Here is a 53290-nt window from a genome sequence, read left to right on the forward strand (position 1 = left end):
ACGACTTCGACGCGCTGTGCGCGCACCTGGCCACCATGCACCCGTCGCGGTATCTGACGCTGATCGAGGGCGTGACGGCGGTGTTCATCACCGGCGTGCACGGCATCGACGACCAGAACGTCGCGCTGCGGTTGGTGTCGCTGACCGACCGGCTGTATGACGCCGGCATCCCGGTGGTGGCCTCGGGCGCGAAGCTGGACAGCGTCTTCAGCGCGGAGATGCTGGCGGGCGGCTATCGAAAGAAGTATCTGCGGGCCACGTCGCGGCTGGTGGCGCTGACCCGAGCTCGCGAACCATGAGGTAATCGTTTTCGGTGCGGGCGCCCACCTGAAAGGTCCTGGTGCCGTTGATCCTGAAGCCGCTCTTGGCGTAAAAGCGTTGTGCGCGTTGGTTCGCCTGGTTGACGCCCAGCCACACGCTGCGGGCTCCCCACTCTTCGGCGGCGGCCAGCGCGCGGTCCATCAGGGCGCCGGCCACCCCGGTGCCATGGTGCTCGGCCAGCACGTAGATCTTCGACAGCTCGGCGGTGGTGGGGTCGGCGGCGTCGCGAACGAGCATGGCGTAACCGACGATTCGACCGCCCCGCGCCGCGGTGATGATCGCGCGGCCCGGATCGGCCAGGTATTCGCCGAAGCGCTGCGCCGACAGGTGGGTGTCGATGAACGAGGCGATGTTGTCCGCACCCGCCTCGGGGGGACAGGCCAGCGGAAAGGTCTGCGCGGCAACCGCAGCCAGCTCCCCGGCGTCGACCGCACCCGTCGCGAGCGTCAGAGATTCCACTGCGCGAGGTGATAGCCCGTCTTCTTGTCCAGCAGGACCACGGAGGAGACCGGGTCGCGGTAGGCGTCCCAGTACACGCCGCCGCGCACGACCGCCCCGTTCGGCGCGTTGACGAGCACATTGTCCAGCGCGTCGGGCGCGTCGGTGGCCCGCGGTTTGTAGGCGTCGGCGAACGGCGTCACGCCGTCGAAGCTGAAGTCGGTCGCCATGATGTAGGGGTTGGGCACCCGGATCGCGCGAATCGTCACGTCCGCGCGGTTGGGGGTGCTGCCCGGGAAGCTTTTGATCGGCACCCCGCTGCGCGTATAGCCGAAGCCGGGCGGGGGGTCGCAGGGGGCCACGCTGCTGACGGTGACGTCGGCGATGTAGGTGCCGGTGTCCACCCGCAGGGTGTCACCGATGTGGCCGATCGGCGCGTCGCCGGCCCACGCGCGCGGCGCCGAGATGTTCGCGGCCGCAACCAGCAAGATTGACAGGGCGATCAGCCAGCGGTGCATCCTCGCATGATCGCACACGCGCTACGGCGAAGGGGAGGGGTTGTTGCCGGCGGTCAGCGATTCGAGCGCCGCGACGAGATCGACCTCGACGCGGTCCTTGTCGACGCCGGATCGGTGCAGCGGCCCGGCCCCGCCCTCGAGTTCGAGCAGGGCTAGCAGCAGGTGTTCGGTGCCGATGTAGTTGTGGCCCAGCCGAAGTGCCTCACGGAAGGTCAGTTCGAGCGCTTTGCGCGCGGGCCCGCTGAACGGGATGAGCTCGGGGGGCTCGCCGGCGGACGGCGGCAGCGTGACGGCGGCGCGAATCGTCTCGGCGTCGACCTTCTGCCGGTGCAGCAACACCGTCGCCAGCGCGGCCGGGTCGCTGAGCACGCCGAGCAGCAGGTGGTCCGGGGTGATCTCGGCGTTGCCGGCCTGGTGCGCGGCGTTCTGGGCGGCCACCACGGCATTGCGGGCCCGCGGCGTGAAGCGCCCGAAGCCCTGCTCGGGGTCCAGCGTGGTGGCCTCGGCGCGGGGGACGAACCGCTTCTGGGCGGCCTGTTTGGTGACGCCCATGCTCTTGCCGATGTCGGTCCACGACGCGCCCGAGCGGCGGGCCTGATCGACGAAGTGCCCGATCAGGTGGTCGGCGATCTCGCCCAGGTGCTCGGCGGCCAGCACCGCGTCGGCGAGCTGGTCCAGCACGTCCGGGTGGACCCGTTTGATCGCGTTGATCAGCTCGTCGAGGCGAACGGGGTAGGTAATGGGCGTCGGTTCGGACATACCGTCAACACTAGGTTGACGATCTGCGACGTGTCAACCGGGGGTTGACGACGATTTCGGATGCGGAACCGCCTCCGTTCTGCGACGATCAGTGGGCCGTGAAACCGCTACTTCTGACGATGCTGAGCCTTGCCGCCCTGGTCGGCGTGGCCGGTCCGGCGCGGGCCGACAGCAACGACGACGCCTTCCTCGCCTCGCTGCGCGCGGCGGGCATCACCTTTCCCGACCCGGGCCCGGCCATCGGGGCCGGCAGATGGGTGTGCCAGGCGGTGAGCAAGGGGACGCAAATGGCGGACGTCGTCAAGACCGTCCAGTCCCAGAACCCGGGGCTGCACGGCGATAACGCCGCCAGGTTCACGGCGATCGCGGCCAACGTGTACTGCCCCCAATCCCTGACGGTCACCAGCACGAAGGTCGACGGCGGCGCCTAACCCCGTCATTGGTTTTTACATTCGCGCTCGCGAACGCTCGGTTAACGAAACCTGGCGTCAACATTTCGCACTTACGCTGCTGGCAAACAACGGCCCAGCTAAGGATGCAATTTGGACTTCGTTCAGGCGCAGCTGATCACCCCGCTGAGCAATGCCCTGAATGGCCACGTCCTCGTTTATCTGCTTCTCGGCGTCGGCATCTATTTCACGGTGCGCACCCGATTCATTCAGATCCGCTACTTTCCCCGGATGCTTCGCCAGCTCCGCAGATCCCACCGCCAAGACGGTGGGATCTCCTCTTTTCAGGCCTTCTGCGTCGGCCTTGCGTCGCGGGTGGGGACGGGCAACATCGCGGGCGTCGCGATCGCCCTCACCGTGGGCGGGCCCGGCGCGATCTTCTGGATGTGGGTGGTGGCCGCGGTCGGCATGGCGACGGCGCTGATCGAGGCCACGCTCGCCCAGATCTTCAAGGTCCGCTCCGCCGACGGCGCCTTCCGTGGCGGCCCGGCGTTCTACATCCAGCGCGGCCTGCGCTCGCGGACGGGCGGCGTCATGTTCGCCGTGCTGCTGGTGGTTGCGTTTTCGACCGCGTTCAACATGGTGGAGACCAACGCGATCAGCGGCGTCTTGAAGTCGTCGCACGGCGTCGACGTCGGTTGGACGACAGCGGCTTTGGCCGTGCTGGCCGGCTCGGTGCTGTTCGGCGGGGTGCGCAGGGTCGCCAGGGTCGCCGAACTGGTCATCCCGGTCGTCGCGGTGCTGTATGCGCTGCTGGCGCTGACGATCGTGGCGGTCAACATCACGGCGCTGCCGGCCGTCATCGAGGAGATCGTCGGCGGCGCGTTCGGAATCCGCCAGCTGGCAGGCGGTTTCGCGGGCGGCATCGCGACGGCCATGCTGACCGGGGTCAAGCGCGGGCTGTTCGCCTGCGAGGCGGGCATGGGCAGTTCGCCGAACATCGCGGGCGCCGCGACGGTGTCACACCCGGTGGAGCAGGGGCTGATTCAGTCGCTCGCCGTGTTCGTCGACACCATGGTGATCTGCACGGCGACCGCGTTCATCGTGCTGATGTCGGGCCCCGGCGTTTACGATCCGGCGCACACCGGTCCGGTGGCCGGCGCGACCCTGACCGAGTCGGCGATCGCCGTCGGCCTCGGATCGTGGACGACCGCGCTGATGACGACCGTCGTCTTCGTCTTCGCGTTCGCCTCGGTGCTCAGCAATTACGTCTGCGCCGAGGCCAACCTGTTCTTCCTCGGCGGCCGCCGGGCGGCGATCAACGTTCTGAAAGTCGTGACGCTGATGGCGATCGTGTTGGGCGCGGTGTCTCAGCTCACGGTGGTGTGGGCGCTCGCCGATCTCGCGATGGCGCTGATGGCCATCGCCAATTTGACCGCGATCTGTCTGCTGGGCAAGTGGGCGTTCGCGGCGGTCCGCGACTTTCATCGCCAGTCCGCCCTCGGCGTCAGGCCGGTGTTCGTCGCCAGCGCGGCCGGGCTGCCCGGTGACCTCGACGGCGACATCTGGGAAATCCCGGAGCGTCGCCAACTCGGCGCCCTGCCCGAGTCCTTGCGGATGAGCCGCCCGGCGGCGTAGCCGTCGCTGATGATGCGCAAACCGGCCATGTCTCGTCCGTCGAGGCCCTACTGCACGACAAGAAGCGCTGACGCGCAAGGGCTTCCGCTAGCTGGCAGGCTCGCTCAGGGTGCGGCCCGCGTTTCAGCGCTGCGGCATAGCCGAGGAATCGCTCGCGGGGCGGTCCGAAAAAGTAGGAAGTTGAACCGGTTCCGGGTCACGCCCGGCCTCGGCCACGGCCTCGGGCTCGTAGCGATGTGAAAACAAATCCGATGAATTCATCGGGCGGGGTCCTTAAATTGGTTGGGTTTGGGCGAAACGTTGATCTGTCGAGAGCAGCGCAATCGGTTCTGACCTGCTCATCTGCTAGACATAATCTTCAAGGTGGCAGGCCTAACACGAACGGCCTACTTACCAATCTACACGCGAGCCCCGCGAGCGACGGCGTGCGCGCCGATCCGGGCGAGACCGCCGCCCAGTCGGATTGTGGTGGGATAACGATCTCGAGCTGCGCGAGCGGCTCCGGCGCCGCTAGCTTGCCCGGGATGCGGGCGCGGCGGGAGTCTGGGACGATGGCACCGCCATGAGATTTCTACGGGGGGTGGCGGCCGTCGTCGCCGCGATCGGCCTGGCCGCGCCGGCGCACGCCGACCCGGACCCCAACGCCGACCCCGCGACCGACGCCGACTTCCTCGCGGCGCTCAGATTCGCCGGGATCACCTACCAGGATCCGGGCGCGGCGATCTCGGCCGCCAAGACGTTGTGCCAGTTGGAGGACACGGGAGCGTCCGAGGACGAAATCATCGGAAACCTCCAGCAGCGCAACGGTTTTACGGGAAACGGCGCCGCCAAGTTCACGGTGATCGCGGTCGGGGCCTACTGCCCCAAGTACCTCACCGGCGAGGGGCGGGGCCCCAAGCCCGAGGGCGCGACCGGCAATTAGCCCCGGCTACACCGCGCGGCCCTCGATGATGCTGAATCGCGACGCGGTGTCGATGACGCCGACCATCTCGAAACCGGCCGCATCGAACAGGCGGCGGTACTCGCCGGCGGTGCGTTCGCGGCCATTGTTGGCGATCAGCATCTCCATGTCCGTCCACTTGGCCATCGACGGGCTGTCGTCCTCGGGGATGACCGTCTCGACGAGCAGCAGCGCGGCGCCGGCGGGCGCGGCCGACCGCACGTTCCGCAGGATTCGCACCGACGCGTCGTCGTCCCAGTCGTGGATGATGTGCTTGAGGATGTAGGCATCGGCACCGGTCGGGACGCTGTCGAAAAATGAACCCTCGGCAAGCCGGACCCGTTCAGCATGGGTTTCCTGCAGCAGCGCCGGCGCGCCCGCGATCACTTCCGGCAGGTCGTACAGCACCCCTTGGGCATCGGGCGCCGATGCCAGGATCGCGCCGAGCAGCCGGCCGTGGCCGCCGGCGACGTCGACGATCGTGGCGAACCGGCTGAAGTCGTAGGCCTCGACGACCGGCCCGATCGACAAACCGGACAGGCCGGTCATGGCGTCGTTGAAGATCTGCCCGAACTCGGGCTCGTCGCCCAAGTAGCCGAAAAAGTCCTTGCCGCGCAACCCGGGAACGACCGAGGTGCCGGTTTTGATCGCCTCCGTCAACAGGCTCCAATGCTCGCGGTGTTGCCGCGCGCCGATGAAGCGCGCCATCGGCGCCATCGACACCGGGGCGTCGGAGCGCAACAGCTCGGCCAGCGGGGTCAGCTCGTAGCGTCCGTCATCGCGGTGCGCGAAGATGCCCCGGCTGATCAGGGCGCGCAGTAGCCTGCCCAGCGCATCCGGATCGGCCCCGACCTTGCCGGCCAAGGTCTCGATCGGCAGCGGTCCCGCCGCCAGCGCGTCCGCGACGCGAAGGTCGGCGACCGCGGTGATGCCCTGGGAAACCCATGCGGCGAAGATCAGATCCTGCATTACCTCCGCGGGGGAGGCGGCCTGTCCGTCGGGTGAAGTCATGTGCGGAGTCTCGCACGTTTTCTCGGGTAGCCAAGGCCTCGAGCGGTCCGCTATGTTGCGCGAGATATCGGCGAGCACCCGAAGGAGCCAATGGTGACGAAGCTATCGGTCGTGGCGGTGGGCCTGGCGGCGAGCGCCCTGGTAGTCGGCATCACGGGGTGTGGCAGCGAGAAGTCGTCGAGCCCGCCGAGGCAAACACCGCCGGCCACGTCGAGCGCCGCCGCGCCGTCGTCGGCCGCGGCACCGACGTCGAGCAGCGGCGCCGCCCAGCCGTCCGACTACAGCAACCTGCTGATCAAGGCGACCGACATCGTGGTGCCCGGCGACACCTTCACCCTGACGCAGACGCTGCCGGTGTCCAACCCCGCGGGAACCGAAGGCGTGTTCATGAATCAGGGCGCCTCCCGCAAGGTCGACGACACCATCTACGTCTATCCCGACGCCGGCGCGGCGTCGCAGGCGCTCGACCAGAGCGCCAAGGGAATTCAGGAGCTCAGCGTCAAGGCCGCCCCGACACCCGCCGACGTCGGCACCGGCGGCCAGCTGGCCGTGGGCCCGTCGCCGGACGGCTCGAAGTCGAAAGCGATCGTGATGTTCACCGAGGGCAAGGTCTTCACGGTCATCGAATTCGAAAGCGCGCCAACCGATCCGCTGCAAGCCGACTTCGTCCTCGACCTCGCCAAGAAGCAGGACGCCGCCATCAAGAGCGGGCTGCCCTCCTGAGGGCCGTGACGGCGGTCGGCGCGGCCGGATTGCTGGGCTGGGGCGCCGCGCGGACGGTGACGGCGCGGATGCGGCGCAACCCGGATCTTGTTCCGCGCGAACGGCTTACGGCCGAACCGGAGGGTGAGCAGGTCTTCATCGAGCGCCCCGACGGGACGGTGCTCAGCGCTGTGGCGGCCGGGCAGGGGCCGCCGGTGATCCTCGTCCACGGCTACACGGCCCGCGTCCTCGAGTGGAACCTGGTGTGGGAGGAGTTGCAGGCGCGCGGGTTTCGCGTCATCGCCTTCGACCAGCGCGGCCACGGGCGCTCCACGCTCGGCTCCGACGGAATCGGATCGCAACCCATGGCGGCGGACCTCGCCGCGGTCCTCGAGCACTTCGACGTGCGCGACGGCGTGCTCGTCGGCCACTCGATGGGCGGATTCGTCAGCATCCGCGCGGTGCTCGACCACCCCGACCTGGCGCGGCGGCTGCGCGGGCTGGTGTTGTTCGCGACGTGGGCGGGCCGGATCCTGGACGGCGCACCGCAGAACCGGCTGCAGATCCCGCTGCTGCAGCTCGGCATCCCGCAGCTGCTCATGCGCAACCGGACCGTTGCGGCGCTGTTCGGTGCCGCGCAGTGCGGCGCGCGACCGTCGCCGGTGATGGTCGAGGTGTTCATGGAGGCGTTCAACCAGCATCTGGACGAGCACGGGCCCCTGCTCCCCATCGTGCGGGCCTTCTCGCGGGAGGATCGATACCCACGGCTCGTCGAGATCCGCGTGCCGACCGTGGTCATGGTCGGCACCGCGGATCGGACTACGCCGCAAAGCCATTCGCGCCGCCTCGCCGACGGCGTCCCCGGCGCGCGGCTGGTCAGCGTGCCCGGCGCAGGGCACCTACTGAATTGGGAAGCGCCCGACGAGCTGATCGAGGTCGTCGAATCGTTTCACTGAGTCGCCGCGCGCGCACTCCAGGCGAAGCTGTGCATCTCGGGGATCTGTGGCGAAAGCGCGGCCGCCACGCTGCGACCGATCCGATCGGCTTCTGCGAGCGGGGTCTTCGGGTCGACGAAGCCCTCCACCTCGACCCGTAGGGTTCGCCCCGTCCAGCGCGCGCGGGCGTGCGCGTGCAGCACACCGGGAACCGCGGCGGCCGCCGTTTCGGCCGTGGTGATGATCTCGGGGTCGACGCCGTCGAGCAGGCGGTGCGCGATGTCGGCGGTGACCTCCCAGCCCACGTGGCAGATGAACGCGGTCACGACGATTCCGGCGACCGCGTCCGCCCACGCCCAGCCGAGCGCCACGCCGATCAGGCCCAGCATCGCCCCCGCCGAGGACAAGGCGTCCAGCCAGGAATGCTTGGCGTCGGCCACCATCGTCGCCGAGCGGATCCGCCGGCCGACCACCAGTTTGTAGCGGGCCACCAGCTGATTGCCCGCGATGCCGACCGCCGCGGCGGCGATGCCCCAGCCCAGGTGCCCGGTGCCGCCGTGCCGCAGCAGCTTGGTGACGCTTTCATAACCGGCGACCAGGGCGCTGCCCCAGATCACCAGCGCCACACCGATCCCGGCGAGGTCCTCGGCGCGTTCGTAGCCGTACGGGTAGCGCTCGGTGGGAACCTTGCGGGACGCCCGGAAACCCACGAACACCAGGGCGCTGGTCGACACGTCGGACAGGTTGTGCAGCGCGTCGCCGAGCAGCGCCACCGATCCGGACAGCAGCGCGATGGCCAACTCGACGAGGCCGGTCAGGGTCAGGCCGACGGCGCTGACTGCCACGGCGCGGTTGGCCTGCCGACGCTCGTGCGCATCGTCGGTCACCGTTTCGAGGGGGAAACTCGCCGCCGGGTCGCGGGCTCCACTGATCACATGCATACCGCCTAATATGCCCTCCGGGAGCGGTGTCGCTCAAGCCGGCGTCGGGTAGCGCTGTGCTGCAACGACTTCAGTGCTACGGTTCCGCCGATGAAGTTCGTGCTGGCCGGCTACGGGAGTCGGGGCGACGTCGAGCCCTGCGCCGCCGTCGGCCGGGAGCTACTGCGCCGGGGCCACGACGTACGGATGGCGGTCTCGCCCGACAAGATGGCTTTCGTCGAGGCGGCCGGGCTTACCGCGGTCGCCTACGGAGCGGACACGCGGGAGCAAATGGACGCGGCGGCGCAAGTCGTCGTTGGGGCTGCGAACCCGATCGGCGCGCTGCCCGCGGTCGTGGAGCATCTCACGCGGGTCTGGGCGGAGAAGGCCGCGACGCTCACGGCGCTGGCCGAGGGCGCCGACCTGCTGGTGGCGGGCATCAACGAGCAGGAGGTTGCCGGCGCCGTCGCGGAGCACCGCGGCATTTCGTCGGCTGCGCTGCACTTCTTCCCGGCTCGCGTGTTCTCCACCGGGGCGCTGTATTCGGGGCTGACGAAGGACGTCGCAGCGGCCCAGCGTCGGGCGCTCGGCCTGCCGGAGTCTCCCGCCGGCACCCCACTGGAAATCCAGGCGTACGACGAGCTGTGCCTGCCCGGACCGGCCGCCGACTGGGTGGAACCCGGCGGCCGGCGGCCCTTCGTCGGCGCGCTGACGCTCGAGTCGCCGACCGACGCCGACGACGAGGTCCTGACCTGGATCGCGGACGGCACGCCGCCGATCTGTTTCGGCCTGGGCAGCACGCCGATCTCGTCCGCGGCCGACCTGCTCACCGTGCTCGCTGCGGCCTGCGCGCAGCTGGGGGAGCGGGCGCTGATGTGCAGCGGCCCCAACGACCTCACCGATGCCCCGCTTTTCGAGCACGTCAAGGTGGTGGAGGCGGTGAACGACGCGGCCGTCCTGCCGGCCTGCCGCGCGGTGGTGCACCACGGCGGCGCCGGGAGCACGGCCGCGGGGCTGCGGGCCGGAATCCCCGCGCTGGCCCTGTGGCTCTGGCTTGACCAGCCGGTCTGGGCGGCCGGCCTCGAGCGGCTGAAGGCCGGCGCCGGTCGCCAGTTTTTGGCCACCACTGAGGAGTCGTTGGTCGCGGATCTGTGCCGCATCCTCGCGCCGGAGTACGTCACGCGCGCCCGCGAGGTGGCGGCCCGGATGACCACGTCCGCCGACAGCGCCGCGCGCGCCGCCGATCTGCTGGAGGACGCCGCCCGAGCCGGCTGACGCCCGCCGGGTGCGAATTGCTTATGTTTGCCCCGGTGATGTGCGGAATAGAATTCCCGATCGGGTATACCTCGGAGAAGCTAGAGCTTCCGTCCCAGAGTTGTCGCGGACTCGGAGGAGAAACCGATGGCCCCAAATAGTCTGAGCAAATTCGCTGGTTTGTGCGCCGCGCCGCTCGCGATCGCCCTCTTGGCCGCACCGAATGGCGCGGCCGACAACCCCTCGTGGAATGGTCAGTACGCGGTCACGTTCATGGTCGCGCCGAAGTCCGGAACCAGCATGGCCGTCGGCGACCCCGAGGTGCAGCACACCGTGACCTATGGGTTCAGCTCGAGCTGCTCGAACGGAAAGTGCGTCGCCACGATCGTCAGCGGCCCGCCTCCGACCAACCCGACGGTTCCGCAACCGGTGCAATTCACCTGGGATGGGTCGTCGTGGAAGCAGGAGAGCGACTTCCAGTGGGACTGCATGATGCCCGACACCAGCATCCAGTGGAATCCCGCCCACGCCGTGGTGCGCTACACGCCGCAGGCCAACGGGTCGCTGTCCGGCGTCATGCACGCCGACATCTCCAGCGGGGCGTGCCAGGGCTGGATCGAGGAGTACATGACGGCCGACCGCGCGTGAACGTGTGCGGGCGCGTGCCGCCGCCGGCGGACCGGAAAAACCGTGCGCCACAACGCAATTCAGGTAGCGGGTTGCCCCGCGCGGCGCCGCATTCCATGGCGCGGAGATTATGAAAGATGCTTTGCCTCCGACATGTTCGGCGATAGTATTCGAGCATGCGTCTCAGCTGTGTCGCGGCCGTCGCCGCCTTGGTCATCGCCCCGATGATGCTGCTGTTCGGTGCTCCAGCCGCGCACGCGGACCTCAGTGGCTACCGGCGGTGCGTGGCAAACATCACGCAGCTCCCGCTGACCGAGCCGGACCCGATGAACATGAACCGGGTCGGGCTCATCCAGCAGGATCTCAAGTCGGGTGCTACCCCCGCCGCGGAAGGGCAGAAGGTGGCGGGGATGGGATTCGATCAGCGCACCGCCGACGCGATCGTGCAGTGCGTGATTCAGGAGAACCCGTAGCGAGACCTGGAGGTCGCTGCGCTACTCGACGGCCCGTGACCTAAATCGGATCCGGTCGTCTTAGCGGCTCGGCAGTATCTTTTTTCAATCGAGATTCATAGGGTCTACACAAGATAGTCACCGAAGCCGCAAACTGCGCCGGATTCGCGGTCGCCAGTTTTCGGGACAGCGCAATCAAAGGTGGCCGGACATGTCCAGCGCGCGTGGTCCGCCCAGAACTCAACCAAGCCATCGGCGCCCGGGAAACCCCGGACCGACCGCTGTAACAAATCTGTCCCATATCGCCCGGCGCGCTGCCGCCGTCAATGCAAGGGGGGTTTGCCCACGAAGCCAAGTTAAGGAGATGTGACACAATGGATTTCGCGATTTTGCCCCCGGAGATCAACTCCGCCCGAATGTACACCGGCCCGGGGTCGGGCTCGCTGATGGCCGCCGCGGGCGGCTGGGATTCCCTGGCCGCAGAATTGACCACTACGGCCGATACCTACCAATCGGTGGTGTCCGGCCTGAGCACCTTGAACTGGCGCGGCCCCGCCGCGGAGTCGATGACCGCCACCGCGGCCCCCTACATCGGCTGGCTGTATACGACCGCCGAGCAGACCAAGCAGACGGCCATGCAGGCCAGGGCCGCCGCGGCGGCCTTCGAGCAGGCTTTCGCGATGACGGTGCCCCCACCGGTGATCGCAGCCAACCGCGCCCAGCTCGCGTCACTGATCGCGACGAACTTCTTCGGCCAGAACACCGCGGCGATCGCGGCGACCGAGGCGCAGTACACCGAGATGTGGGCCCAGGACGCCGCCGCGATGTACGGCTACTCCAGCGCCTCCGCCGCCGCGGCGGCGTTGGCGCCGTTTGTCCAGCCGAACCAGACCACCAATCCGGCCGGCGCGGCCGCCCAGGCCGACGCCGTCGCCCGGGCCACCGCACTGCAAGGACTCGCAGCCGGGCCGATCGGTCAATCGCTCCAGAACATATGGGCGAACTTTGTGCAGGCGATCGCCAGCCTGGCGCCGGGGAGCCAGCTTGGCGACCTGATCGGGCCCGATGCGAACATCTGGGGCGACCTGGCCTCGAGTGGCGTGTTCCAGCTACCGACCGCCCTCAACATCGCCGGTTTTGTGGGCAAAGACGCCATCGACGCAGACAACATCATCGGTGGCTTGACTCAACCAATTCCTGTCATGCTGCGAGGGAGCGTGAGCCCAAGCGCGTTCAGCGGCGGCGGGGGTGCGGTGTCCGCGGCGCTGACCGGGGCCAAGTCGATCGGGCCGATGTCGGTGCCGGCGAGCTGGGCCACCCCGGCGGTCAGCCATATCTCCGCCTTGTCGGGCACCGGCCTGACCACGCTCCCGGGAACCGAAGAGGCGGTCGGGGCCGGTATGCCCGGCGTACCCGGCATGCCCGCGGGCACGTTAACGCGGGCCTCGGGCGTCATACCGCGTTACGGGACCCGGCTGACGGTAATGCCACGGCCGCCGGCGGCCGGGTGACACAGGCTGGCGCCACCTGGCAGGAACTCGCACGATCCGCGCTTCACTGGCGTTGACTGGTGGGTGTGCCGCTGCGACGTGTCGACGAACTGAAGCCCGGCGACAGGGTCCGCATGAAAATCGGGCACGCCACCGTCGTAGCGACCGAGCCCCTAGACGGGGACCGCACCCTGCTCACCTTCCTCTACGGGACGAAAGGGCCCGCCGACAACGATCTGACCGTCGATGTCCTCGACGAGGACGAGTGGGGTTGGTAATGGTGCTCAAGAAGCATGTATGCACGAACTCTGGTGCGCGATACTGGGATTGAGCCAGTGATCACACATTTGCTGACGGCTGTGCTGAACGTCGGGCTGCCGTGGGGCCGTCGGGACAGCTTTGAGGTCAATCAAACCGAGGCTGTCTCTAAGCGGCTTGATCTCTCGAGCTGGTGGTGTCGAACTGGGAGCCGAATCACTGGTCGTGAAACATGCGGTTGGCGGCTGCGGCGGGTAGACGAGCAATCGATAGCGGCGTCTCCCATCCGAGGATCGGTAGGGCGCTGAAAAGGACCATGCTCACGAGGCAGCCTCGCGTAACGTCTATGGGTCATGACGCAGCCCATTCCGCCGGGGTGGTATCCGAACCCATCCGGAGAACCTGGGACGCGGTACTGGGATGGATATCGGTGGACAGTTGCACAGTCGGCGCCCCTGCCGCTGCCGCCGCGGAAACGGCCGGTGTGGCCGTGGGTCGTGCTCGCCGTGGTGTTGCTGTTCTTCGGTGGCTGCGGGGCCCTCATGGTTGTCGCGGCCGGGTTCGGTCATGATAGCTCCAGGACGTCGAGGGCATCGGCACCTACGCCGCCTGCGTACAGCGCCCCGGCGGCCCCGGCTATGCCGTCATTGACGACAGCGCCCACGAAAGCTGCGGCGTCGATCACCTACGAGGTGGACTCCGATGCCGCCCTTTCGACCGTCACCTATTTCGACGGCATGAACGACGAGAAGCAAATCACCAATGTGGGCGCTCCTTGGAGCTTGTCGTTCGACAACCAGGCAACATTCCCGATCATCGGGCTGGGGGCACAGACGACCGGGCTGCACGTGTCATGCCAGATCAGCGTCAACGGGCAAGTTCGTGACCAGAAGACAGCGACAGGCCGATACGCGGTAGTCAACTGCAACGCAAGCGCATAGGCGCTATTCGAGCAGTTTTCCAGCGCCCGCCGGGTACCACCGCGCGACCCGCGAGGATGGCTCCGAGGACTGGTGAAGGCTACTGCCAGTCGGGTTTGGTGAACGGCCACCATTCGTCAAACATGCCGCTGAAGTAGTGCAGCGCCAGGTAGACGTCGAAGACGATGACGAGCACCCATGCTGCCCTCCAGGCCCAGAGCACCGGGCGACGGCAGTGAGCGTAACCGTCGGGGTCACGGAACGGGACGAAAAAGAACACCCACAGCACCGAAGCGGCGATCGTCAGACCGACGATGACGTGCCAGACGCCGTGCAATGTTTGTGAGCCGCTGGGGGATCGAACGTAACCGGCTCCGATGGCGTAGATGTAGCCGATGATCGCGACGACGCCGGTTGCGAGGACGTTGACGAACAGGTCACGGTAGAAGTGCTCATGCCGCATCCACCGGAGTGGTATCCATCCGAGCGGGCGTCTCCACCTCTGTACTGGTTTCTGGTCGGTGGTGGTCAGTGTTCGTCTCCGGTGCGATATGGCGATGAGCTCGACGCCGATGGTTTCGGGCGTTGCGTGCCCATGATCCCACTCGTGCTCTTCGTAAAGTGCCAACTATGACTGCCACCGTGATTTCAGCCATCGGCGTAATCGTCGTTGCGCTGATCGTTGTGTCTACTTCCCGCCGCGAAGCGACCGACAAGCGAATGCGCCTGCTCAAGGAGCTTGAGATTATCGAGAAGCTCGACAACGCATCCCCGGAATACCGTGCTTCGGGTTCCACGACGGCAGACTGCGAAGGGTGAGGATCGAGGCGACGCGGGCGCTGTACAAGGGCTTACTCGCCGACCTTGGCGAGCGCAACCCGTACGCCGGCCGATCGGTGGCTCTCGCGCGGTTGTGGCTCAGAGGTTATCTGCGAATGCCGCGAGTACCGATCGAGACCTGGCGGGCGATGGCGGTGTATCTCGACGGCACAAAAGGGGTGGCTAGCTTGCTGATGTCCTAACTGTCAACGGGGATTGCCGCGTTCTGCAGCGGACGCGTAGAGCGATGAGAAAGGTTGCATGATGCTCGGGGAGACTTGGGAAGACCAGTACCGCAGAATGAAACGCTCCTACGCACTGGTGAAGAGCAACGCAGGCGACAAAGACACTCGCCTCGATGCGCTCTACCACTTCTGTTACGACGTGCTGCACTTCCGCGACTGGATCAACGAGTCGAAGGTGGTCGATGAGCCTGCCAGGAGCGAGGTACTGCTTCTTTTCAGCGTCAAGGGCCGCAAGGGCACGTCGTGGGCCATCCAGGCCTGCGCTGACGTCGCGAACGCGGCGAAACACTTCGAACTCCGGCCGCGCGACGATCCACCCGCGGAAATCGTAGGCCACGACCAAGGTACGACGTTGCCCTTCACATTCCCGGCGACGCTGGGGCCGGCTCACTTCGTGATCGACATCGACGGCACGCACCGCAGCGCGTTAGCGATCGCTGACGCAGCGGTGTCAGAATGGGACGATTGGCTGACCAGCAACGGTCTCGACATTCCGGAATGACGTCCGGCCTGCCGTGGGCCAATATGACTCAGGGCGAGGCCCCTCCGGTCCGTAAACACCCGAGAACACGTTTGCTAGCCGGTTTGCCGCGCGAAGATAGAGATTGTCCAAGCGTGAAAAGTACTGCTGCCGTGGTGAGGTCGCCGTGTTTCGACCGTCGCGAGCGGCGGGTGTCGTGGGTCGACGACGACCACTCCCAGGGGTTCTACCCTCTGGTACGGCATCAGCTCGATGGGTTCGAGGCGGGCGGGACAGTGGTGGCACATTCGGGGCTATTGAGGTTGCGCTGTGGGAGCGCGACCGCAAGTGGGATCCGTCGGCGGCCCGGCCGCGGGTGCCGTTTAAGGGCGGTGTGTGCGTGTTGCCGGATGACCGAATCGTCACGGCGGAACGCGCATGATGGCCGTTTACGACGCTGGCGCCCGAGACGCCACAGACGGGCGCGGCCATGGGCGGCACACTGGAGGGCTTGGGCGGGCGGACCGAAGCAGCGGCCAACGGCTTCGTCCGGCCACAGGCTAAGTTGGGGCTTCGACACGAAATCCAGCTTGAGCTGGAATTACAGGCTTGTAATTTACGGTTCAATCAAGTACCGTTCAGCATAATCGAACGTATGTTCGAATAGCAAAGGGGGCTTGAAGTGGCCGATAGGTCAGCGATCGAATGGACCGAAGCGACGTGGAATCCCGTTACCGGCTGTGACCGGGTGTCCGCTGGCTGCGAGCACTGTTACGCGATGACGCTTGCCAAGCGCCTAAAAGCCATGGGATCGGCGAAGTACCAAAACGACGGCGACCCAAGGACTTCCGGCCCCGGCTTCGACGTCACCATCCATCCCCAGGCGCTCGACGAGCCTCATCGGTGGCGCAATCCGCGGACGGTGTTCGTGAACTCGATGAGCGACCTGTTCCACGCCAGGGTGCCGCTCGATTTCATCCGCGACGTCTTTGACGTATGCCGCGACACCCCACATCACACCTACCAGGTGCTGACCAAGCGCAGTTTGCGGCTACGCCGAGTCGCCGACAAACTTGACTGGCCACAGAACCTTTGGATGGGAGTGTCGGTGGAGAACGCAGCGGCGCTCCTACGAGTCGACCACCTACGCGCCGTGCCGGCCGCGGTCCGATTCCTATCGTGCGAACCGCTGCTCGGACCACTTGACGGCTTGGACCTCAACGGAATCCATTGGGTCATTGCCGGCGGCGAATCCGGACCCAACTACCGGCCGGTCGACATCAACTGGGTCCGTGGAATCCGCGACGACTGCCAAGACGCCGGCGTCGCGTTCTTCTTCAAACAATGGGGCGGCCGAACACCGAAAACCCTCGGCAGAGAACTAGATGGGCAGCTCTGGGACGAGATGCCCGTCCGTCAGCTTGCCGTCTGATTCGGGGCCACTCGCAAGTTCTCCACCTTGCCGCCTACGCCGTTGCTCGGTGTCTCGCCGGATCTGTAGAGCTCTTTGACCGCCTTCCGCGCGGCGGATTCACGCACCCGACCGAGGTATTTACCGAAGACCTCGACCGGGTAGTCGCCGAGGCGAACTTCGCCATTCTTGGCCACAAGCTTCCGAATGTTTTCGGTGATAACCGGAATCGACTCGCGCTCAACGTCTTCGATATGCGGATTTACTTCGAACAGGCCGGGGCCAGCCTCCTGCTCTTGCTCGGCACGGACCTGCGCCCACCAGTCTTCGATCGCCTTCGCGGTGCAGTGGGCGAAGTGCCAGACGCCGGCCGGGTGACGTGTCGCGAAGATCAGGTGGTAGATGGGTTTATGTGTCGGTGCACGCTGGACCGGGACGCCGATCAGCGTGGTTCGCGTTGCGTTAGCCAGCCTTCTGGCGAATTCCTGCACCACGCCGTTTACGGCATCGTCGGTGACACCGTTGGCGAAGTATGCTCGCCACCAGTCGCCGCCGAGGCTGATGTCCAGGGTCTTCATTGTCTTCTCGCTCGGTGTCTCCGAGGTGACGTGGCCGCCGATCCGCCGAACCGCTTCCAGGCTGAAATTGATCAGCGCCTCCGTCGGCGGCCACGGCTTGGCACCTCCACGGTTCAACGCCGCGACGAGGTCGTCGAAGGGTATGCCGACGCCACAGGGATCCAGAAACAGGAACGCCGGCAACGCCGAGAACGTCGGAAGACTTTCCCCCAGATAGTTGCTCGCGTCGTCGCGGCGAGTTTGCACATCGATGTGCTTTGCCCGGTATTTGTCGCACAACTCATCCAGCGCAGCGAACGACTCTTTATCCTTCTCGCACAGATACAACGAAACCGGCGTCGCAGCCGGACCGTACTGCCGGCCGGCCGCGAACTCGAGCATTTCGCCGGCCGAACCGAGTTTCCCGTCCTCGTAGACGCCGCGACCCGCGAATCCGTCGAAGTATGCCGCCTTACCGGCGATCGATGACGTCCTGATCAGGAACACAGGCAGGTACCGCCTCAACAGGCTGTGCTTGAGCACGCCGGGGAGGCGCGCGTCCTTCCAGTATTTGTCGTTGGCTCCGGTCGCCACTCAAATCCTCTTCCTGCACCCGGCGGGGTGCCCGCCGTCAACTCGATTAGCTAAGCCCGTGCGGACGCCACCGACCCGTGCAGGGCGAACGAAAAGGGCCTTTTCGACGCTACCCCTGGCCACCGACAACGCACCGTCAGCGGTGCTCGCGCGATCGACGCTTCACGGGCAGGCTTTCGACTTCGGTGGCGTTTGTCTTCGTTCATCGGCACCGGGGCCGCAGTCGCCCCTGCGCGCTGGCGGCCAGCGGTTGCCACACTTCGCCATGTGCGGCATTCCGCCAGCTATTCGCCCATATGCTCGCGGTCGGCGCCGAGCTGTACCAGCCGAAGGTCGCCACGATCGCCGCCGAGATTTCATCGGCCGCCGTTGCAACCTTTCGGCGTCGACGAAGTTTCGCCGTGGCGAATCGGCCCACCTGGCCGCCGCGCCGAGCAGTCCCAAACCCTAGACCCCTGAGGTCGTTTGGGACCCCGACGGCTCTTGTTCGTCGTCAGGTGCCGGGTATTGGCAGACGTTTCTCGTCGCATCTGCCGCGAGGGTCAAACGCAGCTTGTTCCGGGTAGTCCTGTCATCGATGCGTTGATCTAGGTAGCAATGACCGGTCGGCCAGCGTGTAAGAGGGGCTGGTACCGGACATTCAGAATCATCGACCAGGCGCCCCTTGGCCTTGAGCACCTGCGCGAGAGTCACACCCCAGGTCCCGGCTGTCTCGCGGTGGGGATAGTCGCGGCGGTGCTCCTCGTAGGCACCCCTGGCGTCTTGTTTCGAGCCGCGGGCTCCGCTTACCTTGCGGTCGTCGGAAGAACTCGGTGTGAACGCGCGGATGTCGACAATGCCCTCATTGACCGACTGCGGGTGTATTTGCCTGTAATACCATTCGGCTGGGTCGGTGAGCAGCTCCTCGCACGACTCAAGCGCGGGGAAGCTGACAGGTTCAGTCATCGCGTCGAATGGATGATGAACTGCGCCGCGTTGTCAGCGTTCCGGAAGGTCTCGGAGTGGTACACGTCGTCACCGGCGTACTCGCCCGAGAATTCGGTACCGGTCGCCGAGATGTCAACAACGACTGCGCGCTCGTCACCAACGGTCTGAAGGCGAAGGCCGCCATCCTCTTTGGGGAAAATAGCGACCTTTGAAGATGGCGGCTGCAGTGCAAATTGTTCGAAGACGGCAATGGTGGCCGCTTCGGCATCCGGCGATATGACGACAACGGGTTCCGGCTCCACGCTGACCGAAATCTCGTTACCGTGAGGGGTTTTCGATCCGACTACCGTCGCCGAGGGTGAATCGTCGCCCCACGGCGGCGGCGCGTTCCTTAGTTCGGCGATTCGCCGCCTCGCGTTGCCGACGTAGTCGACCGGACTCGGCCAAGAGAGCACCGTCCCAACAATCAGTCGAATGTTGCCGAATTCCCCAGGCACGAGCTGCGCATTCGGCGACTGGGCCAACACGTTACGGTCTATCGAGGGAAGCGCCAGCCGATACCAGCCATGTGAGCTGGGTGTTGCGCGTACGTCGGCGGCACCCGATGTAAGTTCGGCCAAGTCAACGGGCGGCATCGGGCGAAACCTCCCCTATAGCGAAACCCAGGTGGCGAGCCAAGCCTATGCAGAGAGCGGTCGCGTCAGCTCTGTTCATGTAGAACGCCCCCAGCACGTCGACGGGGACCCTATTGTCGGGATGCTCCTGCTCCCACCGCTCCCGGTCACCAGGTGCCACCCAAACCGGTAAGCCGACATGGCCCACCATCAGATAGATACCAAGGCGATCTTTGTCCCACTGGTACGCGTGGATGTTGGATACCCGAGCACCAGAATTCGCGGCCGATGGCCACGCCGCCGTAATGGTTATCTCGTCGTCCGGGCTGGCAGAACTCGACGTCATAGCACTCATACTTCCAGAACGACGAAAGATGGCCAGTCTGGATTCCCAAGAATGCGGGAGACGACGGAGTCCGATGGGCCCATACGATCACATCGGCCGAGCCGGGGTAGTGGCTCCATGGGCCGCTCAGCTAAGCGCGGTCACAGGTACCTGGCCGTCATGGTTGGCAGCATATCGGCAGCGGTACCTCAAAAGTCGCAAGTTTCCGCAGTTCAAACGTGGTGCGCGATACTGGGATTGAAGTTGATTTTTGCAGCGACCGCGATACTGTTTCTGCCAGCGTAAAGGGCCTCTGAACTCGAAAAACAATGAACAGTACCGCGCTGGCCTGGTACAGTCTCGTATAGCCTCATATAGTCTTATTGGCGGCAAAATTGGCGGCAAAATCACCCCTGCTGCCCGAGATAGGAGACCACCGGATGACCCGCGCCAAACGCGGCTTCGCTCAAATCCGCCAGGAACGCTCCGGGCGTTACTCGGTTCGCTACACCACCCTCAGCGGCAAGCGGGAATTCGCCGGGAAGACCTTCGCGCGCAAAGCCGACGCCGAGGCGTGGGCCGCCGACAAGCGCCGCCAGATCGACCGAGGCGCCGTGGCCACCCATTCCAAAATCACCTTCGAGGACTACGCGACGAACTGGCTAGCCGGGCGGCACGTCGCCGGGCGCCCGATCAAACCCCGCACCCGCGCCCACTACCAAGCCCTGCTGGACGACCACCTGGTACCCGAATTCGGTGACCGACAGTTGGCGAAGATCGCCCCGGCGGACGTGCGGGAGTGGCACGCCGCCACCCTGGCCGATAAACCCACCTTGCGGTCGCACGCGTACAGCCTGCTGCGCACGATTTTCGCGTCGGCGCTCAACGATGAACTGATCGACGCCAACCCCTGCCGCATCGTCGGCGCCGGGCGCACCAACCGCGTTCACAAGATCAAACCCGCCAGCGTGGATGAACTGGCCGCCCTCACCGAGGCGATGCCCGAGCGGTTGCGCCTGATGGTCACGTTGGCGTCCTGGTGCGCGTTGCGGTTCGGCGAAACCATCGAATTACGCAGGGGGGACATTGATTTGAGCGCCGAAGTCATTCGCATCCGGCGGGCCGTTGTCCGCGTCAAACAAAACGACGACACGGAAGGCGCCGCCAAATACCGTTTTGAGGTGGGCGACCCTAAATCCGAGGCGGGCATCCGCGACGTGGCCATCCCGCCGCACATCATTCCCGCCATCGAAGATCACCTAGCCAAACATGTTGGAAAGAAACGTGATTCGCTGTTGTTCCCGGCTGGCGACACTGGCACTAAGAAAATCAGCACCAGTTCCGGCGACCAGCATTTGCAGCCGTCCACGCTGATGCGGCATTGGTATAAAGCCCGCGCGAAGGCGGGCCGCGACGATCTGCGCTGGCACGATTTGCGTCATAGCGGCGCCGTGTTGGCGGCGGCGACCGGCGCCAGCCTGGCGGAATTGATGGCCCGCCTCGGGCACTCCACACCCACCGCAGCGATGCGCTACCAGCACGCCGCGCAAGGCCGCGACCGCGAAATCGCGGCCCTGCTGTCCAAACTTGCTGCAAACAAGTAACGGTTACCGGTTTACCGTTTCAGGTAGTCTTGCTACAGTTTTCTCTACGCATCACCAGCGGTTAACAGGTGGAGTCCGACGGGACTCTTAAAACACGGCACTCACTAACGAACGCACAAACTCACTAACGAACGATGCCCCCGAGCGATTTGGGGAAGAGTCCGGCGGGACTTGAAACACGGTGCGTTCCAACTCTTTTTCCGTGAGGACTGCCGTTATGCCCCGAAACAAATCCGTCGCACGCCTGTCCATGGTCAACGGCAAGCCCGTGGGCCGCCGCTACGCCCGCGTCAACGACGCCGCTGCCTACCTCGACGTGCATCCCATCACGATCAGGCAGATGATCGCCGATGGAAAAATCCGCGCATATCGCAGCGGGTCGCGGTTGATTCGCGTCGACCTCAATGAGATTGATGCGCTGATGGCCGGGGAAACCAATGGCGTCGCGTGACCGGCGCGGCGACCAGCGCACCGCCGTGCGGCAGGTGATGTCGATGGAGCCGCTTAACAGCAACGGCGCCCCGAAGGACGCCGCCGCCACCATCCACTTCACGCCGGGCACCACCCCGGCGGCCACTGGCCCTCGTCGCCACGAAAGCGGGTGACGTGAACGATTCTAACGGCCACCGCAACGACGGCAGCGTTTACGTGGACATCACGGACATCGCCCCCGACGTGAGGTGCCCCTCCTGCGGCCCGGTCATCACGTGCCCGCACATCGCGTGCATTCCGTACCCGCCGCACTGCCTCGCCGCCGCCGCGCCGATGCGGCAGTACACCGACGTGATGGAGTGGCTGTTCGCCAAGCGCCGTGCACGCGACCGTGACGCTTCCAAGATCACCTCATCCGGCTCGCCGCCGGGCGCCATCGCAACACCCGGCAGCAATCCGGCGTACGTCGCCACCGCCATCCGCGCCGAGCTGAACGAGCTGGCCCGCGCCCGCGAAGGCACCCGCAACCACACCCTGTTCACCGTGGCCTGCAACGTCTTCGAGTTCGTCAAGGGCGGCCACGCCGACCAGACGGGCGCCCGCGCCGAACTGTCGCGGATCGCCACCGTGATCGGCCTGGAACCCTCCGAAATCCCGAGCACCATCGAGTCGGCGTGGAACACGGTCGGCGCGCGTGATGTGCCCGCCCCCAGGAGTGCGACGTGACCACGCCCAACCTCGACGGCATCGTCATCAACAACACCGAGCACGACAACACCAACCAGACGCCCCTCTACGCCGACCGTGTCCTCACCCGCTCCGCGCTGCGCGACCTGCCCAATCCTGAACCCCTGATCGCCGACACCCTCGATTTGGGCACCTTCGCCCTGCTCTATGGCCGGTGGGGGTGCGCTAAAACGTTCATCGCCCTCGCCTGGGCTGCCAGCGTGGCCACTGGGCGCCGCTGGCTGAACCGGGTCACCGTCCAGCGCCGCGTCCTCTACGTCGTCGGAGAAGCCGCCTTCGGGTTCAAGGGCCGTCTGCACGCCTGGGAGGTGGGCTGGCAGACGACCATCGCTGACGGCCAGTTGGACCTTCTGCCGTTCGCGGTGAACCTCACCAACGCCCGCGATGTGAACCAGCTTCGGGCGCTGATCGAATGGGGCGGCTACGACTTCGTCATCCTCGACACGCTGGCCCGCTGCATGGTCGGCGGTGAGGAAAACTCCGCGAAGGATTGCGGCATCGTCGTGGACGCCATCGTGCGGCTGCTGGCCTCCACGCCGGGCGGTCGGGGCGTCGTCCTCGGCGTGCATCACGCGGGCAAGGACGGTAAGACGTTGCGCGGGTCGTCGGCGTTTGAGGCCGCCGCCGACACCGTCTACTTCGCCAGCCGTGACGGCGCCGTCATCACCCTCGACCGCGAAAAGCGCAAGGACGGCCCCGAATTTGACCGGCATCTCCTGCGGCTGGACCTGATCCCCGGCACGGGTTCGGCGACGGTGGGAATCAGTGAGACAACCGGTGAGACGACCGACCGCGCCGTCTCACTGCGTTCCACCTTCGTCTCACAATTCGCGGGTATCGGTGCCACCAAAGCCGAACTGCGGGACGCCGCCGACATGCCCAAGGCCACCTTCTACCGCGCCCTCTCTGACCTGCTGGAATCGGGCCGCCTGGTCAACATCGGCACCGACAAAAGGCCGTTCTACAAGCTGGCTGGCGAATGATGTTGTCTCACTGTCTCACTACGTTTCAACCTCCGGCGGTTGTCTCATCTCACCACCCCCCCTTTAGGGGGGTGAGACAACCGGATTGTGAGACAAAAATCCGACCGCTTTCCCGGCGCCTGGGAAGCGGTGGGAAACGGGACCCGCAGGCGGCCAGCCTCGCGCAGCCGTCGAACCTTCTCGACGCCGAGAAGTTTTGCCGTGGACCTATCGCCGTGGGCACGGGGACCCAATGACCGACCGGGCTGGATGGCACTACACCGCGCTGGCGCGGCGACTCATCTTGGCCACCCTCAGCGACGATGAGGACGCCTGCCGCCACATCGCCGTTGAAGTCGGCGACTGCGTCCACTGCTGGGAATCGGTCGCCCTCGCCGTGGCCTTCGCTGCCGTCAGCGCCCTGAGGCGGGTCGCCGAGGTCGACGGCACCGACCCCGTCCGGGCGGTGGAAGGCGAGATTGCCTATGCGCTGGACAAGTTCACCGACCCGGCCTAACGCCAACCATCCAACGACACGAAAGGAACCGCCACCATGCCCGACCTGACCGACCACATCCCGCCCGGCGCCACCATCCTCACCCCCGCCGAAGGCCAACCCATCGAAATCGCCTACGGCTACATCACCGAAACCGGCGCCGATGTCATCGCCGTGACGGTGCGCGATGCACGGCACGGCCCCCACACCCTGGCGCTGACCCCGCCCCTGGCCGCCACCCTGGCCAACACCATCCGGCAACGATGCGACAACCTAGCCCGGCTACAGGCCGACCAGCAGAACGGAGACAATGACGATGGAAACTGAACAGGCACAGGCCACCTCGGACACCCCGCCCGACCCGGCGCCCGCCGAGCAACCCGACCACGTTGGCGTGCCGGTGGAATCCGAACATGGCGCCGAACCGGGGTCGGGCCGCGACCGCGAGGCCGCCAAGTTTCGGAAGCAACTGCGCGCCGAACAGGCTGCCCGCCAAGCCGACAACGAACAGTCGGCGGAGCGAATCACGGTGTTGGAGCGCCAGCTTGACGCCCTGCGCCGTGACCAGGTCGGCGCCATCGCCACCACATTGGGCATCAAACCCGCCGCCCTGTGGGCTTCCGGCGCCCAACTGGACGACCTGCTAGGCGAGGACGGCGCCCCCGACCCCGACAAGGTCCGGGCAGCCGTCGAGCACGCCCGCGCCCACCTCGGCATCACCCGCGACCCCCGGCCCTTCAAGGGGCTGCGCTCCGGAACCGCCGCGCCGGTCGAACCGGTCAACCGCTGGCGGGCCGCCTTCGCGCCCCGCGAGAAGTAGCCCCGGACAATCCCCTCTGGGCCATCCCTGCGGGGGCTAGAATGATTCCGTTCGCGCTGGGCGGCCCCGGCCGTAGGGTCGGCACCCCCCCGGCGCACTCTCCCGCGTAGCGGGTTGCGGCGGCGCCATGTAGTGGCACGTCGTGGACAAACTCACTCCATTCCATTCCAACGCGGCGCAATAGAAGGGTGTCCAGCAAGTGGACACCTTGCCGCAGAAGTGGGTTTTCGAAATGACTTTCACGGCAACGACCGTCAACAGCGCCGCCGCATGGAGGCCCGACTATTACACGTTCAGCCCGGCCGACGTTATCCCCGAGGCGCTGATCATCGAATGTTCAACCTACGCAGGGCAAGTCGAAGGTGACCAGCCGGTGGTGCGGGTCGGGTATGTCGACGACGCCACCGCCGACTTCGTCGCCGAGGCGGCCGAAATCCCCGAGGCCGAACCGGATTTGGCCGAGGTGCTGGTAGCCACCGGCAAGGTCAGTCAGTTGGTTCGGCTCAGCCGGGAGCAGTGGGCGCAGCCCGACACCGCCGAACAGTTGTCCCAGTCGGTCGGCCGCGCCTTGGTCCGCCGCGCGGACCTTGCCTTCATGCAGCAGGTGGCGCCCACCCCGCCCGCCCTCGGCCCCTCCACCGGTATCCTCAACGTCGCCAATGTCGTTGAAGGCGAGGAGGTTTCGGGCAGTCTGGACGCCCTGGTCGACCTGGTCGCCGAACTGCAAACCAACCTCAGCACGCCGACGCACGTAATCCTCAGCCCCACCGCCTGGGCCGAATTCAGGAAATTGAAGACCGCGACCGACTACAACAGCAGCCTCATCGGGGCCGGGACCACCGACGCCCAGACGCTGCTGCTGTCCCTGCCGGTCGTCGTCAACGTCGCGGTGCCCACCTACACCGGCATGGTGATCGACCGGACCGCGATTGTTTCCGCGTACGGGCCCGTCATGGTCAGTACCTCGGAGCACCAGTTCTTTTCCTCGGATTCTGTTGCGGTACGGGCGACTTGGCGCATCGGCCAGAATCTGGTGCGGCCGAACAGGTGCGGCACGTTCAGCATCGCCGGGCCGGGCAGCTAAGCAGCACGCGGTGCGTCGCACCGGCGGCTATCGGTACCGGCGCAACAGGGCACGCCTCAAACGCGGCCCCGGCGGGGACATCTGCTGGCTCTGCGGGCAGGTCATCGACATGGGCCTGCCGCCTGGGCATCCCATGTCCTGGTCAAGCGACCACGTTGACGAGGTCAAGCGCGGCGGGCACAACAACGGCCCGCTGCGCCCAGCCCACCTCCTGTGCAACAAACAGCGAAACCGCCAGCAAACACCAGCGCAACAGGCACGGCACGGGCGCAGGTGGTAGGCGGCTCGGGTGCGTCCCGATGGGACCCATACCCCCACCCCCTGCCTGGTCGCGCGGGCCATGGCGGCGGTCGGACGGGCGTGCCGCACCGTCGCTACCAGCGCGTTTGGGCCGGTGGGGGGGTGCCCCATCGCTTGCTGACGCGACGCGACCCTCGCATTGCTTCGGAAATATCCCCCCAGGGGCATTTCCACGCGGGCGTATAGGTCGGAAATCGGCTTGGCCAGCCGGGCCTAGCAAATCGGAGCAGCGTGCCCTGCAAACCGCTTCAATGTTGTTGTCGAACGCTCCGCACAATCGCGCCGACGACACCAACTATCGTGGCCACGGCGCTGGCCAACCAAAGCAAAAACAGCACGAATCCACTGATCTGAAAAATGAGCGTGCCGGACCCGCCCCGATTTGCGGCGCCGAAGGCTAGCTGCATGAGGATGAACGTCACGATGGCGGTGGGTGGGCCGCCGATGGCCATTATCAGGAAGGGCCGCAGAGACTTTCTTGCGCTGGGTTGCCGGTTCGGTGCATCGCCGGGGCCAGGCGGCGGGATGCGTGGGGCGATTGGGGCGACGTGGTCGGTCCAGTTGGTGCCGTCGAAGTATCGCTGGTTGTTGTCGCCGCTGGGGTCGGGATACCAACCGGGCGGCGGCGTTGCGGTCATGCTGGTCCCCACATGGTTCGTTAGCTTAGGGACTCAGGGTCGCGGTTTCCCCCGAACGCCGCGCGGGGCCGATTTAGGTGGCCGGTTCCCAGCGCCAGCCGTCATTGTTCTGGCAGACGATGTCTTCGCCATCACCGGCCACCCCGGAAGCCCCGTGGTCGCTTTTGCGGCAGTATTCGCCGGGTTCGTAGCAGTTGCCCCCGTTGGTCAACGGGTGACAACTTGATGGGGCCAGCGGCGGCGCAGGGGAGGCCGGGGCGAACAATGCGGCGGTGAGCGCGAAGACGGCAAGTACGTGTTCCACGCGGCCTAGTGTTGCCCTTATTCCAATCCGGAGTTGTGAAATGGGCCATGCTCGCATGGCGGGGCCGGGCGGGTCGGTGTGGCTTTTGACCCTGGCCCGTCGTAGCGCCCCCAGCCTGTGAACATTTTTGTCTAGCGTAGTGGACTAGAAAACGTCTACCTGCCTAGACTATCGTGGTGGTCAGTGAAGAACCCACCCGATCTGTGGTCAAACGCCTCCGCAAAGCCGGATTCGACAAAACCGGCGGCAACGGCAGCCACACTAAGTGGCTTCACGCACAGTCTGGAGCGTACGTCGTCGTGCCGACAGGTCACCGCGTCATATCGCCTGGCGTAGTTCGCCAGGTGGACAAGGCGATTGAGCGGAGCAAGGGGTCCTGATGTACGAATTCAAAATCGAAATCAAGCGCGAAGGCCGCTGGTGGATGGTCTACATCCCTGAAATCGACGGCGTCACGCAAGCCCGCCGACTGGCCGAGGCGCCGACGATGGCCCGCGACTACATCGCCTTGGACCGGGGCATTCCCGTTTCGGAAATCACGGTCGAAATCGCCAGCATCCGCATGGAGGAACCGGCCTTCCGTGAACTTCTCGACACCGCCCGCCAAATTAAGCACACACGGGCGCAGGCCGCCGAATTGGAGCGGGAGAGCACCCAGCAGGCAAGGGACTTCGCGCACTGGCTGGTTACTTACGGGGTGCCTGTCCGCGATATTGCTGTGTTGCTGGGGATTTCGCCTCAGCGGGTGAGTCAACTAGCCAATTCGTAGCGGTAATAGCCGCGCTGGTCTTGATACAGCCCCGGCGCCCACCACCGTTCGCGTCTCATAAAGCGCGGGCGTCGCGGGGGGCGCCTCCTCGCAGGATGGTCGCGCCGCGAAGTAGTAGATAGAGAAACTCTGCGGCGCCCAACGCTTCGGCAAGCTGGTCGTCGGTGAACGTGTCGCAAGGTTCCGCTATGGACGCGGAAATGTGTTGTATCTGCCAGGAGTACACCGTTGCGCCGGGCCGCTCACCTGTCGCCGATAGTTTTTCGATAACGCGCTGCAACGCTTCCCGCGCCCGGTTGAGTAGGTCGGCGTCGGCTGCCTGCACCGCCGCCCCACCGTGCTCCGGCCCGAGAACGCTGATTGCCCCGTCAAGCTGGTCGACCGCGCTGCCAATCGCGGCGAAGCTGGCATCCGCTTCCCGCCTCGCCACCTCTTGGGGCGTCCGCTTGCGCGGTTTCTTGGGCGGCGGCTGCGCCGGATAGGGCTTGCCGTCCTGCCCGATGACCGGCGGCGCCTCGTCAGGTGTCGGATTTCCGACACCTCGGAGGTCGCTAGAAACGGTGTCATGGTGGACGCCCGTCGCCGCCCCGATGGCCCGCGTCGACATGCCCTGCCCGCGTAGCAACGCCACCACCGCCCGGCGTTCCTCACGCGGCAACACCAGCGGCGCATGGTGAAATTCGCCCTTGATGTAGTCGTCCCACGATTCGTAGCCGAGGGCCACCCATGCCCGCCCGATGTAAGCCTTGGCGACCTCGGCCATCAGGTCGCCCATCTTGGATTTGATGCGGGCGGTGATCGCCTCGGCGTCCCGCTTGTCCAAGTCCACGTGCAGGACAGCCGTCATCGGGAGATTCACGTTCTGCTCTCTTTCCCCCCGCCCGCCAAGCCGACTTTAGCGCCAGACGGCTACCCGGCCCACCCCCCAATTTGGTTTCCCTCACCGCGCGCCGTCGCGGTGTAGGGCGACGCCTGACATTGTGCCGAGAGGTCAGAGGCAACGGGCCCGGACTCAGTCGCAGAGTGGCGTTTCCCTAACGGTTTCCTCGATTGCCCTCAGGACGCCCGACCAGGTAGCCCAGCTCGGGTCGGGGGTGTAGCCAATCTCAAACGAGGGGTAGGTCTGCTCGATTCGTTCGACCAGTTCGCGCCGGTGCGCAGCCTCGGCCTCGATCCAATCAAGTAGCATCCCAGCGGCATTCGTGAAGCCAGCGACTAGCCGGGCGAGCACATCTTCGATTGGCTCGCCGCTGAACCGCCGCGCGGCAATCTCCTGGATCTCCCGCACGGCATCTTCCGCTGCGAAATTCTCTCCACCGGCTTGGGCTTCCCTGATGACGGAGAGGGCGGCAAGGGTGTCCTCTTGCTGCTCGCGGGTGTATCGGGGTTCCTCCGGCATCTGTTCACCGTAACTGTGTTCGTCGCCCTACGGGCCGCTGAGAGGCCAGCAAATCGGCGTCTGCCGCCATAGCGGCGAAATCAGTTGGCGGCATATTGGCGGCGACCGCTCCATTAAAGCCTATTTCCGCAGGTCAAGCATGGTGCGCGATACTGGGATTGAACCAGTGACCTCTTCCGTGTCAGGGAAGCGCTCTCCCGCTGAGCTAATCGCGCCGGGGGTCAAATTTGGAGGTGGAGACGGGAATCGAACCCGTGTGCACGGCTTTGCAGGCCGTTGCCTCACCACTCGGCCACTCCACCGCTGGGATTGATGCCACTTGCACCTTCGAGCGGACGACGGGATTCGAACCCGCGACCCTCACCTTGGCAAGGTGATGCGCTACCAACTGCGCTACGTCCGCGCGCAACGGGCGAGATCGTCGCCCGTTGCGAAGGACGACGATAGTCCACCCGAGCGGGCCCGCACAAATCTCTTGGTGACGTTGCCGGTCCAGGCTAGCGCGCCCGGCGACCAACGTGGCGGGTTCGGCGATGTCGGGTTCGTGCTACCCTTCGACACCGTTCGCCCCTCGGCGCCGGTCCCGTGGCTCAGTGGAAGAGCGTCCGCTTCACACGCGGAAGGTCGCTGGTTCGATCCCAGCCGGGACCACCGGAATCCTCGCAGGTCAGGCTCAGGTTTGGCCGACGACGTGCCCGGCTCCAGCCGGCGGTACGCCGGCGCAACGGTGAACCCGGCGACGGCGCCGGTCGTGATCACCGTATGGACGCTTCGGAGGCGGCCCATGACCGCCGCGCAACGGTGACCGTCGACCGCGAGGGCATCATTCATCAGTGGGGTGATGCGGTCACCGGTGTCGTGGGCCATTCGGCGGACGAGACACTGGGGCGAAGCCTCAATGTCGTGATCCCGCCCGTCCTGCGGCCGCTGCATTGGTGGGGATTCGATCACGCCATGAAGAGCGGTCGATTGAAGCGCGGCATCTTCAAAGTCCCGGCCCTGACCAAGGACGGGCGGGTGATCGTCGCCCACGCAACCATCGACTTGATACCCGGAAAAGGCCGAGGCGCGGACGGCGCCGTCGTCACGTTTGTCGGGGTCGGGGCCCGGTGGCGAGGGAGGGCCTGGGAAGCCGCCCTCGCGCCGATCAACCTCGCGCACCGGGTCTGGTGCAACGCCCGCGCCAGGTAGAGCGCCCCAAAATTCGTATTCGGAATCGGGTGAACCATCCAACGCCCGACTGCGTGCCTAAACTATGACCGCCCGACAGCCCGGGGCGGAGGCCGTCCCTGATGCAATGTGGTCGCCGGCGCTAGCGCGTGGGTTGATCCGCGACGATTTCATGCGCGCGATGCACTATTGCGACGGCGGGTTCACCGATCTACTGGGCGGCAGCGTCCCGACCCGGCCAAGCCTCGCACAGCGATTCATGCAGAGCCCGTTGGTGGCGGCGCTGTACGAGCGCTTCTGGCGCCCGATCATGGTCGCGATCATGCGATTGCACGGGATCTCGATCGACGCCGAACGCCAAAAAGCTTCCGGCGCATTGCATCTGGGCGGCGCGCAGCGCGTTCTCGACGTGGCATGCGGCCCGGGCAATTTCACCGGGTTCTTCGCCGAACAGCTCAGCGGAGACGGCTTCGTCATCGGGTTGGACAATTCGGTCGCGATGATGGAGCGCGCCGTCCGCGACAACAGCGCCGCGCGCGCGGTCTATATGCGCGCCGACGCGCGCAGCCTCCCGTTCAACGACAGGACATTCGATGTCGTGTTCTGCTTTGCCGCTCTGCATCTCGTCCAAGAACCGATCCGCATGCTCCAAGAGATGATCCGGGTGCTTGCGCCGGGCGGGCGGATCGCCGTGATGACGACCTACGGCCGCGAGTCCTTGCTGATACGGAAGGGTCTCGAGCTCGGCGCCGAAATGTGCGGGGTGCGCGTGTTCGACCGCGCCATGGTTCCAGCATTCCTTGCGGCCACCGGGCTGACCGACATCGACCAGCAGCTGCGCGGAATCTCTCAGTTCGTCGTGGCCCGCCGGCCAGAGAGCGAGAGCGATCCCGGGCGCGCCCGAGCGATCGGGCGGCGGGCGCAAGGCAAGGCAATTGGCTTTTAGGCCGACAGTGCGCGGCGATGTCCGGCTACGCGGGGTCAGCAAGACCTACGGCGAGGGCGCGGCGGCGGTATCTGCCCTGCGCGAGGTCGATCTCGATATCCATGCCGGCGAGTTCGTGGCGATACTCGGTCCGAGCGGGTCGGGCAAGACGACGCTGCTCAACATCATCGGCGGCATAGAAACGGCGGACGGTGGCACAATAACCGTTGCCGGACAGGATATCTCGGGACATCGACCCCGCGATCTGGGTTCCTTTCGCCGCGAACGTGTCGGCTTTGTGTTCCAGTTCTTCAACCTGATTTCCACTCTCACCGCCCACGAAAACGTTCAGGTGGTTATGGAACTGACCGGCCGAGGCGATGCCAGTCGTGTTCCGGATCTGCTGGCCGCGGTCGGCTTGTCGGACCGCGCCGCGCACTTCCCGGCTCAGCTGTCGGGCGGGGAACAGCAGCGGGTTTCGATCGCCCGGGCGCTCGCGACCGACCCCGACTTGTTGCTGGCCGATGAACCCGCCGGTGCGCTGGATGTGGCGACCGGACGTCGTGTGCTGCAGCTGCTGCAGCACACCAGCCGCACCACCGGATGCGGCGTCATCATGGTTACGCACAACGAGGCCACGGCCGAAATCGCCGATCACGTCATACGGATGCGTGACGGCACCATCACGTCCACCGACCGCAACACCTCGCCGGCTGACGCCACGAGCGTTCGATGGTGACGCATCACGATGAAAGCGGCCCTGCACAACAAGACCCGGCGCGACTTGCGGCGGCGGCTGCCGCAGGTCGCGGCGATCGGCGCCACGGTGATGCTCGGGGTGTTGCTCTTCGTCACGAGCTACGACTCCTTTCGCAATGTGCAGGCCTCCTACGACCGGACCTACGCCAGAACGCATTTCGCCGACCTGACTGTGACGGGCGGCGACGCGGCAACGATCGCCGCCGCGGTCCGTAACGCCACGGGTGTCGACCGGATCACCACCCGCACCCAGGCGGATCGGCCCTTCGCGATCGGCGGCACCAAACTCGTCGGCCGCGTGGTCGGAATTCCGACGGCGGACGGTCACGGCATCAACGAGGTCGATGTCATCGCCGGGCGACTACCCGATCCCGCAAGCCTTGGCCAGGTGGCGCTCGAGCGGCATACCGCCGACACCTTCGGCCTCACCACGGGCGACCGCGTGCGGGTATTCGACGATCGCGGATGGCGCGAGCTGATCGTCTCGGGCGTCGTGCAGTCTCCGGAATACCTCTGGCCCGCGCGGAACCGCCAAGACGTCCTCGGTGACCCCCATGCGTTCGCGGTCGTGTTCGCCCCCGAATTGCTCGCCCGGATGCTGTCGGCGCGCACGGCACCCAATCAGGTGCTCGTGCAGATGACAAGCGGTGCCACTCAATCCGATCATGACCGGGTGGCCCGCCTGCTGCGCGCCGCCGGCGCCACGGACATCGAGAACCGCGCCGACCAACCGTCCAACGCCGCGCTTCGGCAGAACTTCAACGGTTTCCGCGGGATGGCGATCGGGTTTCCCGCCATGTTCCTCGGCGCGGCGGCGATTGCCGAGTACCTGCTGCTCACCCGCATCATCCAGACCGAACGACCGGTCATCGGCACCCTCCTCGCCCTCGGAGCCCGCCGACGCGCAGTGGTGTGGCACTACGCGTGGTACGGCGGGATCGTCGCGACCGTCGCCGCGCTGGCGGGCGTCCTGGTCGGGGGAGTGGCGACCTCCCTTTACACCAGGGCCTACGCGTCTCTGCTGAGGCTGCCGGACGCGGTCGTCGAACACCGAATCCCCACCGCGGTCATCGGTTTCGCGCTCGGGTTGATCACGGGCGTGGTCGCCGGGTTGATACCCGCCGTCGGCGCCGCCCGGACCGCGCCCGCGGAGGCGATGCGCGGCGACGGGACTCACGCGATCCGGACGGGCTCGTTTACCAGGGTATCCGCACGATGGACGCGGATACCCGTGGTGTTTCGAATGGCGTTACGTTCCCTGACCCGCTCCCGGCGCCGCACGGCCGCCACCATGATCGGGGGTGTGCTCGCGCTGGTGCTGATACTCGCCTCCGCCGTGATGCTGACCAGCGTGCGTGCGATGGTCGACGTCGAGTTCGGCCAGGTGCAGCGCCAGGACGCCACGGTGTTGGTCGCCCCTGGAGCGAACATCGAAGATCAGTTGCATTCCCTTGCCGGTGTCGCCGTTGTCGAGCCTGCCACCATCGCGCGGGTTACCGTGGTGGTCAATGGGAACACATACCCGACATCGCTGACCGGGTTGCAGCCGACGACGGTGATGCACGGATTCCGCACCCCGAGTGGCTCGTTTCGGGCGCTCCCGGCCGACGGCGTTCTCACCGGCGCGGCCCTCGCCAATCGCCTTGGCGTCCGTGTCGGTGACGATCTGACCGTCGTGCCGACCGCGGGCCCCGCCCGGACGGTCCGGCTCGCCGGGCTCGTGGACGAACCGTTGGGCACCGCCCTGTACGCCACCGACGACACCGCTCGAATCCTCACCAATGCCGAACCCGGCGGGTACCTCCTGCGCTTCGGCAACGCCGCGGACCGCGACCGAATCCGCGCCGGCGTCACCGGCCTGCCCGGCGTGGTCGCATACACCGATAACCACGCGGTCGAGACCCAGCTCCGCACCTACCTCGTCATTTTCTGGGCTTTTGCCGGCGCCGCCTTGGTGTTGGGTGCGCTGCTTGCATTCACGGTCATCTACGTCACGATGACCGTGAACCTCGCTGAACGGACAACCGAACTGGCCACACTGCGCGCGACCGGTGCACGGATCCGCCGGCTCACCGCGGCCGTGGTCATTGAAAACGTCGCTGCCACAGTGCTTGCCGTCCCGATCGGCCTGGCGGCCGGTGTCGGAGCGGGGTGGCTGTTCCTGCGCTCGTTCAACAACGACCTGTTCAGCCTCCACCTGTCCGTCGGCGCCACGGTGCTGCTCCTCGCGTCCGCCGCGGTGACGGCGGCCGCCGCCGCGTCCCAGCTACCGGCGGCCAGACTGATCAAACGCATCGATGTGGCAAGGGTTGTCCGGGAGCGCTCGCAGTAAATTCGCGCCGAGAGCCCAGGAATGGGCACGCATGACGCGCTTCCATTCGAGCTTGAACCACGGTGTGAATCTCTCAGGGGCGCAGATCATTTCCGCATGGAGAGCTTGCGGCGCCACGTAGCGCCAGTCCGCGATCTCCTTATCGTTCGCGCGCGGTCGCTCGGCGCTCCACCCGGCGTAGACCCAGCAGAGCTCGTGCTCGGCGCCACCCGCGTCGTATTGCGTCTGGTACTCGAACTTGAAGAGGAAACCCAATTCCGCCGTCATCCCCAGTTCCTCGTGCAGGCGACGGGTGATGGCAATGTCCATCCGCTCGCCCGGGCGGGGATGCGAGCAGCAGGTGTTAGACCAGTAGCCCGGCCACAGGCGTTTGCCCGGCGCGCGGCGCTGCACCAGCAGTTCGCCGTCGGGATTGAAGACGAACAGCGAGAACGCGCGGTGCAGCATCCCGCAGCCGGTGTGCGCGGCTTCCTTTGCAAGATGGCCGATTTCGCGGTCATTGCGGTCCACCAAGATCAGCCGCTCGTTGTCGCTCAAAGCCGCGCCTCCATCTCGTCGACGGGTCAGTGGCCCAGGAGCGTCGGTAGCCCCAGCGCCGAATCCACCGCGAGCGCCAAGAACACCGCGGACAAGTAGTTGTTGGATCGCCGGAACAACCGAAGGGGTTGAACGGGTTCGCCGTTGTGCGCCCGGGCGTAAAGCCGGTGCGCGGTCGCAAGCAGCCACACCGCGGCGAGCAACGCGACGGCGCCGTACAGCCAGCCGGTGGCCAACGCGAGCGCGACGGTCGCCGACACCGTCAAAACGGTGTATCCGAAGATCCGGGTGGCGACGTGGCGTTCGCTCGCGACGGCCGGCAGCATCGGCAACCCCGCGGCGCGGCAATCGTCGGTGCGGCGCATGGCCAACGCCCAGCTGTGCGGCGGCGTCCAGAAGAAGATGATCGCGAACATCGCCAGGGCCGGCCAGCCGATGCCGGCGGTGACAGCCGACCAGCCGATCAGCACCGGCATCCCGTTGGCGATGCCGCCCCACACTACGTTCTGCGAGGTGCGTCGCTTGATCAACAGCGTGTAGATCAGCACGTAGAACGCGATGGTCGCCGCCGCCAGCAGGGCGGCTAACGGGCTGGTGGTCACCCATAACCAGGCGAACGCCGCGACGCTCAACCCCAACCCGAATACCAGCGCATGATCGGTCGAGATCGCGCCTCGCGCCAGCGGGCGGTTTGCGGTGCGTCTCATCAGCTTGTCGATGTCGGCGTCCGCGACGCAATTGAGCGTGTTGGCGCCGGCGGTCATGAGTATTGCGCCCGCAAGAGCGTTGACTATCGACACCGGGGCCACGACGCCGCGCTCGGCGAGCAACACTGCGGGAACCGCGCCGATGACAAGGTGGATGGATCGCGGTTTGGTCAGGGCGAGGTAGTCGAACAGCGCGGTACGGACTTGACCACGCCTGGAAAGAACTCCCCGGTCGGTAATGCTCACGTTGGCATCCCCCAATGCTCCCCGACATTGGGAACACGAATGGCGGACAAATAGCGTTCAATGGGCGGCGAGGAGACCAAGACAAAAAGGACGGTGGACGATGGCAGCCAACCAAGAGGGGATCGGCGTGCTCAAACTCGAATGCCCGCAGCGCCACCCCGTGGGCAGGATCCTCAAGGAGGCCCCACACCAGGCGGTCCAATACGACCCCGGCGCCCAGGTCGGCACCCGCCGGTTCTGGCCGGACGAAGCCGACCAGCCGCAGTTCACGATTCACTGCCGCTTCTGCGACAAATCGGTGGGCGAGGCGACGGCCGCGCTGCAGAACCGGCTAGCCGGCCTCGTCGACGACACCGCGCAGACCATCGGAACCGCCACGCTGCAATACGCATAGCGGGCGTTACAGTCTGGGGGCGAGATGTTACGCCGACGACAGGAGCCAGCCCCGTGGCGACGCAGGACAGCAGCCCCCGCCCTCCCGAAGGCGATTGGCTGGGCACCCCGTATCTGAGATTCGAGCGCCAGGGCCCGATCGCGGTGTGCACCATCGATCGCCCGGAAGCCAAGAACGCCTTCACGCCGGCGATGTACTTCGGAATCCGTTGCGCCGTAGGGCGTGTCAACGAGGATCCGGACCTGGCCGGGCTGCTGATCACCGGGACGGGTGACATCTTCGCGCCCGGCGGCGACATGGGCGGCGGGGGAGGCACCGACGACTGGATGACCTTCGGCTCGGGCCTGGGCATGGACGTCACGCCGTTCGACACCGTCCGGACCTCGGCCAAGCCCGTCGTCTCCGCGGTCAACGGGCTGTGCCAGGGCGGCGGCATGCAGATCGCGCTGTGCAGCGACCTGTCCGTGGTCAGCGAGCGGGCAACATTCCGCGTGCCGGAGCTGTTCCGCGGCTACGCCGACACCTACTACAGTCAAATGCTGGCCCGCCTCGTCGGGCCGGTCCGCACCCGCGACCTGATGTTCACCGGACGGGTGCTCACCGCGGTCGAAGCCCTGGACTGGGGCCTGGTCACCCGGGTGGTGCCGCACGAGACCCTGCTCACCGTGGCCAAAGACCTGCTCGCGCAGGCCAGCCGCACCGCGCCGCGCGCCCGCGGCGTGATCAAGTCCAGCATCGACAACTACCTCGGCCTGTACGACCGCATCGGCATGACCGCCAGCCTCAGCGACGCCGAGGCCCGGGAGGGCTTCCGCGCGTTCAAGGAGCGCCGCTCACCCGACTGGGTGCATCCGGAGCTGCGCGCCGAGGGACGGCTATAGGTCGACCCACTCGCCGTGGGCGGCGACCCGCAACACGTCGCCGATCCCGGCGGCATCGAACGCCGCGGCGAATCTGTCGGCGCCCTCGCTGAAATGCGCCCAGCCGTCGACGTGGGCCGGGATCACCACCCTGGCGCCCAGCACCTCGGCCGCGGCGGCCGCGCGCGCCGAGGTCAGCGTCAACGGCCGGCCCCGTTCCTTGGCCGGCACGGTCGCCGCGCCCGCGAACAGGACGGCGACGTCGATCGCGCCGACCCGACCGGCGACGTCCTTGACCGCGCTCAGCGAGGCGTTGTCGCCGCTGAGGTACACGGTGGGCAGGCCGGGCCCGGACAGCACGAACCCGGTCACCTCGCAGTTGACGTGGCCGCCGGTGTCACGCTGCCCGTCGGCCGGGCCGTGGACGGCCGGAACGGCTTGCGCCGCAAGGGGTCCCGATCCGCCCGGCAGGTCATACGACTGCCACGGCGCCACCCCCACCGCCGGCGGCCCCAACCGGCCCGCGGCGCCGGGATGGGTGAGCACCAGGGGCGCGGCCAGCGCCATCCGGCGGCCGTCGTCGTCGAGGTTGTCGGGGTGCTGGTCGTGGCTGATCAACACGGCGTCCACCGCCCCGAGCGCGTCGGCGGCCACCGCGGGCCCGGTGAGCTTGGTCAGGTAGCCGTGCTCACCGGGCGGGTCGAACGTCGGGTCCATCACCAGCCGGCGGCCCGCGATGTCGACGACGGTCGTCGGGCCGCCCAGCACGGTGATCGCGCAATCGCGCCGCCGAGCGTCAAACATTGCGCGCCCTTCCTTGCCAAAACGGCTCCCGCAGCGCGGTTTTGAGGATCTTACCGCTCGGGTTGCGGGGGAGCGACTCCACGAAGTCCACCGTCCGCGGGCATTTGTAGCCGGCCAGGTGCCGGCGACAAAACGCGATGACGTCGTTCGCGTCGACCTCGGCGCTGGGGACGACGATCGCCTTGACCGACTCGCCCCAGTAGTCGTCGGGGACACCGATGATCGCGGCGTCGGCGACGGCGGGGTGCTCGATCAGCACGCTCTCCACCTCCGGCCCGTACACGTTCTCGCCGCCGGTGATGATCATGTCCTTGAGGCGATCCTCGATGTAGACGTAGCCGTCGGCGTCCAGGCGCCCGATGTCGCCGGTGCGCACCCAGTCGTCGGCGGTGATCGTCTCGGCGGTCGCCTCGGGCCGGTTGAGGTAGCCGGTCATGTTCTGGTTGCTGCGCACCCAGATCTCGCCCGGCTCCCCGGCCGGCAGCACGTCACCCGTCTCGGGGTGCACGACCTGAATCTCGCAGCCCAGCACGGCTTTTCCGGCGGCCAGCTGCAGGTGCGGCCGGTCGGGGTCGCGGTGGTTGTCGTCGCCCAGCGCGGTGACCGCCCCGCACAGTTCGGTCTGCCCGTACACCTGCACGAAGTTCGTCTCGGGCCAGGTCTCGAGCGCCCGGTGCAGCAACGGCAGCGGCATGGGTGCGGCCCCGTACACGATGTAGCGCAGCCCCGCGATCGCCGCGCTGGCCGTCTCGCCGGCCTGAAGGAACCGCGCGATCACGGGCGGCACGAAGAACGCGTGCGTCGCACCGGCCCGCACCGCACCGATCAGGGACGCGGCGTCGGGCTCGCGAGTCATGATCGTCGGTGCCCCCGCCCGGATGCCGAACAGCGCGTAGCCGATTCCGCCCACGTGGAACAGGGGCATGCACACCAGGTTTGCGTCGCCGTCGTCGAACGGGAACGCCGGTGCGAGGTTGGCCGCGTGGTTGGCCAGCGCGCGCTGGCTCAGCAGCACACCCTTGGGCCGCCCGGTGGTGCCGGAGCTGTAGATGATCAGGGCGTTCTCGTCCTCGTCGACCTCCTCGGGCGCAACGGGAGTCGCTGCGGCGATGAGGGATTCGTACTCGTCATCGACCACGACGATCCGTTCCACGGAGGCGGCCGCCTCGGTGGCGGGGCGCAGTTCGGCGCCGACGAACAGCAGGCGCGGGCGGCTGTCGTCGAGCACGTGGGCGAGTTCGTCGCCGGACAGGCGCCAGTTGACGACGGTGGTCACCGCGCCGATCGACGTTGCGGCGAAGAGGATTTCCAGGCAGGCCGGGTGGTTCTTGTCCAGGAATGCCACGCAGTCGCCCCGCCGGATGCCGGCGTCCCGCAGCGCCCCGGCCGCCCGCCGAATCCGCGCCGCCCACTCGGCCCACGACCACTGCCGATCGCCGAAGCGCATCGCGATGTCGTCGGGTCGCCGCCGGGCGTGCCGCTCGACGAACCCGGCGAGCGTGTCGGTCATGGCATCGGTGTCAGTCTGTTCCACACACCGAGTGTGCCCTGAGGGCTTCGTGTGTGCAGAGGGGGTGCAGATTCGCCGACTTTTCCGCCACACGCTTACTGCAGCGCCGTGGGCGCGCAAGGGATTCGGTGTGCCGGGCTACGGCATCATTCGCTGACCTCGCCGACCTCGCCGACCTCGGTTTCCTCCACCCCGTCCGATTTCCGTCGGGCGCGCCTCACCGTCAGCCAGGCCCAGAGCAGTCCCACACCCAGCACCGTGGCTTTCAGGAACACGAATAGAGCCGCGTTTCCGTCCGAAAGGCCGTAGACGAAGACCGCCATGATCACCGAGGCGACGGTGGCGGCCAGCACGACGGCGAGCGGCCAATTTACCGCAAACTTGCGCTTCATGAGCCCGGCCTGTTGGGAACCGTGCCACCATTGGGGCCCTTCTTCGATGGCGGCACCACCGTATTCGGCCTTGGTTCGCGCGACTTGGCGTTCTGGTCGAGCCCGTCCATGCAGCCGGCGATGTAGTCGTTCTTGTTAAGCCCGCCTTCGGGTCGGGTGAGTGGGTTGTTGTCGGAGTTGTACGCCTGCTCGCACGCCTCCTGGTGCGAGACCGGCGCCATGTTCCGCGCTTCGGTGAGGCTGAAGTATCCGAAGGCGGCCATCTCGGCGTCGCCATGGGTGCCGCTGTCCAGGCCCATCTTGTAGGACGAGGAAGACTTGTCCACTGGATGGCCTCCGCCGCCCGAGCCGCCCAGGACAGTAACCCAGAAGGTTATGACGGCGGCGACAGCAACGACCGCGGCCGCTGCGGCAAAGATCACCTTCCGCTCCCGAGGCTGCCGAGACCAAAATTGCCGGCCGTCGTCCCGCGCCTTATTCACATAGGGCCGCGCCTGCTCCCAGGGGCTCGGACCCCCGACCGCCGGAGAAGGCGGGGGCGCCTGCGATGGGGGCGGCGGTGCCACGGGCGCGGCTTCGGGTTGCGTCGTCGCCGCGTCCTTTCGCTGACGGTGCGGCGTCCAGTTCTGACCGTCCCAATAGCGTTGTGCGGTCGGGTTTTCGGGGTCGTCGTACCAGCCGGCGGGTGTCGTCATGTCTTTGCCTTTCTACGACGAAAACGGGGTCAGGACAGGAATGCTCCGGCGACCGGCTTGGAAGATTCTTGGCAGCTGCACCACGGCGGCGCTCGACGCCGGTGCGATTTTCACGAGGACATACCTGGCCTCCTTGGCTTGGGCCACGGCGGGTGCCAACTCGAAGTGTCCCAGCTTTGTGATGAGTAGCATAGGAGTTTCACCGGTGGCTTGAACTTACTAATCCGATATCAATGCCGAGCCCGATCGGACTCGTGTGCCACCATGACTGCCATGGTGAACGCCGATCGTGCCCGGTCCCGGACCTTCGTCGTGACGGGCGCGGCGTCGGGCATCGGCCTGGCCACCGCGAAGCGCCTGCTGGCCGAGGGCGGCACTGTCATCGGCGCCGACGTGGCCGCGCCGCCCGATCTGGGCACCGACTTCCACTTTGTGACCGCAGACGTCACCGACGAGGCGGCCATCGCGGCGGTGCTGGCCGCCGTGCCCGACCGCCTCGACGGCCTCTTCCACGCGGCGGGGGTAGCGGGCGGCGGGCCCGTCCACCTGCTCGACCGCACCGAGTGGGACCGGGTGATCGGGATCAACCTCACCGGCACCTTTCTGGTGGCCAAGGCGGCGCTGGCCAGGATGATCGAGCAACCCCGCGTCGAGGGCGAACGCGGTTCGATCGTCACCGTCGCCAGCATCGAGGGCCTGGAGGGCACGGCCGGCGGCAGCTCCTACAACGCGGCCAAGGGCGGCGTCGTGCTGCTGACCAAGAACATCGCGCTCGACTACGGGCCCAGCGGCATCCGCGCCAACTCCATCTGCCCCGGTTTCATCGAAACCCCGATGGCCCGCAACGTTTTCGGCCTACCGGGGATGGAGGGACCGCTGGCGTCCATCACCGAAGAGCATGCTTTGCAACGGCTGGGCCGGCCCGAGGAGGTGGCGGCGATGGCGGCGTTTTTGCTGTCGACCGACGCCTCGTTCGTCAGTGGGCAGGCCATCGCCGTCGACGGCGGCTACACCGCGGGTCGCGATCACGGTGTCGTCAAACTCTTCGGCTTCCCCGAGTAGCGCCTTAAGATTCGCGCATGGTCACTCCCGACGACGCGATCGACGCGATCCGGGGCACCGGCGGCGCGCAGCCGGGCAGTCGCGCGCTGCACGCCAAAGGCGCGCTGTACCGCGGGACGTTCACCGCCACCCCCGAGGCGTCCGGGCTGTCGCGCGCCAAGCACCTCGATGGGTCGACCGTCCCGGCGCTGATCCGCTTCTCCAACGGATCGGGCAACCCGAAGCAGCGCGACGGCCTGCCCGGGGTGCGGGGCATGGCGGTGAAGTTCACGCTGCCTGACGGGTCCACCACCGACGTGTCGGCGCAGACCGCCCGGCTGTTCGTCTCCAGCACCCCGGACGGCTTTGTCGACCTGCTCAAAGCGATGCGGCCCGGCCCGACGACGCCGCTGCGCATGGCCAAGTACTTCCTGACCCACCCGCGGCTGCTCGGCGCGCTGCCCGTCCTGCGCGAGGCCAACAAGGTCCCGGCCAGCTACGCCACCATCGAGTACCACGGCCTGCACGCCTTCCGCTGGATCGCCGCGGACGGCAACGCCAGATTCGTTCGCTACCACTGGGTTCCCGCCGCGGCCGGCGACGCGGTCCAGGGAAACGGCCCGGACTTCCTCAGCGACGAGCTGAACGCCCGACTCGCCGGCGGCCCGGTGCGGTTCGATCTACGCGTGCAGATTGCCGGGCCCGACGACTCGACGGTCGACCCGTCCGCGCCGTGGCGCAGCACGCAGACCGTCACCGCCGGCACCCTGGAGATCACCGGCCGCGACACCGAGCGCGAGCGCGGCGGCGACATCGTCGTGTTCGACCCGATGCGCGTGACCGACGGCATCGACCCCTCCGACGATCCGGTGCTGCGCTTCCGCAGCCTCGCGTATTCGGCGTCGGTCAAGCTGCGCACGGGCGTGGACCGCGGCCGCGAGGCGCCCCCGATCTGACGGCGATTAAGCTCTTCGGAAGTGCTGCTCTCCCATATGGTTTTGATCGCCCTGGCCGGGTTCGGCGCCGGCGCCATCAACGCGCTCGTCGGATCGGGCACCCTCATCACGTTTCCGACGCTGGTCGCTTTGGGCTACCCGCCGGTCACGGCCACCATGTCGAACGCGGTCGGCTTGGTGGCGGGCAGCGTGTCGGGCACCTGGGGGTACCGCGCCGAGCTGGCCGGGCAGTGGAACCGGCTGCGGTGGCAGATCCCCGCGTCGCTGGCCGGCGCGGTGCTGGGCGCCTTCCTGCTCCTGCACCTGCCCGCGACGGTCTTCACCGCGATCGTGCCGGTGCTGCTGGTGCTCGCGCTGGTGCTGGTGGTGGTCGGGCCGAAGCTGCAGTCGTGGGCCGCCCAGCGCGCCGAGGTGGCGGGACGGTCGCCCGAGCACATCACCCCGGCGCGGATGGCCGTGCTGGTGTTCGGGACGTTCGCGGTCGGCGTCTACGGCGGCTACTTCACAGCCGCGCAGGGGATCCTGATGGTCGGCATGATGGGCGCGCTGCTGCCCGAGTCGGTGCAGCGGATGAACGCGGCCAAGAACCTCCTGACGCTGCTGGTGAATGTCGTTGCGGCGGTGAGCTACTCGCTGGTGGCGTTTCACCGGATCAGTTGGCCGGTGGCCGGGCTCATCGCGGCGGGCTCGCTGATCGGTGGGCTGGTCGGGGCGCGCTACGGTCGCCGGCTCTCGCCGACCGCGTTGCGCTCCACCATCGTGGTGGTCGGGCTGATCGGGCTCTACCGCCTGCTCAGCGTGGCCTGACGGTGACCTCGGCGACGACGTCCAGCACATCGTGGCGCCGCCGCCACGCATGCCGCTGCCGCATCGCCCCGTTGCCCCGCGCGACGATGCGATCGAGTTCCGTTGCCGCGCGGTCGTATTCGCCCAGGGCGTCCAATGCCGGGCGTACCCGCTGCACCAACGCGCCCAGCTGCTCACGGGCCGGCACCGCCCCGCGGCCGTGGAAAAGATCGACAGTGTGGCCCGCGAGCCCGTCGTGGGCGGCCTTCCAATACGCCGCCCGCAGCGCGCCCGGTGGCAGGCGGCCCACCACGTCGCCCTCGTCGCGGGCGTCGAGCGCCGTCATCACCGCGGCCCGGATCAGCGTGGCCAGCAGCACGGTCTCGTCGACCGTCGCCGGCACGTCGGCAACCCGGACCTCGACCGTCGGGAAGTCCGCCGACGGGCGCACGTCCCAATAGATCATGTCCCGGTCCAGGATCACCCCGGTTTCGACCAGCATGGCCACCGCGCGGTCGTAGTCGTCGGGCGACGGAAAGAACGGCGGCGGCCCGGCGGCCGGCCAGCGCCGCCACAGGACACTGCGCCAGCTCGCGTGGCCGCTGTCGGCGTTGCGGTACACCGGCGAATTCGCCGACAGCGCAAGCAAAGACGGCAGCCACGGCCGCAGCCAATTGCTGACGTGGATGGCGGCCGCGCGGTCGGGCACCTGCACGTGAACGTGGCATCCGCAGATGCCCTGCTCGTGGGCGATCATCCCGAATTCGGCACCGATCCGCCGGTAGCGCGGGGTGTCGGTGACCGGAAAATCGTGCGGCGTGGTGGGCGGCAGCCCCGAGGCCAGCAGCCGGACACCCGCGGCCTCGGCGGCTTGCGCGGCGCCGCGCCGCAGCCGGGTGAGATCGTCGGCGAGGTCCGCGCTGCTCGCCGCGACGCTCGAGGTGGTCTCCACCTGGCAGCTGCTCAGTTCCAGCTGCAGCTCGACGCCCCGCCGCTTCGCCTCTTCGGCCACGTCGGCGTTGCGGGCGGCCGGTTCGCCCGTCCGCGGGTCGACGAGGAGGAACTCCTCCTCCGCCCCGAAGGTGGGCCCGGAGTTACGGGATTCGCTCAGCTCACCAGCGGGCGGCCGACCCGAGCGCGGCGTCCGCGGTCGGGTAGATGGGTAGTACGGCGTTGAGGCCGCACGCGTCGACGATTCGCGTGACGATCGGCTCGTGGCTCACCAGGCGAAGTTCGATGCCGCGGTCTCGACACCGGTGTGCCTCGTCGGCCAGCACCGCGAAGGCACAGCAGGCCATGAAATCGAGCCCCGTGACGTCGACCACGAACGGGCCGGGCGGAATGACGACGCTCGCCGCCTCGCTGACCAGCCGGCGCCAGGTGTGTTCGTTGCAGGCGTCGACCTCGCCGCCGGCGTTGATGAGGACCGCCGCACCGTTGCGGTCGGTGGTCGCGCGCAGCGTGCTGTGTGGATCGCCCAGCTCGTAAACCAGCCGCGTGCTGAGCGTAAGAGGTGGTGGGCTGGACATCGGTTCGGCAACAATAACCGGGCTCATGGTGGACTCCCTAATCGACCGACGCCTTGCGTCGGGATGGTGCCCGTCCTGCTGACTTAAGACGAATTCTTCGCGACGTGCGAATCTCATTTGTATAACGAGACAGGGCGGTCTGTCTACCTGCCGCCGGTTAAGAGTATGGTAAGGCCGGTATGACCAGCCACGATGTCCCGACGCCGGTCGCCTCGGCCCGCGAACGGATCCTGACCGCGGCTTATGAGCTCTTCGGGCGGCGCGGGATCCGCGCTGTCGGGACCGACGAGGTGATCGAGCGGGCCGGCGTGGCCAGGGCCACCCTCTACCGCCATTTCGCCACCAAGGACGACCTGGTCCTGGCCGTGCTGCAGCGCCGCGAGGAAGTCTGGACCTACGGCCTGATCGACGAGCAGTCGCGACAGCGCGGCGCCACCCCCGAGGAACAGTTGCTGGCGATCTTCGACGTCATGCACGAGTGGTTTCAGCAGGGCGACGGTTTCGAGGGCTGCTCGTTCATCAACGTTTTGCTGGAGCTGGGGGCCGACCACCCGGCCGGGCAGGCGTGCATCGTCCACATCGACCATGTCCGCGACATCGTGCGCCAGCGCGCCATCGCGGCGGGGCTGCTCGACGTCGAGGACTTCGCCTCGTCGTGGCAGATCCTGATGAAGGGCGCCATTGTCCTCGCGGACGTGGGTGACATGGACGCCGCCCTGCGCGCCCGCAAGATGGCCTGCGCGCTGATCGGCGAGCACCGGCCGGTGGCGCCGGAGGACATCGGCGAGGCGGTCAGCTAGCCGCGGCGGTGTCGGTCTTGCGGTAGTGCTCTTCCTCGAGCTCGGCGATCATGCGCGACGTCCGCTCGCGCAACGCGAAGGCGGCGATCAGACCGAACACGATCGCGATCACCAGCGCGATCCAGGAGAACCGCTCCAGCCAGCGCTCGGCGGCCATGCCGGCGTAGTAAACCAGCGCCGTGGTGCCGCCGGCCCAGCAGATGGCGCCCGACACGTTGGCCGCCAGGAACCGCGGGTAATGCATCTTCAGTGCGCCGGCCAGCGGCCCGGCGAATATTCGGAGCAGCGCGATGAACCGGCCGAAGAACACCGCCCGAACCCCCCAGCGGTTGAACAGCTTTTCGGCCAGCGCGACGTGCCCCGGCCCGAAGTGCTTGGGGAAGCGCCGGCCGAGCCGGTCGAAGAGCGGCAGGCCGAACCGGCGCCCGATCGCGTAGCCGATCGAGTCGCCGACGACGGCGCCGATGTCCGCGGCGGCGCCGACGCCGACCGGGTTGACGGCCAGGTCGTGATGCGACGACATCAGCGCCGCGCTGACCAGGACGATCTCGCCGGGTAGCGGAATGCCGAGGCTCTCCATCCCCACCACGCCGCCGACCACCAGGTAGACCAGCAGCGGCGGGACGGACTGCAGCAACGCCTCCACATTCATGGGTCAAGGATGCCTGACCGGCGCACGAACCGCGCCGTTATCTCCGTGCTCGGCGTGCTGAGCGGTTCCAGCCGCGGTCGCTTGGGCACGCGCCCGTCGGCCGAAGACATGCCGCGCAGCCGTCGCCACACCCACGGCATGAATTTCTGCTGCGTCCAGCGCAGCTGGCCGTAGGTGCGGGATTTGAACGACAGGCGCGTCGGGCTGCCGCTCGCCTCGGCCCAATCATGGTTGCTGCCAGGCAAAGTGAGCGCTTCGGCGGCCGCCTCGGCGAACAGGATGTGCCCCTTGGTGGACGCGTGCACGCGGTCGATGTCCCACGTGTCCAGGTCGCGCATCGAGGGCGCGTCATAGAGGTCCACGAGCCGGAAGCCGTATTCGTGGGCGGCCGCCCGGATCGCGTCGTTGATGCGGCCGAGCCGCCCCGACACCAGCCGGCCCAACGGAAGGAATTGCGCGACGTTGGGGAAGGTGGTGGTCACCACCGTCGCGCCCGATCCGGCGAGCGCGGCGTACACGTGCTCGAGGTTGGCCAGCGCGCGGCCGAACGAGTTTCCCGGCTGGATGACGTCGTTCATTCCGACGCACACGGTGATCAAATCCGGTTGCATCGCCAGCGCCGGCGGCACCTGCTCGCGCAGCACGTCGGCCACCAGCTTGCCGCGGATGGCCAGGTTGGCGTAGTGCAAACCGGGGTAGAGGGCGTCGATCATGGCCGCGAGCCTGTCGGCGAACCCGAGGCAGCCGACCGCGTCGTTGCCGTCCCACAATCCTTCGGTCTGGCTGTCCCCGATGGCGACGTATCGGCTGTATCCGGTCCCAGGAGCCCCGTACACGATGCCGAGACTAACCGGTAAGTCCGGCTCCGTCGTTGTAGCGTGGCGCTGGCTCGCCGTGAGGAGATTCTGTGGAATTCAACCTGGCACAGGTGTTCGGGGCGGTCGCCGCGGCCAACCCCGACCGGGACTGCATCGTGTTCGGCGATCGGCGCTTCACCTTCGGGCAAACCGCCGACCGTGCCCGCCGGTTCGCCCGGGCGCTGCACGGGTGGGGGCTGGGCGCGCGTCGCGAACGCGCGGAGCTCGCGCCGTACGAATCGGGCCAAAGCCACCTCGGGTTGTACCTGGCGAACTGCAACGAGTTCCTCGAGGCGATGCTCGGCGCGTACGGGGCGCGGGTCGCCCCGTTCAACGTCAACTACCGCTACGTGGCCGACGAGTTGGTGTACCTGCTCGATAACGCCGGCGCCGACGCGGTCATGTATCACGCGCGGTTCGCGCCGACGCTGGCCGAGGCGCTGGACCGGATGCCCGGTCCCATTCGGCTGATCCACGTCGACGACGGGTCAGGCAACGACCCGCTCCCGGGGGCGGTGCGCTACGAGGACGTGCTGGCGTCGACGTCCGACGAGCCGCTGGACCTGACGCCGTCGCCGGATGACCTCTATGTGCTCTACACCGGCGGCACCACCGGGATGCCCAAGGCGGTGCTGTGGCGCCAGCACGACATCTACGTCAACGCCATGGGGGGGCGGACCCTGGGCACCGGCGAGGTGGTGGGCAGCCTGGAGGAGATCGTCGAGCGATCGCGGCTCGAGGGACCGGGCTCGATGACCCTCGCGCCGCTCATGCACGGCGCGGCGCAGTGGGCGGCCTTCATCAGCCTGTGCGGTGGGCGGCCGTTCGTGATGGCGCCCACGACCACCCACTTCGACCCGGCCGAGGCGCTGGCGCTGGCCAGCCGCGAACGCGTGATGTCGCTGTCGATGGTCGGCGACGCCTTCGGGCGCCCGCTGGCCGACGAACTGGAGGCCGGCGACTACGACCTGTCCGGGCTGTTTGCGCTGGTCACCGGAGGGGCCGCACTGAGCGCCCCGCTCAAGCAGCGGTTCGTCGAGCTGTTGCCGCAGCTGACGATCGTGGACGCCGGCGGGGCGTCGGAATCCGGCGCGCAGATGATCCAGGCGTCCAGCCGGCTGCAGAGCGCGAGCGGCCGCTTCGCCCCGAACCCGGGGGCGGTGGTGGTCAGCGAGGACTTCACCCGGATCCTGGCACCGGGCGATGACGAGATCGGCTGGCTGGCCCAGCAGGGGCCGATACCGCTGGGCTACCTGGGCGATCCCGCGAAGACGGCGCGCACCTTCCCGGTGATCGAGGGCATCCGCCACTCGGTGCCCGGCGACCGGGCCCGCTGGCACGCCGACGGCCAGATCGAGCTGCTCGGCCGCGATTCGGTCACCATCAACTCCGGCGGCGAAAAGATCTTCGCCGAGGAGGTGGAGGCCGCGATCGCCGAACACCCCGACGTCTACGACGTCGTGGTGACCAGCCGGCCCAGCACCCGGTGGGGCAACGAGGTCGTCGCGCTCGTCCAGTTGGCCAACGGCTCGTCCGTCGATGCCGACGCCATCATCGCCGAGGCCGCCCGCCATATCGCGCGGTACAAACTGCCGAAGGCGGTCGTCTTCTGCGACCGGTTGCAGCGCTCGCCGTCGGGCAAGGCGGACTACCGCTGGGCGAAAGAGCAAGTGGCGCAGGGTATGAGCTAGCCTCGGTGATTGTGGCTGCGCCGTTGAGTGTCAATGCGATTCGCGCACCGGGCCGTGCGGCCGTCGCACTCGGCGCCGCCGTCACGCTCACCGTGTTTGTGGCCGGATTGTTGTGGGCCAAGTGGCTGCCCTACGCGGCGAAAGCCCTCAGGGCGCAGCGCACCGAGCACTGGTCGGCGTCGAACATCCTCACCGTGGGCGGGGTGCGCGCGGGGGACGGTCCCACCTGGCACGCCGCGACGACGTTCTTTCACACTTATTTCCTGTCGATATGGCAGGCGCTGGTGGTGGCGCTGCTGGTCAGCGCGTCGGTGCAGGCGTTGTTGCCGAAATCGTGGCTGCCGCGACTGTTGAACCGGCGCGGCGTCGTCTCGAGCGCGCTGGCCGGCGGGGTGGCCGGCATGCCCTCGATGATGTGCACGTGCTGCACCGCCCCGGTCGCCGTCACGTTGCGGCGCAAAGGCGTCGGTCGCGTCGCCGCCATCGCCTACTGGCTCGGCAACCCGTTGCTGAATCCGGCGGTGCTGGTCTTCCTGTTCTTCGTGGCCCCCTGGCAGTGGACGCTGACGCGGCTGGTGGTGGGAATCGCCACGGTCGTCGGTGTTGCGGCGGCGGCCGGACTGGTCACCCGCGGCGGCGCGGAACCGCAGGCCGAGGCGGTGGCGCTGGCACCGCCCGCCGTCGGATTCGTCCGCGCGCTGCTGCGGCTGGGTCTGTTCCTGTTGCCCGAGTACGCGGTGCTGGTGCTCCTGGTCGGGGCGTTCCGCGGCTGGCTGCTCACCCTGACCGGGCTCCCGCACCACGGTCTGCTGATCGTCGTCCTCGCGGCGGTGGTCGGCACGCTGATCGTCATCCCGACGGCGGGAGAGATTCCGATCCTGCAGGGCCTGGCGCTGCTCGGGGTCTCCTCGGGGCCGCTCGGCGCGCTCCTGATCACCCTCCCCGTCGTCAGCGCCCCGGGGATCGCGATGGTCAGCCGCAGCTTCGGGTGGAAGGCCACCGCGGCCACGACGCTCGGGGTGATCGCGGCGGGGTTGGTGGGTGCGATGGTCCTGAGCGGGCTCTGAGTGGCGGTACCGTCACTTCCATGGCGAAGAAGAGGCAGCAGGATGCCGCCGATTCGCTTGCGCCCCAGTATCCGATCGAGTCGGTCGACAACGCGCTCAAGCTCCTGCTGTTGCTGGGGGAGCGACCCGAGATCCGGTTGACGGAGGCCACCCGATACCTGGGTGTCGCGCCATCGACCGCGCACCGGCTGTTGGCGATGCTCAACTACCGCGGGTTCGTCCGGCAAGACCCGGTGTCCAAGGCGTACCTGCCCGGTCCCTCGCTGACCGGGGTGGCGTTCGCGATCCTCGGCCGCCTCGACATTCAGCGATCCGCCGCGCCCATCATGCGCACCCTCAGCGAACAACTGCGGGAAACGATTCACGTCGGGATGCTCGACGGCGCCAACGTTCGTTTCGTCGCCGCGGTCGAGGGTCCCGCGGCGGTGCGGGTGGCCTCCCGGCTGGGACGAACCATGCCGGCGCATTGCACCTCGACCGGCAAGGTCATGTTGGCCGAGCTCACGGAAACCGAACTGCACCAACTGTTTCCGGACGAGGAGCTGGAACGCGTCACCACCCATTCGATCGGCAGCCGCGCCAAATTGGAGGCCGAGCTGTCCCGCATCCGCGAGCGCGGCTACGCCGTCAACTGCGAGGAGAGCGAGGAGGGCGTCGCCTCGGTGGCGGTGCCCATCCCGACCCGGGCGCCGGGACTGCGGCTGGCGCTCAACGCCGCCGCACCGCAGAACCGGCTGGACGGCAGCAACCAACCGGCCGTGGCCGCCGCACTTGTCAAGGCTGCCGAGCAGATTGGCGATCACCTCGGCTGAGACCAGTCCGTCGGGGATAAACCTGTGACTTTGAGAAACCTCTCTATTAATCCGAAAAGTATCTATATGACCGCTTAAGCAGGGATATAGTATCGGGGTGGCGAGTCGAATCGCCTTGTTTGCCGATGGGAGGCCCCATGTCGTTCCTCATTGCGATCCCCGAGACGGTCGTCGGCTCCCATGGCGGCGGTGGGACTAGCGCTCTGTCCCCCGGCGGTGTGGGGGCCGGCGGTGCCGGTGGGGGCACCATGGGCTTCGGTACGAATTCCATCGCTACCTCTGGGTCTCGCGGCGCCACGCTGATCGGTGGCCGCGGTTCCGGCGGCCAGGGCGGCTGGGGCGGCAGCGGGGTCGGCGGCGGAAGCGCCGGCACACCCGGTTGATCAGCAGGGCTGAGCTTCCAGCCGCGCGACTTCATAGCGCCACGCGGCGTCGGTGTTGAAGCCGGATCCCAAGTCCGGTAAGTCGTCCCAATCCCGTTCGTCGATGTCGCGCAGCGTTGCGCCGGCCGCGCGCACCCGCAACGACATCCGAGCCAGCGCGTCGAGCCCGATCGCCTGCAGCACCGCCTGCTCGATAGTGCCGGCGGCGCTGGTGATCCCGTGCCCGCGCAGGATCACCGCCGGCCGGCCGGCCATCGCCGCCACCATCTCCTTGCCGAGCGCCGAGCTGCGGATCAGCACGGCCCGCTCGTAGACCGGCACGCCGCCGCGCGCGAGCCACGCGCCGGGAATGTCATAGGCGCCGTAGATCGGCCGCAACGCGATGCCGGCGAGGTCGGCGGCGACGACGGCGGGCGGGTGCAGGTGCGCGACGGCCCGGTATGCCGGGTTGGACAGCAGGGTTTCGACGTGGATGGGCAACTCGTTGGGAACCCGATAACCGTCGAGTTCGCCCGCGGCGCCGGCGGTTCCGTCGAACCTGACGAGCCGGACGTCGCTCGGGCGGGTGAACGCCACCCCGGTATCGGTGTCGCTGCGGCAGCGGACGAGCAAGTGTTCGTCGTCGACGCGCAGGCTCAGGTGGCCGAGGATGCCGTCGACCAGGCCGCGGGCCGCGGCCACCCGGCAGCCCTGGGCCACCAACGCGCGCTGTGGGTCAAACATGCCCGCCCCCCAGCCCGAATCCTCCATCGGGATGGACGGTTTCGCCGGTGATGCCGCGGGAACGGTCGGAAGCGAGGAACACGAAACTCCACGCGTGGTCCTCCCCGGTGAGCGCGACGCGCAGCGGGGTGCGCGCCGCCATGTCGCGCGCCCGGTCGGGGGCGTCGTCGAGGCGGACGCCGTCGAGCCCCAGGCTGGTCAGTCCGCGCAGGTCGGTGCCCAGCGTGCCACCCGGCGCCACGCCGTTGACCCGGATCTCCGGCGCGAGTTCGTGGGCCAGCGTCGCCACCAGGCCGCGGACGGCGAACTTGGACGACACGTAGAGCACGCCGCCGCGCCCCGGTCGGTAGGACGACGTGGACTCGCACAAGACGATCGACGACCCGGTGCCGGCCCGCAGCGCGGGCAGGGCCGCCCTGACGGACTGCAGGTGGCTCAGCACGTTGGTGCGAAACATCTCGTCGAACGCGGGCGCGAGCGCTGCGGCGTCGATGTCGCCGATGCCCCGGTAGAAATCGAAGACTCCGACGCAATTGACCAGCGTGTCCAGCCCGCCGAAGGTTTCCACCGCGGCGGCGACGGCGCGGTCGTTGGCCGCCGGGGTGGTGGCGTCGCCCTCGATGACCGGGGCGCCGGGCGACTCGTCGCGCAACCGCTCGCACTTTGTGCAATCCCGTTCCAGGGCAGCGACTTTGGCGCCCTCGGCGCGAAACGTGTCCAGCACCGCGCGGCCGATGCCCGAACCGGCGCCGACGACCAGCGCGCGCTTGCCCTCCAGCCATCCGGTCATGGTTCGTCACCTTCGTCGGGCACCAGAGGCGCGCCGCACCTGCCGACCATGGTTGCCAGCGTGCGGGCATTCTGCCAGGTCAGCGCCTCCAGTTCGAGCGCGTCGAGGCTGATCGACCGCCCGGTCTTGGGGGCGCTGATCAGCAGCCGCGTCCCGTTGCGCGTGCCCACCCTCCGCACCTCGACTTCGGCGAATTCGTTTGCCACCGTGATGGGTTCGTTCACAGGAACACCGCCAAATTCTGCATCCGCAAGACGGACTCGTCGACAAAGATAATGCGGCGGGCCAACTTCCAGCGTTCGTCGCACCGCCGCAGCAGGTCCTCGCGGCCGCAGGACACCAGCGCGCTCTCGTTCACGTCGCCGCGGCTGCGGAAGAGCAGTTCGGCCGATTCGACGGTCAGGTGCGTGTCGTCCTCGACGAACGTGCGCACGTTGGTGACGAAGTGCCGCAACCGCGACGGCGGATCTTCGGTCCAGGCGTGCTCGGTGGCGAAGCGAGCGACGCGCTGGGTCAGCGAGTACTTGTCCTCGTCGAAGTGCGCCATCCCCGGTGATGTGTCGAATGCGGCGCCCCGTGCCGTGGTGACCCGGACCGGCATCACGTAGCGGACGTCGTCGGTCAGCGTGTCCAGCCACACCGCGTAGTCCTGGGCATCCAGCAGGTAGGCCTCGTCCACCAGGAACTGATGCGCCTCGAGATGGCGAATGTCGTTGAACGGGAGGGGCTTTCTCATGCGAGATAGTCCGCCCACAAGTTCAGCAGCGCCCGCTGGTTGTGCTCGTTGTAGCCG

The 53290-nt window shown here is 67.3% G+C and carries 69 protein-coding genes, 4 tRNA genes and 1 pseudogene (1 of these 74 cut by a window edge); 43 read left to right on the forward strand and 31 right to left on the reverse strand.

All coding sequences use genetic code 11. From position 1 onward, the window contains the following. A partial coding sequence (gene zapE, locus A5673_RS27410) for an AFG1/ZapE family ATPase (RefSeq protein WP_156748671.1) occupies positions 1-299 on the forward strand: 299 nt, incomplete at its 5' end. Here the strand turns inward: zapE and A5673_RS27415 are convergent. From A5673_RS27415 to A5673_RS27425, 3 genes are read right to left on the reverse strand one after another with little or no spacing between them, the layout of a single operon-like run. Beyond that, positions 208-780 (reverse strand): N-acetyltransferase, encoded by a 573-nt coding sequence (locus tag A5673_RS27415; RefSeq protein WP_082958994.1) that lies wholly within the window; start codon positions 778-780, stop codon positions 208-210. The genes zapE and A5673_RS27415 overlap by 92 nt on opposite strands. Next, positions 768-1277, reverse strand: coding sequence for a hypothetical protein (locus A5673_RS27420; RefSeq protein ID WP_068240043.1), 510 nt, complete (start codon positions 1275-1277; stop codon positions 768-770). Before A5673_RS27420 ends, A5673_RS27415 begins: the two co-directional genes overlap by 13 nt. A gap of 21 nt (positions 1278-1298) precedes the next feature. Continuing rightward, positions 1299-2036, reverse strand: a complete 738-nt coding sequence (locus A5673_RS27425; RefSeq protein WP_068240044.1) for a Clp protease N-terminal domain-containing protein — start codon at positions 2034-2036, stop codon at positions 1299-1301. A 98-nt stretch (positions 2037-2134) separates the two neighbouring features. On the opposite strand from A5673_RS27425, the gene A5673_RS27430 reads away from it, so the two are divergent. From A5673_RS27430 to A5673_RS27440, 3 genes are all read left to right on the forward strand, one after another. Further along, positions 2135-2467, forward strand: a complete 333-nt coding sequence (locus A5673_RS27430) for a DUF732 domain-containing protein (RefSeq protein WP_369806533.1) — start codon at positions 2135-2137, stop codon at positions 2465-2467. A 111-nt stretch (positions 2468-2578) separates the two neighbouring features. Continuing rightward, on the forward strand, positions 2579-4063 hold the full coding sequence (locus tag A5673_RS27435) for a sodium:alanine symporter family protein (protein WP_068240045.1): 1485 nt from the start codon (positions 2579-2581) through the stop codon (positions 4061-4063). Between the two features lie 562 nt (positions 4064-4625). Continuing rightward, positions 4626-4985, forward strand: a complete 360-nt coding sequence (locus tag A5673_RS27440) for a DUF732 domain-containing protein (RefSeq protein ID WP_068240047.1) — start codon at positions 4626-4628, stop codon at positions 4983-4985. 6 nt (positions 4986-4991) lie between these two features. On the opposite strand, the gene A5673_RS27445 is transcribed toward A5673_RS27440, so the two are convergent. Further along, entirely contained in the window at positions 4992-6014 is a 1023-nt protein-coding gene (locus A5673_RS27445; protein ID WP_082958995.1) for a methyltransferase, read from the reverse strand. Between the two features lie 93 nt (positions 6015-6107). On the opposite strand from A5673_RS27445, the gene A5673_RS27450 reads away from it, so the two are divergent. Together A5673_RS27450 and A5673_RS27455 are read left to right on the forward strand one after the other, a co-directional pair. After that, a complete protein-coding gene (locus tag A5673_RS27450) occupies positions 6108-6737 on the forward strand; it encodes a hypothetical protein (protein WP_231971466.1) in 630 nt (209 codons plus the stop codon). Between the two features lie 5 nt (positions 6738-6742). Further along, positions 6743-7672: an alpha/beta fold hydrolase gene (locus tag A5673_RS27455; protein WP_231971467.1), complete on the forward strand. Its 930-nt coding sequence runs from the start codon at positions 6743-6745 to the stop codon at positions 7670-7672. Here A5673_RS27455 and A5673_RS27460 read toward each other — a convergent pair. Next, positions 7666-8592, reverse strand: a complete 927-nt coding sequence (locus A5673_RS27460) for a cation diffusion facilitator family transporter (RefSeq protein WP_068240053.1) — start codon at positions 8590-8592, stop codon at positions 7666-7668. The genes A5673_RS27455 and A5673_RS27460 overlap by 7 nt on opposite strands. Before the next feature lie 90 nt (positions 8593-8682). Between A5673_RS27460 and A5673_RS27465 the strand changes: the two genes are divergently transcribed. The 7 genes and pseudogenes from A5673_RS27465 to A5673_RS30300 all read left to right on the forward strand — a co-directional run bounded on the left by A5673_RS27465 (position 8683) and on the right by A5673_RS30300 (position 13593). Next, on the forward strand, positions 8683-9846 hold the full coding sequence (locus tag A5673_RS27465; RefSeq protein WP_068240054.1) for a glycosyltransferase: 1164 nt from the start codon (positions 8683-8685) through the stop codon (positions 9844-9846). A 126-nt stretch (positions 9847-9972) separates the two neighbouring features. After that, on the forward strand, positions 9973-10473 hold the full coding sequence (locus A5673_RS27470; RefSeq protein ID WP_068240055.1) for a hypothetical protein: 501 nt from the start codon (positions 9973-9975) through the stop codon (positions 10471-10473). 155 nt (positions 10474-10628) lie between these two features. Next, complete coding sequence (locus A5673_RS27475; RefSeq protein WP_068240062.1) at positions 10629-10925, forward strand: hypothetical protein; 297 nt, start codon at positions 10629-10631, stop codon at positions 10923-10925. 353 nt (positions 10926-11278) lie between these two features. Next, entirely contained in the window at positions 11279-12415 is a 1137-nt protein-coding gene (locus A5673_RS27480) for a PPE family protein (RefSeq protein ID WP_068240063.1), read from the forward strand. 65 nt (positions 12416-12480) lie between these two features. Continuing rightward, positions 12481-12672 (forward strand): hypothetical protein, encoded by a 192-nt coding sequence (locus A5673_RS27485; protein WP_156748672.1) that lies wholly within the window; start codon positions 12481-12483, stop codon positions 12670-12672. A 333-nt stretch (positions 12673-13005) separates the two neighbouring features. Beyond that, a pseudogene (locus A5673_RS30725) lies at positions 13006-13092 on the forward strand (DUF2510 domain-containing protein); the annotation flags it as partial. A 207-nt stretch (positions 13093-13299) separates the two neighbouring features. After that, positions 13300-13593: an MmpS family transport accessory protein gene (locus A5673_RS30300; RefSeq protein WP_231971468.1), complete on the forward strand. Its 294-nt coding sequence runs from the start codon at positions 13300-13302 to the stop codon at positions 13591-13593. Positions 13594-13672: 79 nt separating this feature from the next. Here the strand turns inward: A5673_RS30300 and A5673_RS27495 are convergent, their stop codons facing one another. Further along, positions 13673-14035, reverse strand: a complete 363-nt coding sequence (locus A5673_RS27495) for a hypothetical protein (protein WP_068240072.1) — start codon at positions 14033-14035, stop codon at positions 13673-13675. Between the two features lie 167 nt (positions 14036-14202). Here A5673_RS27495 and A5673_RS27500 point away from each other — a divergent pair, with 167 nt between their 5' ends. The 4 genes from A5673_RS27500 to A5673_RS27515 all read left to right on the forward strand — a co-directional run bounded on the left by A5673_RS27500 (position 14203) and on the right by A5673_RS27515 (position 16528). Beyond that, the gene (locus tag A5673_RS27500; protein ID WP_068240073.1) at positions 14203-14391 is read left to right on the forward strand and encodes a hypothetical protein; all 189 of its coding nucleotides are present in this window, start codon (positions 14203-14205) and stop codon (positions 14389-14391) included. Then, positions 14388-14594: a hypothetical protein gene (locus A5673_RS27505; protein ID WP_068240077.1), complete on the forward strand. Its 207-nt coding sequence runs from the start codon at positions 14388-14390 to the stop codon at positions 14592-14594. The genes A5673_RS27500 and A5673_RS27505 overlap by 4 nt, the downstream gene beginning before the upstream one ends. A gap of 58 nt (positions 14595-14652) precedes the next feature. Next, positions 14653-15138, forward strand: a complete 486-nt coding sequence (locus A5673_RS27510) for a hypothetical protein (protein ID WP_156748673.1) — start codon at positions 14653-14655, stop codon at positions 15136-15138. A 640-nt stretch (positions 15139-15778) separates the two neighbouring features. Next, complete coding sequence (locus A5673_RS27515) at positions 15779-16528, forward strand: DUF5131 family protein (RefSeq protein WP_068240081.1); 750 nt, start codon at positions 15779-15781, stop codon at positions 16526-16528. On the opposite strand, the gene tcmP is transcribed toward A5673_RS27515, so the two are convergent. From tcmP to A5673_RS29390, 3 genes are all read right to left on the reverse strand, one after another. Continuing rightward, positions 16513-17658 (reverse strand): three-Cys-motif partner protein TcmP, encoded by a 1146-nt coding sequence (gene tcmP / locus A5673_RS27520; RefSeq protein ID WP_068240082.1) that lies wholly within the window; start codon positions 17656-17658, stop codon positions 16513-16515. The genes A5673_RS27515 and tcmP overlap by 16 nt on opposite strands. 447 nt (positions 17659-18105) lie before the next feature. After that, a complete protein-coding gene (locus A5673_RS29385; protein ID WP_156748674.1) occupies positions 18106-18603 on the reverse strand; it encodes a hypothetical protein in 498 nt (165 codons plus the stop codon). After that, positions 18600-19220: a hypothetical protein gene (locus A5673_RS29390; RefSeq protein WP_156748675.1), complete on the reverse strand. Its 621-nt coding sequence runs from the start codon at positions 19218-19220 to the stop codon at positions 18600-18602. Before A5673_RS29390 ends, A5673_RS29385 begins: the two co-directional genes overlap by 4 nt. A gap of 744 nt (positions 19221-19964) precedes the next feature. Between A5673_RS29390 and A5673_RS27535 the strand changes: the two genes are divergently transcribed. The 9 genes from A5673_RS27535 to A5673_RS27570 all read left to right on the forward strand — a co-directional run bounded on the left by A5673_RS27535 (position 19965) and on the right by A5673_RS27570 (position 25669). Further along, positions 19965-21128 carry a site-specific integrase gene (locus tag A5673_RS27535; RefSeq protein ID WP_068240088.1) on the forward strand — a complete coding sequence of 388 codons (1164 nt, stop codon included), beginning with the start codon at positions 19965-19967 and terminating at the stop codon, positions 21126-21128. A gap of 217 nt (positions 21129-21345) precedes the next feature. After that, on the forward strand, positions 21346-21579 hold the full coding sequence (locus A5673_RS27540; protein WP_231971469.1) for an excisionase family DNA-binding protein: 234 nt from the start codon (positions 21346-21348) through the stop codon (positions 21577-21579). After that, on the forward strand, positions 21566-21733 hold the full coding sequence (locus A5673_RS29395) for a hypothetical protein (RefSeq protein ID WP_156748676.1): 168 nt from the start codon (positions 21566-21568) through the stop codon (positions 21731-21733). The genes A5673_RS27540 and A5673_RS29395 overlap by 14 nt, the downstream gene beginning before the upstream one ends. 1 nt (position 21734) lies before the next feature. Then, positions 21735-22286, forward strand: a complete 552-nt coding sequence (locus A5673_RS27545; RefSeq protein WP_068240090.1) for a hypothetical protein — start codon at positions 21735-21737, stop codon at positions 22284-22286. Next, positions 22283-23290: an AAA family ATPase gene (locus A5673_RS27550; RefSeq protein ID WP_068240101.1), complete on the forward strand. Its 1008-nt coding sequence runs from the start codon at positions 22283-22285 to the stop codon at positions 23288-23290. Before A5673_RS27545 ends, A5673_RS27550 begins: the two co-directional genes overlap by 4 nt. Before the next feature lie 232 nt (positions 23291-23522). Then, positions 23523-23786 (forward strand): hypothetical protein, encoded by a 264-nt coding sequence (locus tag A5673_RS27555; RefSeq protein ID WP_068240103.1) that lies wholly within the window; start codon positions 23523-23525, stop codon positions 23784-23786. Between the two features lie 36 nt (positions 23787-23822). Beyond that, a complete protein-coding gene (locus A5673_RS27560; RefSeq protein WP_068240105.1) occupies positions 23823-24092 on the forward strand; it encodes a hypothetical protein in 270 nt (89 codons plus the stop codon). Continuing rightward, positions 24082-24585: a hypothetical protein gene (locus tag A5673_RS27565; protein WP_068240107.1), complete on the forward strand. Its 504-nt coding sequence runs from the start codon at positions 24082-24084 to the stop codon at positions 24583-24585. Before A5673_RS27560 ends, A5673_RS27565 begins: the two co-directional genes overlap by 11 nt. Before the next feature lie 232 nt (positions 24586-24817). Then, positions 24818-25669 (forward strand): phage major capsid protein, encoded by an 852-nt coding sequence (locus A5673_RS27570; protein WP_068240305.1) that lies wholly within the window; start codon positions 24818-24820, stop codon positions 25667-25669. Between the two features lie 548 nt (positions 25670-26217). Here A5673_RS27570 and A5673_RS27575 read toward each other — a convergent pair. Together A5673_RS27575 and A5673_RS29400 are read right to left on the reverse strand one after the other, a co-directional pair. Further along, the gene (locus A5673_RS27575; protein ID WP_068240109.1) at positions 26218-26607 is read right to left on the reverse strand and encodes a DUF2510 domain-containing protein; all 390 of its coding nucleotides are present in this window, start codon (positions 26605-26607) and stop codon (positions 26218-26220) included. 73 nt (positions 26608-26680) lie between these two features. Next, positions 26681-26911 (reverse strand): hypothetical protein, encoded by a 231-nt coding sequence (locus A5673_RS29400; RefSeq protein ID WP_156748677.1) that lies wholly within the window; start codon positions 26909-26911, stop codon positions 26681-26683. Between the two features lie 203 nt (positions 26912-27114). Here A5673_RS29400 and A5673_RS28840 point away from each other — a divergent pair, with 203 nt between their 5' ends. Together A5673_RS28840 and A5673_RS29775 are read left to right on the forward strand one after the other, a co-directional pair. Further along, positions 27115-27291: a type II toxin-antitoxin system HicA family toxin gene (locus A5673_RS28840; protein WP_231971471.1), complete on the forward strand. Its 177-nt coding sequence runs from the start codon at positions 27115-27117 to the stop codon at positions 27289-27291. Beyond that, positions 27291-27680 carry a hypothetical protein gene (locus tag A5673_RS29775; protein WP_068240111.1) on the forward strand — a complete coding sequence of 130 codons (390 nt, stop codon included), beginning with the start codon at positions 27291-27293 and terminating at the stop codon, positions 27678-27680. Before A5673_RS28840 ends, A5673_RS29775 begins: the two co-directional genes overlap by 1 nt. Before the next feature lie 55 nt (positions 27681-27735). On the opposite strand, the gene A5673_RS27585 is transcribed toward A5673_RS29775, so the two are convergent. The 5 genes from A5673_RS27585 to A5673_RS27605 form a co-directional block, all read right to left on the reverse strand. Continuing rightward, entirely contained in the window at positions 27736-28503 is a 768-nt protein-coding gene (locus tag A5673_RS27585; RefSeq protein WP_156748678.1) for a helix-turn-helix domain-containing protein, read from the reverse strand. 189 nt (positions 28504-28692) lie between these two features. Further along, positions 28693-29079, reverse strand: a complete 387-nt coding sequence (locus tag A5673_RS27590; protein WP_068240113.1) for a hypothetical protein — start codon at positions 29077-29079, stop codon at positions 28693-28695. A 140-nt stretch (positions 29080-29219) separates the two neighbouring features. Continuing rightward, a tRNA-Val gene (locus tag A5673_RS27595) sits at positions 29220-29294 on the reverse strand. A gap of 13 nt (positions 29295-29307) precedes the next feature. Next, positions 29308-29381: transfer RNA gene (locus A5673_RS27600), tRNA-Cys, on the reverse strand. 28 nt (positions 29382-29409) lie between these two features. Continuing rightward, positions 29410-29482, reverse strand: a tRNA-Gly gene (locus A5673_RS27605). Positions 29483-29658: 176 nt separating this feature from the next. Here A5673_RS27605 and A5673_RS27610 point away from each other — a divergent pair. From A5673_RS27610 to A5673_RS27630, 5 genes are all read left to right on the forward strand, one after another. Continuing rightward, positions 29659-29730: transfer RNA gene (locus A5673_RS27610), tRNA-Val, on the forward strand. Positions 29731-29841: 111 nt separating this feature from the next. After that, positions 29842-30270, forward strand: a complete 429-nt coding sequence (locus tag A5673_RS27615) for a PAS domain S-box protein (protein WP_068240118.1) — start codon at positions 29842-29844, stop codon at positions 30268-30270. A 133-nt stretch (positions 30271-30403) separates the two neighbouring features. Next, the gene (locus tag A5673_RS27620) at positions 30404-31195 is read left to right on the forward strand and encodes a class I SAM-dependent methyltransferase (RefSeq protein ID WP_068240120.1); all 792 of its coding nucleotides are present in this window, start codon (positions 30404-30406) and stop codon (positions 31193-31195) included. 7 nt (positions 31196-31202) lie between these two features. Next, complete coding sequence (locus A5673_RS27625; protein ID WP_082958998.1) at positions 31203-31913, forward strand: ABC transporter ATP-binding protein; 711 nt, start codon at positions 31203-31205, stop codon at positions 31911-31913. A 9-nt stretch (positions 31914-31922) separates the two neighbouring features. After that, positions 31923-34265 carry an ABC transporter permease gene (locus A5673_RS27630; protein WP_068240124.1) on the forward strand — a complete coding sequence of 781 codons (2343 nt, stop codon included), beginning with the start codon at positions 31923-31925 and terminating at the stop codon, positions 34263-34265. On the opposite strand, the gene idi is transcribed toward A5673_RS27630, so the two are convergent. Then, positions 34200-34802, reverse strand: coding sequence for an isopentenyl-diphosphate Delta-isomerase (gene idi, locus A5673_RS27635; protein ID WP_197518486.1), 603 nt, complete (start codon positions 34800-34802; stop codon positions 34200-34202). The genes A5673_RS27630 and idi overlap by 66 nt on opposite strands. A 26-nt stretch (positions 34803-34828) precedes the next feature. Beyond that, the gene (locus A5673_RS27640) at positions 34829-35755 is read right to left on the reverse strand and encodes a heme o synthase (RefSeq protein WP_068240307.1); all 927 of its coding nucleotides are present in this window, start codon (positions 35753-35755) and stop codon (positions 34829-34831) included. A gap of 100 nt (positions 35756-35855) precedes the next feature. On the opposite strand from A5673_RS27640, the gene A5673_RS27645 reads away from it, so the two are divergent. Beyond that, positions 35856-36149, forward strand: coding sequence for a hypothetical protein (locus A5673_RS27645; protein WP_068240126.1), 294 nt, complete (start codon positions 35856-35858; stop codon positions 36147-36149). Positions 36150-36202: 53 nt separating this feature from the next. Then, positions 36203-37030 carry an enoyl-CoA hydratase/isomerase family protein gene (locus tag A5673_RS27650; protein WP_068240128.1) on the forward strand — a complete coding sequence of 276 codons (828 nt, stop codon included), beginning with the start codon at positions 36203-36205 and terminating at the stop codon, positions 37028-37030. Here the strand turns inward: A5673_RS27650 and A5673_RS27655 are convergent. From A5673_RS27655 to A5673_RS28850, 4 genes are all read right to left on the reverse strand, one after another. Next, positions 37025-37813 carry an MBL fold metallo-hydrolase gene (locus A5673_RS27655; RefSeq protein WP_068240130.1) on the reverse strand — a complete coding sequence of 263 codons (789 nt, stop codon included), beginning with the start codon at positions 37811-37813 and terminating at the stop codon, positions 37025-37027. The two genes, A5673_RS27650 and A5673_RS27655, sit on opposite strands and share 6 nt — an antisense overlap. Further along, complete coding sequence (locus tag A5673_RS27660) at positions 37806-39323, reverse strand: long-chain-fatty-acid--CoA ligase (protein WP_068240132.1); 1518 nt, start codon at positions 39321-39323, stop codon at positions 37806-37808. The genes A5673_RS27655 and A5673_RS27660 overlap by 8 nt, the downstream gene beginning before the upstream one ends. A 146-nt stretch (positions 39324-39469) precedes the next feature. Next, entirely contained in the window at positions 39470-39715 is a 246-nt protein-coding gene (locus A5673_RS27665; RefSeq protein ID WP_068240136.1) for a hypothetical protein, read from the reverse strand. Further along, entirely contained in the window at positions 39712-40410 is a 699-nt protein-coding gene (locus A5673_RS28850; protein ID WP_082958999.1) for a DUF2510 domain-containing protein, read from the reverse strand. Before A5673_RS28850 ends, A5673_RS27665 begins: the two co-directional genes overlap by 4 nt. Before the next feature lie 264 nt (positions 40411-40674). Here A5673_RS28850 and A5673_RS27680 point away from each other — a divergent pair, with 264 nt between their 5' ends. From A5673_RS27680 to A5673_RS27690, 3 genes are read left to right on the forward strand one after another with little or no spacing between them, the layout of a single operon-like run. After that, positions 40675-41472: an SDR family NAD(P)-dependent oxidoreductase gene (locus A5673_RS27680; protein ID WP_197518487.1), complete on the forward strand. Its 798-nt coding sequence runs from the start codon at positions 40675-40677 to the stop codon at positions 41470-41472. Positions 41473-41489: 17 nt separating this feature from the next. Further along, positions 41490-42407, forward strand: coding sequence for a catalase family peroxidase (locus A5673_RS27685; protein ID WP_068240149.1), 918 nt, complete (start codon positions 41490-41492; stop codon positions 42405-42407). A 36-nt stretch (positions 42408-42443) separates the two neighbouring features. After that, positions 42444-43214: a sulfite exporter TauE/SafE family protein gene (locus tag A5673_RS27690; RefSeq protein ID WP_068240150.1), complete on the forward strand. Its 771-nt coding sequence runs from the start codon at positions 42444-42446 to the stop codon at positions 43212-43214. On the opposite strand, the gene A5673_RS27695 is transcribed toward A5673_RS27690, so the two are convergent. Both A5673_RS27695 and A5673_RS27700 read right to left on the reverse strand, forming a co-directional pair. Further along, on the reverse strand, positions 43201-44304 hold the full coding sequence (locus A5673_RS27695) for a glutamate--cysteine ligase (protein WP_068240151.1): 1104 nt from the start codon (positions 44302-44304) through the stop codon (positions 43201-43203). The genes A5673_RS27690 and A5673_RS27695 overlap by 14 nt on opposite strands. Position 44305: 1 nt before the next feature. Beyond that, positions 44306-44749, reverse strand: coding sequence for an anti-sigma factor antagonist (locus A5673_RS27700; RefSeq protein WP_068240156.1), 444 nt, complete (start codon positions 44747-44749; stop codon positions 44306-44308). A gap of 152 nt (positions 44750-44901) precedes the next feature. Between A5673_RS27700 and A5673_RS27705 the strand changes: the two genes are divergently transcribed. Further along, positions 44902-45522 (forward strand): TetR/AcrR family transcriptional regulator, encoded by a 621-nt coding sequence (locus tag A5673_RS27705; protein WP_068240158.1) that lies wholly within the window; start codon positions 44902-44904, stop codon positions 45520-45522. Here the strand turns inward: A5673_RS27705 and A5673_RS27710 are convergent. Together A5673_RS27710 and A5673_RS27715 are read right to left on the reverse strand one after the other, a co-directional pair. Beyond that, the gene (locus tag A5673_RS27710) at positions 45515-46174 is read right to left on the reverse strand and encodes a DedA family protein (protein ID WP_068240162.1); all 660 of its coding nucleotides are present in this window, start codon (positions 46172-46174) and stop codon (positions 45515-45517) included. The genes A5673_RS27705 and A5673_RS27710 overlap by 8 nt on opposite strands. Continuing rightward, positions 46171-47010: an SGNH/GDSL hydrolase family protein gene (locus tag A5673_RS27715; RefSeq protein WP_068240163.1), complete on the reverse strand. Its 840-nt coding sequence runs from the start codon at positions 47008-47010 to the stop codon at positions 46171-46173. The genes A5673_RS27710 and A5673_RS27715 overlap by 4 nt, the downstream gene beginning before the upstream one ends. A gap of 71 nt (positions 47011-47081) precedes the next feature. Between A5673_RS27715 and A5673_RS27720 the strand changes: the two genes are divergently transcribed. The 4 genes from A5673_RS27720 to A5673_RS29405 all read left to right on the forward strand — a co-directional run bounded on the left by A5673_RS27720 (position 47082) and on the right by A5673_RS29405 (position 50984). Continuing rightward, positions 47082-48722: an acyl-CoA synthetase gene (locus A5673_RS27720; RefSeq protein ID WP_068240164.1), complete on the forward strand. Its 1641-nt coding sequence runs from the start codon at positions 47082-47084 to the stop codon at positions 48720-48722. An 11-nt stretch (positions 48723-48733) separates the two neighbouring features. Further along, on the forward strand, positions 48734-49789 hold the full coding sequence (locus A5673_RS27725) for a permease (RefSeq protein WP_082959000.1): 1056 nt from the start codon (positions 48734-48736) through the stop codon (positions 49787-49789). Positions 49790-49809: 20 nt separating this feature from the next. Beyond that, positions 49810-50601, forward strand: a complete 792-nt coding sequence (locus A5673_RS27730; protein ID WP_068240172.1) for an IclR family transcriptional regulator — start codon at positions 49810-49812, stop codon at positions 50599-50601. A 137-nt stretch (positions 50602-50738) separates the two neighbouring features. Further along, a complete protein-coding gene (locus tag A5673_RS29405; protein WP_156748679.1) occupies positions 50739-50984 on the forward strand; it encodes a hypothetical protein in 246 nt (81 codons plus the stop codon). On the opposite strand, the gene A5673_RS27735 is transcribed toward A5673_RS29405, so the two are convergent. The 5 genes in view from A5673_RS27735 to A5673_RS27755 are tightly spaced (each overlapping or abutting the next) and all read right to left on the reverse strand, a layout consistent with a single transcriptional unit that may run on beyond the window. Next, positions 50985-51707, reverse strand: a complete 723-nt coding sequence (locus A5673_RS27735; RefSeq protein ID WP_068240309.1) for a class II aldolase/adducin family protein — start codon at positions 51705-51707, stop codon at positions 50985-50987. After that, entirely contained in the window at positions 51700-52497 is a 798-nt protein-coding gene (gene hcaB / locus A5673_RS27740; RefSeq protein ID WP_068240174.1) for a 3-(cis-5,6-dihydroxycyclohexa-1,3-dien-1-yl)propanoate dehydrogenase, read from the reverse strand. Before hcaB ends, A5673_RS27735 begins: the two co-directional genes overlap by 8 nt. Continuing rightward, positions 52494-52721: a dihydrodiol dehydrogenase gene (locus A5673_RS27745; RefSeq protein ID WP_068240176.1), complete on the reverse strand. Its 228-nt coding sequence runs from the start codon at positions 52719-52721 to the stop codon at positions 52494-52496. Before A5673_RS27745 ends, hcaB begins: the two co-directional genes overlap by 4 nt. Next, positions 52718-53233 carry a 3-phenylpropionate/cinnamic acid dioxygenase subunit beta gene (locus A5673_RS27750; protein ID WP_068240179.1) on the reverse strand — a complete coding sequence of 172 codons (516 nt, stop codon included), beginning with the start codon at positions 53231-53233 and terminating at the stop codon, positions 52718-52720. The genes A5673_RS27745 and A5673_RS27750 overlap by 4 nt, the downstream gene beginning before the upstream one ends. Further along, positions 53230-53290: the final stretch of an aromatic ring-hydroxylating dioxygenase subunit alpha gene (locus A5673_RS27755; RefSeq protein WP_068240181.1), read on the reverse strand. It continues 1274 nt past the right edge of the window; 61 of the gene's 1335 nt are visible here — the last part of the coding sequence; its start codon lies beyond the right edge, outside the window; the stop codon is at positions 53230-53232. Before A5673_RS27755 ends, A5673_RS27750 begins: the two co-directional genes overlap by 4 nt.

Origin of the sequence: Mycobacterium sp. E3198 (assembly GCF_001667015.1) — a bacterium.
In the GTDB taxonomy this organism is placed as follows: Bacteria; Actinomycetota; Actinomycetes; order Mycobacteriales; family Mycobacteriaceae; genus Mycobacterium.

Bases quoted from the DNA above. Each gene is read 5' to 3' on its own strand.
- A5673_RS27420 (WP_068240043.1), bottom strand. From the start codon at position 1,277: ATGCACCGCTGGCTGATCGCCCTGTCAATCTTGCTGGTTGCGGCCGCG.
- A5673_RS27425 (WP_068240044.1), bottom strand. From the start codon at position 2,036: ATGTCCGAACCGACGCCCATTACCTACCCCGTTCGCCTCGACGAGCTG.
- A5673_RS27440 (WP_068240047.1), top strand. From the start codon at position 4,626: ATGAGATTTCTACGGGGGGTGGCGGCCGTCGTCGCCGCGATCGGCCTG.
- A5673_RS27445 (WP_082958995.1), bottom strand. From the start codon at position 6,014: ATGACTTCACCCGACGGACAGGCCGCCTCCCCCGCGGAGGTAATGCAG.
- A5673_RS27460 (WP_068240053.1), bottom strand. From the start codon at position 8,592: ATGCATGTGATCAGTGGAGCCCGCGACCCGGCGGCGAGTTTCCCCCTC.
- A5673_RS27465 (WP_068240054.1), top strand. From the start codon at position 8,683: ATGAAGTTCGTGCTGGCCGGCTACGGGAGTCGGGGCGACGTCGAGCCC.
- A5673_RS27470 (WP_068240055.1), top strand. From the start codon at position 9,973: ATGGCCCCAAATAGTCTGAGCAAATTCGCTGGTTTGTGCGCCGCGCCG.
- A5673_RS27475 (WP_068240062.1), top strand. From the start codon at position 10,629: ATGCGTCTCAGCTGTGTCGCGGCCGTCGCCGCCTTGGTCATCGCCCCG.
- A5673_RS27480 (WP_068240063.1), top strand. From the start codon at position 11,279: ATGGATTTCGCGATTTTGCCCCCGGAGATCAACTCCGCCCGAATGTAC.
- A5673_RS27495 (WP_068240072.1), bottom strand. From the start codon at position 14,035: ATGCGGCATGAGCACTTCTACCGTGACCTGTTCGTCAACGTCCTCGCA.
- A5673_RS27500 (WP_068240073.1), top strand. From the start codon at position 14,203: ATGACTGCCACCGTGATTTCAGCCATCGGCGTAATCGTCGTTGCGCTG.
- A5673_RS27510 (WP_156748673.1), top strand. From the start codon at position 14,653: ATGATGCTCGGGGAGACTTGGGAAGACCAGTACCGCAGAATGAAACGC.
- A5673_RS29385 (WP_156748674.1), bottom strand. From the start codon at position 18,603: ATGACTGAACCTGTCAGCTTCCCCGCGCTTGAGTCGTGCGAGGAGCTG.
- A5673_RS29390 (WP_156748675.1), bottom strand. From the start codon at position 19,220: ATGCCGCCCGTTGACTTGGCCGAACTTACATCGGGTGCCGCCGACGTA.
- A5673_RS27535 (WP_068240088.1), top strand. From the start codon at position 19,965: ATGACCCGCGCCAAACGCGGCTTCGCTCAAATCCGCCAGGAACGCTCC.
- A5673_RS27540 (WP_231971469.1), top strand. From the start codon at position 21,346: ATGCCCCGAAACAAATCCGTCGCACGCCTGTCCATGGTCAACGGCAAG.
- A5673_RS29395 (WP_156748676.1), top strand. From the start codon at position 21,566: ATGGCGTCGCGTGACCGGCGCGGCGACCAGCGCACCGCCGTGCGGCAG.
- A5673_RS27555 (WP_068240103.1), top strand. From the start codon at position 23,523: ATGACCGACCGGGCTGGATGGCACTACACCGCGCTGGCGCGGCGACTC.
- A5673_RS27560 (WP_068240105.1), top strand. From the start codon at position 23,823: ATGCCCGACCTGACCGACCACATCCCGCCCGGCGCCACCATCCTCACC.
- A5673_RS27565 (WP_068240107.1), top strand. From the start codon at position 24,082: ATGGAAACTGAACAGGCACAGGCCACCTCGGACACCCCGCCCGACCCG.
- A5673_RS27570 (WP_068240305.1), top strand. From the start codon at position 24,818: ATGACTTTCACGGCAACGACCGTCAACAGCGCCGCCGCATGGAGGCCC.
- A5673_RS27575 (WP_068240109.1), bottom strand. From the start codon at position 26,607: ATGACCGCAACGCCGCCGCCCGGTTGGTATCCCGACCCCAGCGGCGAC.
- A5673_RS29775 (WP_068240111.1), top strand. From the start codon at position 27,291: ATGTACGAATTCAAAATCGAAATCAAGCGCGAAGGCCGCTGGTGGATG.
- A5673_RS27590 (WP_068240113.1), bottom strand. From the start codon at position 29,079: ATGCCGGAGGAACCCCGATACACCCGCGAGCAGCAAGAGGACACCCTT.
- A5673_RS27615 (WP_068240118.1), top strand. From the start codon at position 29,842: ATGGACGCTTCGGAGGCGGCCCATGACCGCCGCGCAACGGTGACCGTC.
- A5673_RS27630 (WP_068240124.1), top strand. From the start codon at position 31,923: ATGAAAGCGGCCCTGCACAACAAGACCCGGCGCGACTTGCGGCGGCGG.
- A5673_RS27645 (WP_068240126.1), top strand. From the start codon at position 35,856: ATGGCAGCCAACCAAGAGGGGATCGGCGTGCTCAAACTCGAATGCCCG.
- A5673_RS27655 (WP_068240130.1), bottom strand. From the start codon at position 37,813: ATGTTTGACGCTCGGCGGCGCGATTGCGCGATCACCGTGCTGGGCGGC.
- A5673_RS27660 (WP_068240132.1), bottom strand. From the start codon at position 39,323: ATGACCGACACGCTCGCCGGGTTCGTCGAGCGGCACGCCCGGCGGCGA.
- A5673_RS27665 (WP_068240136.1), bottom strand. From the start codon at position 39,715: ATGAAGCGCAAGTTTGCGGTAAATTGGCCGCTCGCCGTCGTGCTGGCC.
- A5673_RS28850 (WP_082958999.1), bottom strand. From the start codon at position 40,410: ATGACGACACCCGCCGGCTGGTACGACGACCCCGAAAACCCGACCGCA.
- A5673_RS27680 (WP_197518487.1), top strand. From the start codon at position 40,675: ATGACTGCCATGGTGAACGCCGATCGTGCCCGGTCCCGGACCTTCGTC.
- A5673_RS27685 (WP_068240149.1), top strand. From the start codon at position 41,490: ATGGTCACTCCCGACGACGCGATCGACGCGATCCGGGGCACCGGCGGC.
- A5673_RS27690 (WP_068240150.1), top strand. From the start codon at position 42,444: ATGGTTTTGATCGCCCTGGCCGGGTTCGGCGCCGGCGCCATCAACGCG.
- A5673_RS27700 (WP_068240156.1), bottom strand. From the start codon at position 44,749: ATGAGCCCGGTTATTGTTGCCGAACCGATGTCCAGCCCACCACCTCTT.
- A5673_RS27705 (WP_068240158.1), top strand. From the start codon at position 44,902: ATGACCAGCCACGATGTCCCGACGCCGGTCGCCTCGGCCCGCGAACGG.
- A5673_RS27710 (WP_068240162.1), bottom strand. From the start codon at position 46,174: ATGAATGTGGAGGCGTTGCTGCAGTCCGTCCCGCCGCTGCTGGTCTAC.
- A5673_RS27730 (WP_068240172.1), top strand. From the start codon at position 49,810: ATGGCGAAGAAGAGGCAGCAGGATGCCGCCGATTCGCTTGCGCCCCAG.
- A5673_RS29405 (WP_156748679.1), top strand. From the start codon at position 50,739: ATGTCGTTCCTCATTGCGATCCCCGAGACGGTCGTCGGCTCCCATGGC.
- A5673_RS27735 (WP_068240309.1), bottom strand. From the start codon at position 51,707: ATGTTTGACCCACAGCGCGCGTTGGTGGCCCAGGGCTGCCGGGTGGCC.
- hcaB (WP_068240174.1), bottom strand. From the start codon at position 52,497: ATGACCGGATGGCTGGAGGGCAAGCGCGCGCTGGTCGTCGGCGCCGGT.
- A5673_RS27750 (WP_068240179.1), bottom strand. From the start codon at position 53,233: ATGAGAAAGCCCCTCCCGTTCAACGACATTCGCCATCTCGAGGCGCAT.